Source organism: Paraburkholderia sejongensis (assembly GCF_020880815.1).
GTDB classification, from domain to species: Bacteria; Pseudomonadota; Gammaproteobacteria; order Burkholderiales; family Burkholderiaceae; genus Paraburkholderia; species Paraburkholderia sejongensis.
In genome coordinates this window covers 285,268-342,938 of the sequence record NZ_JAJITD010000002.1, presented here as the reverse complement: position 1 = coordinate 342,938, position 57,671 = coordinate 285,268, and the positions used below count along the sequence as shown (strand labels likewise).

General features: G+C 66.1%; 46 protein-coding genes (2 of these 46 only partly in view). 19 read left to right on the top strand and 27 right to left on the bottom strand.

Annotated features, from left to right (window positions below; all coding sequences use genetic code 11):
- The 3 genes from LJ656_RS05060 to LJ656_RS05050 all read left to right on the top strand — a co-directional run.
- A protein-coding gene (locus tag LJ656_RS05060; RefSeq protein ID WP_230508175.1) for a YceI family protein crosses the window boundary here: on the top strand, positions 1-522 show its 3' portion. Its footprint begins 42 nt before the window's first position; only the last 522 of its 564 coding nucleotides appear in the window; the start codon falls outside the window, past its left edge; it ends in the stop codon at positions 520-522.
- A gap of 111 nt (positions 523-633) precedes the next feature.
- Positions 634-1,203, top strand: coding sequence for a YceI family protein (locus LJ656_RS05055; RefSeq protein WP_230508174.1), 570 nt, complete (start codon positions 634-636; stop codon positions 1,201-1,203).
- A 313-nt stretch (positions 1,204-1,516) separates the two neighbouring features.
- Positions 1,517-2,794: an MFS transporter gene (locus LJ656_RS05050; protein WP_230508173.1), complete on the top strand. Its 1,278-nt coding sequence runs from the start codon at positions 1,517-1,519 to the stop codon at positions 2,792-2,794.
- Between the two features lie 157 nt (positions 2,795-2,951).
- Here the strand turns inward: LJ656_RS05050 and secF are convergent, their stop codons facing one another.
- The 5 genes from secF to queA form a co-directional block, all read right to left on the bottom strand.
- Positions 2,952-3,902, bottom strand: a complete 951-nt coding sequence (secF, locus tag LJ656_RS05045; RefSeq protein ID WP_230508172.1) for a protein translocase subunit SecF — start codon at positions 3,900-3,902, stop codon at positions 2,952-2,954.
- Positions 3,903-3,920: 18 nt separating this feature from the next.
- Positions 3,921-6,017, bottom strand: coding sequence for a protein translocase subunit SecD (gene secD, locus LJ656_RS05040; protein ID WP_230508171.1), 2,097 nt, complete (start codon positions 6,015-6,017; stop codon positions 3,921-3,923).
- Positions 6,018-6,132: 115 nt separating this feature from the next.
- Complete coding sequence (gene yajC, locus LJ656_RS05035; RefSeq protein WP_075295496.1) at positions 6,133-6,462, bottom strand: preprotein translocase subunit YajC; 330 nt, start codon at positions 6,460-6,462, stop codon at positions 6,133-6,135.
- 232 nt (positions 6,463-6,694) lie between these two features.
- On the bottom strand, positions 6,695-7,885 hold the full coding sequence (gene tgt / locus LJ656_RS05030) for a tRNA guanosine(34) transglycosylase Tgt (RefSeq protein WP_230508170.1): 1,191 nt from the start codon (positions 7,883-7,885) through the stop codon (positions 6,695-6,697).
- 144 nt (positions 7,886-8,029) lie between these two features.
- Entirely contained in the window at positions 8,030-9,088 is a 1,059-nt protein-coding gene (queA, locus tag LJ656_RS05025; protein WP_230508169.1) for a tRNA preQ1(34) S-adenosylmethionine ribosyltransferase-isomerase QueA, read from the bottom strand.
- 182 nt (positions 9,089-9,270) lie between these two features.
- Between queA and recG the strand changes: the two genes are divergently transcribed.
- From recG to ubiA, 6 genes are all read left to right on the top strand, one after another.
- Positions 9,271-11,583: an ATP-dependent DNA helicase RecG gene (recG, locus tag LJ656_RS05020; RefSeq protein ID WP_230508168.1), complete on the top strand. Its 2,313-nt coding sequence runs from the start codon at positions 9,271-9,273 to the stop codon at positions 11,581-11,583.
- Between the two features lie 133 nt (positions 11,584-11,716).
- Entirely contained in the window at positions 11,717-12,676 is a 960-nt protein-coding gene (locus LJ656_RS05015) for a LysR substrate-binding domain-containing protein (protein WP_230508167.1), read from the top strand.
- Between the two features lie 246 nt (positions 12,677-12,922).
- Positions 12,923-14,377: a catalase gene (locus LJ656_RS05010; protein WP_230508166.1), complete on the top strand. Its 1,455-nt coding sequence runs from the start codon at positions 12,923-12,925 to the stop codon at positions 14,375-14,377.
- 97 nt (positions 14,378-14,474) lie between these two features.
- On the top strand, positions 14,475-14,657 hold the full coding sequence (locus LJ656_RS05005; protein WP_230508165.1) for a hypothetical protein: 183 nt from the start codon (positions 14,475-14,477) through the stop codon (positions 14,655-14,657).
- A 118-nt stretch (positions 14,658-14,775) separates the two neighbouring features.
- Positions 14,776-15,270 (top strand): Dps family protein, encoded by a 495-nt coding sequence (locus LJ656_RS05000; protein WP_169496984.1) that lies wholly within the window; start codon positions 14,776-14,778, stop codon positions 15,268-15,270.
- A gap of 239 nt (positions 15,271-15,509) precedes the next feature.
- Positions 15,510-16,373 carry a 4-hydroxybenzoate octaprenyltransferase gene (ubiA, locus tag LJ656_RS04995; protein WP_230508164.1) on the top strand — a complete coding sequence of 288 codons (864 nt, stop codon included), beginning with the start codon at positions 15,510-15,512 and terminating at the stop codon, positions 16,371-16,373.
- A gap of 167 nt (positions 16,374-16,540) precedes the next feature.
- On the opposite strand, the gene proC is transcribed toward ubiA, so the two are convergent.
- The 6 genes from proC to LJ656_RS04965 form a co-directional block, all read right to left on the bottom strand.
- Positions 16,541-17,356: a pyrroline-5-carboxylate reductase gene (gene proC, locus LJ656_RS04990; RefSeq protein WP_230508163.1), complete on the bottom strand. Its 816-nt coding sequence runs from the start codon at positions 17,354-17,356 to the stop codon at positions 16,541-16,543.
- Positions 17,357-17,455: 99 nt separating this feature from the next.
- Complete coding sequence (locus LJ656_RS04985; RefSeq protein ID WP_230508162.1) at positions 17,456-18,166, bottom strand: YggS family pyridoxal phosphate-dependent enzyme; 711 nt, start codon at positions 18,164-18,166, stop codon at positions 17,456-17,458.
- 38 nt (positions 18,167-18,204) lie between these two features.
- Positions 18,205-19,431 carry a glycolate oxidase subunit GlcF gene (glcF, locus tag LJ656_RS04980; protein ID WP_230508161.1) on the bottom strand — a complete coding sequence of 409 codons (1,227 nt, stop codon included), beginning with the start codon at positions 19,429-19,431 and terminating at the stop codon, positions 18,205-18,207.
- Between the two features lie 8 nt (positions 19,432-19,439).
- Positions 19,440-20,528, bottom strand: a complete 1,089-nt coding sequence (glcE, locus tag LJ656_RS04975) for a glycolate oxidase subunit GlcE (protein WP_230508160.1) — start codon at positions 20,526-20,528, stop codon at positions 19,440-19,442.
- 179 nt (positions 20,529-20,707) lie between these two features.
- Positions 20,708-22,201 (bottom strand): FAD-linked oxidase C-terminal domain-containing protein, encoded by a 1,494-nt coding sequence (locus tag LJ656_RS04970; protein ID WP_230508159.1) that lies wholly within the window; start codon positions 22,199-22,201, stop codon positions 20,708-20,710.
- Positions 22,202-22,346: 145 nt separating this feature from the next.
- Positions 22,347-23,762 carry an FAD-linked oxidase C-terminal domain-containing protein gene (locus LJ656_RS04965; protein ID WP_230508158.1) on the bottom strand — a complete coding sequence of 472 codons (1,416 nt, stop codon included), beginning with the start codon at positions 23,760-23,762 and terminating at the stop codon, positions 22,347-22,349.
- Between the two features lie 262 nt (positions 23,763-24,024).
- Between LJ656_RS04965 and LJ656_RS04960 the strand changes: the two genes are divergently transcribed.
- Entirely contained in the window at positions 24,025-24,579 is a 555-nt protein-coding gene (locus tag LJ656_RS04960) for a cob(I)yrinic acid a,c-diamide adenosyltransferase (RefSeq protein ID WP_230508157.1), read from the top strand.
- Positions 24,580-24,654: 75 nt separating this feature from the next.
- Here the strand turns inward: LJ656_RS04960 and LJ656_RS04955 are convergent, their stop codons facing one another.
- From LJ656_RS04955 to LJ656_RS04930, 6 genes are all read right to left on the bottom strand, one after another.
- Positions 24,655-24,987: a helix-turn-helix domain-containing protein gene (locus LJ656_RS04955; RefSeq protein ID WP_075295534.1), complete on the bottom strand. Its 333-nt coding sequence runs from the start codon at positions 24,985-24,987 to the stop codon at positions 24,655-24,657.
- Positions 24,984-25,328 carry a type II toxin-antitoxin system RelE/ParE family toxin gene (locus LJ656_RS04950; protein WP_230508156.1) on the bottom strand — a complete coding sequence of 115 codons (345 nt, stop codon included), beginning with the start codon at positions 25,326-25,328 and terminating at the stop codon, positions 24,984-24,986. The genes LJ656_RS04955 and LJ656_RS04950 overlap by 4 nt, the downstream gene beginning before the upstream one ends.
- Before the next feature lie 205 nt (positions 25,329-25,533).
- Entirely contained in the window at positions 25,534-26,607 is a 1,074-nt protein-coding gene (aroG, locus tag LJ656_RS04945) for a 3-deoxy-7-phosphoheptulonate synthase AroG (RefSeq protein WP_230508155.1), read from the bottom strand.
- 409 nt (positions 26,608-27,016) lie between these two features.
- Positions 27,017-28,483, bottom strand: coding sequence for a metalloprotease TldD (gene tldD, locus LJ656_RS04940; protein ID WP_230508154.1), 1,467 nt, complete (start codon positions 28,481-28,483; stop codon positions 27,017-27,019).
- A 93-nt stretch (positions 28,484-28,576) separates the two neighbouring features.
- A complete protein-coding gene (locus tag LJ656_RS04935; protein ID WP_230508153.1) occupies positions 28,577-29,440 on the bottom strand; it encodes a carbon-nitrogen hydrolase family protein in 864 nt (287 codons plus the stop codon).
- A 162-nt stretch (positions 29,441-29,602) separates the two neighbouring features.
- Complete coding sequence (locus LJ656_RS04930; RefSeq protein ID WP_230508152.1) at positions 29,603-33,817, bottom strand: YhdP family protein; 4,215 nt, start codon at positions 33,815-33,817, stop codon at positions 29,603-29,605.
- A 313-nt stretch (positions 33,818-34,130) separates the two neighbouring features.
- On the opposite strand from LJ656_RS04930, the gene glnE reads away from it, so the two are divergent.
- Positions 34,131-36,926 (top strand): bifunctional [glutamate--ammonia ligase]-adenylyl-L-tyrosine phosphorylase/[glutamate--ammonia-ligase] adenylyltransferase, encoded by a 2,796-nt coding sequence (glnE, locus tag LJ656_RS04925; protein ID WP_230508151.1) that lies wholly within the window; start codon positions 34,131-34,133, stop codon positions 36,924-36,926.
- Between the two features lie 61 nt (positions 36,927-36,987).
- Here the strand turns inward: glnE and recN are convergent, their stop codons facing one another.
- Together recN and LJ656_RS04915 are read right to left on the bottom strand one after the other, a co-directional pair.
- On the bottom strand, positions 36,988-38,655 hold the full coding sequence (gene recN, locus LJ656_RS04920; RefSeq protein WP_230508150.1) for a DNA repair protein RecN: 1,668 nt from the start codon (positions 38,653-38,655) through the stop codon (positions 36,988-36,990).
- A 65-nt stretch (positions 38,656-38,720) separates the two neighbouring features.
- Positions 38,721-39,623: an NAD kinase gene (locus tag LJ656_RS04915; RefSeq protein ID WP_230508149.1), complete on the bottom strand. Its 903-nt coding sequence runs from the start codon at positions 39,621-39,623 to the stop codon at positions 38,721-38,723.
- A 279-nt stretch (positions 39,624-39,902) separates the two neighbouring features.
- Here LJ656_RS04915 and hrcA point away from each other — a divergent pair, with 279 nt between their 5' ends.
- From hrcA to pabB, 7 genes are all read left to right on the top strand, one after another.
- Complete coding sequence (gene hrcA / locus LJ656_RS04910; RefSeq protein WP_329958813.1) at positions 39,903-40,922, top strand: heat-inducible transcriptional repressor HrcA; 1,020 nt, start codon at positions 39,903-39,905, stop codon at positions 40,920-40,922.
- 179 nt (positions 40,923-41,101) lie between these two features.
- On the top strand, positions 41,102-42,172 hold the full coding sequence (hemH, locus tag LJ656_RS04905) for a ferrochelatase (protein ID WP_230508147.1): 1,071 nt from the start codon (positions 41,102-41,104) through the stop codon (positions 42,170-42,172).
- Positions 42,173-42,180: 8 nt separating this feature from the next.
- Positions 42,181-42,588, top strand: coding sequence for an RNA-binding S4 domain-containing protein (locus LJ656_RS04900; protein WP_230508146.1), 408 nt, complete (start codon positions 42,181-42,183; stop codon positions 42,586-42,588).
- Positions 42,589-43,097: 509 nt separating this feature from the next.
- A complete protein-coding gene (grpE, locus tag LJ656_RS04895) occupies positions 43,098-43,679 on the top strand; it encodes a nucleotide exchange factor GrpE (RefSeq protein WP_230508145.1) in 582 nt (193 codons plus the stop codon).
- A 339-nt stretch (positions 43,680-44,018) separates the two neighbouring features.
- Positions 44,019-45,968, top strand: a complete 1,950-nt coding sequence (gene dnaK, locus LJ656_RS04890; RefSeq protein WP_230508144.1) for a molecular chaperone DnaK — start codon at positions 44,019-44,021, stop codon at positions 45,966-45,968.
- 271 nt (positions 45,969-46,239) lie between these two features.
- Entirely contained in the window at positions 46,240-47,379 is a 1,140-nt protein-coding gene (gene dnaJ, locus LJ656_RS04885; protein ID WP_230508143.1) for a molecular chaperone DnaJ, read from the top strand.
- Positions 47,380-47,403: 24 nt separating this feature from the next.
- Positions 47,404-49,296 (top strand): aminodeoxychorismate synthase component I, encoded by a 1,893-nt coding sequence (gene pabB, locus LJ656_RS04880; RefSeq protein WP_230508142.1) that lies wholly within the window; start codon positions 47,404-47,406, stop codon positions 49,294-49,296.
- Positions 49,297-49,392: 96 nt separating this feature from the next.
- Here pabB and panB read toward each other — a convergent pair whose 3' ends face one another.
- From panB to hda, 6 genes are read right to left on the bottom strand one after another with little or no spacing between them, the layout of a single operon-like run.
- A complete protein-coding gene (gene panB, locus LJ656_RS04875) occupies positions 49,393-50,208 on the bottom strand; it encodes a 3-methyl-2-oxobutanoate hydroxymethyltransferase (protein WP_230508141.1) in 816 nt (271 codons plus the stop codon).
- Positions 50,209-50,244: 36 nt separating this feature from the next.
- A complete protein-coding gene (locus tag LJ656_RS04870) occupies positions 50,245-50,925 on the bottom strand; it encodes a deoxynucleoside kinase (protein ID WP_230508140.1) in 681 nt (226 codons plus the stop codon).
- A complete protein-coding gene (folK, locus tag LJ656_RS04865) occupies positions 50,922-51,464 on the bottom strand; it encodes a 2-amino-4-hydroxy-6-hydroxymethyldihydropteridine diphosphokinase (protein ID WP_230508139.1) in 543 nt (180 codons plus the stop codon). The genes LJ656_RS04870 and folK overlap by 4 nt, the downstream gene beginning before the upstream one ends.
- Positions 51,465-51,513: 49 nt before the next feature.
- Entirely contained in the window at positions 51,514-53,103 is a 1,590-nt protein-coding gene (gene pcnB / locus LJ656_RS04860; RefSeq protein WP_230508138.1) for a polynucleotide adenylyltransferase PcnB, read from the bottom strand.
- A complete protein-coding gene (locus LJ656_RS04855; protein WP_230508137.1) occupies positions 53,100-53,786 on the bottom strand; it encodes a histidinol-phosphatase in 687 nt (228 codons plus the stop codon). The genes pcnB and LJ656_RS04855 overlap by 4 nt, the downstream gene beginning before the upstream one ends.
- The gene (gene hda / locus LJ656_RS04850; RefSeq protein ID WP_230508136.1) at positions 53,779-54,594 is read right to left on the bottom strand and encodes a DnaA regulatory inactivator Hda; all 816 of its coding nucleotides are present in this window, start codon (positions 54,592-54,594) and stop codon (positions 53,779-53,781) included. Before hda ends, LJ656_RS04855 begins: the two co-directional genes overlap by 8 nt.
- A gap of 299 nt (positions 54,595-54,893) precedes the next feature.
- Between hda and purM the strand changes: the two genes are divergently transcribed.
- Positions 54,894-55,949, top strand: a complete 1,056-nt coding sequence (gene purM / locus LJ656_RS04845; RefSeq protein ID WP_230508135.1) for a phosphoribosylformylglycinamidine cyclo-ligase — start codon at positions 54,894-54,896, stop codon at positions 55,947-55,949.
- 203 nt (positions 55,950-56,152) lie between these two features.
- Here purM and miaA read toward each other — a convergent pair whose 3' ends face one another.
- Together miaA and mutL are read right to left on the bottom strand one after the other, a co-directional pair.
- A complete protein-coding gene (miaA, locus tag LJ656_RS04840; RefSeq protein ID WP_230508134.1) occupies positions 56,153-57,097 on the bottom strand; it encodes a tRNA (adenosine(37)-N6)-dimethylallyltransferase MiaA in 945 nt (314 codons plus the stop codon).
- Between the two features lie 45 nt (positions 57,098-57,142).
- Positions 57,143-57,671, bottom strand: partial view of a DNA mismatch repair endonuclease MutL gene (gene mutL / locus LJ656_RS04835; RefSeq protein ID WP_230508133.1) — the final stretch only. It continues 1,652 nt past the right edge of the window; 529 of the gene's 2,181 nt are visible here — the last part of the coding sequence; the start codon falls outside the window, past its right edge — the gene reads right to left on this strand; the stop codon is at positions 57,143-57,145.

The window sequence follows — 57,671 nt, the reverse complement described above, 5'->3', positions numbered from 1 at the left end:
GCTGTGTCGTTGACGGTGGCCGGCGCGGCGCTCGCCCAGGTCGACATCGCGAAGAGCTCGGTGAGCGCGGTCTCGAAGCAGATGAACGTGCCGGTCGAGGGCAAGTTCGGCAAGTTCACCGCGCAGGTCAGCTTCGATCCGGCCAAGCCGGCCGCCGGCACCGCGCAGCTGACCATCGACGTCGCCAGCTACGATCTCGGCGACGAGAGCTACAACGAGCAGGTGCGCGGCAAGGAGTGGTTCGACGCGAAGACGTATCCGAACGCGACGTTCGTTTCCAGCGCGATCGCGCCGGCCGGCGGCAATCAGTTCAAGGTCACCGGCAAGCTGACCATCAAAGGCAAGTCGCAGACGGTCGTGGTGCCGGTCACCGTGACCCAGCAGGGCGCGACGCAGACCTTCGACGGCTCGCTGCCGATCAAACGCTCGCAATTCGACATCGGCACCGGCGAGTGGAAGGACACGTCGGTCGTCGCCGATGAAGTGGTCATCAAATTTCACCTCGTCGCCGCGCACAAGTAACGCGTGCGGCGGTCGTGAAGCAGGCCGCGCCGCGTGGGGCGCGGCGGTTGTTGCAACCCAGGTTGCACCGCGATTTTCAACGAAATACAGGAGCACGAATTGAAAACGTCCATGTTGATCGCTGTTGGCGCGCTGGCTTCATCGCTGTCGTTCGGCGCATTCGCCGCCGATACCTATCTGCTCGATCCGACCCATACCTATCCGAGCTTCGAGGCCGATCACTTCGGTGGTCTGTCGACGTGGCGCGGCAAGTTCACGAAGACCACCGGCACGGTCACGCTCGACCGCGCGGCGAAGACCGGCACGCTCGACGTGACCGTCGACCCGGCCTCGGTGCAGACCGGCAACGCGAAACTCGACGACCACCTGAAAGCGAGCGAGTTCTTCGACGTCGCGCAGTACCCGACCGTCACGTACAAGGGCTCGCAGATCAAGTTCGACGGCGACAAGCCGGTCGAAGTGATCGGTAATCTGACGATCCGCGGCGTCACCAAGCCGGTCAATCTGAAGATCGACTCGTTCAAGTGCATGCAGCATCCGATGCTCAAGCGCGAAGTGTGCGGCGTCGAGGCGAGCACCGAATTCAACCGCAGCGAGTTCGGCCTCGACTTCGGCTCGAAGTACGGCTTCAGCATGCTGACGCGTCTGAACATCCAGTCGGAAGGCGTGAAGCAGCAGTAACCGCGGTCCGCGCGCCGGCGTCGCGATGACTGTTGCGGCGTCTGCGCGCGTAATGGCGCAGGCGGACCGCCGCCGCGCTGCACCGCACCACCCACCGCTTCGGTTGCGCCCGCAACGAAGCGGTTTTTTTCGCCTGTACCGGACGCCGTGTGCGCCGCCGGCCGCGCGCCGGTTATTTGCCGCTCGCGCCGCTTTTATTTTTTCAGTTAAATAGACGCTGGAGTGTGCCGGTGGAGCGCGTAGCCGGTGCGGCCAGCGCGCGGGTGTCATACGCGCGCGTCGATAAATAGTTCGCGCGGGACAGGAGATCTGGATGAATGCAACGACAGCGGCAGGCGTCGTGGGAAGCCGGCACAACTCGTGGCGCGCGGTGGTGGCCGCCTCGATCGGCAACGCGCTCGAATGGTTCGATCTGGTGGTGTACGGCTTTTTCGCGGTGACCATCTCGAAGCTGTTTTTCCCGGCCGGCAACGACACGGTGTCGCTGCTGCTCACGCTCGGCACCTTCGGCGTGTCGTTCTTCATGCGCCCGCTCGGCGCGATCGTGATCGGCGCGTACTCGGACCGCGCGGGCCGCAAGGCGGCGCTGACGCTGTCGATCCTGCTGATGATGAGCGGCACGCTGATCATCGCGATTTTGCCCACTTATCAAAGCATCGGCCTCGCCGCGCCGGTGATTCTCGTGATCGCGCGGCTGATGCAGGGCTTCTCGGCCGGCGGCGAGTTCGGCAGCGCGACCGCGTTTCTCGCCGAACACGTGCCGGGGCGGCGCGGTTTCTACGCGAGCTGGCAGATGGCCAGCCAGGGGCTGACCACCTTGCTCGCCGCCGGCTTCGGCGCGTTGCTGACCGGCACGCTGACGCCGGAGCAGATGAGCTCGTGGGGTTGGCGTGTGCCGTTTTTCTTCGGTTTGCTGATCGGTCCGGTCGCGTTCTATATCCGCAGCAAGCTCGACGAGACACCCGAATTTCTCGCCGCCGAAACCACCCAGACGCCGCTGCGCGATACCTTCGCGACGCAGAAGCTGCGGCTCGTGATCGCGATGGGCGTGGTCGTGCTCGGCACGGTGTCGTCGTATCTGGTGCTGTTCATGCCGACTTATGGGGTGAAGCAGCTGGGGCTCGCGCCGTCGGTCGCTTTCGCCGCGATCGCGGTGACCGGCGCGATGCAGATGGTGTTCTCGCCGATCGTCGGGCACCTGTCGGATGTGCATGGCCGCACGCGCATCATGCTGGCCGCGGCGGTGGCGCTGCTGGTGCTGGTCTATCCGGCGTTCCTGTATCTGATCGCGCATCCGAGCTTCGGCACGCTGATCGTCTGGCAGATCCTATTCGGCTTTCTCGTCAGCGGCTACTTCGGCGCCACGCCGGGGCTGCTGTCGGAAATCTTCCCGGTGCAGACGCGCACGACCGGAATGTCGCTCGCCTATAACATCGCGGTGACGATCTTCGGCGGCTTCGGGCCGTTCATCATCGCGTGGCTGATCGGCGCGACCGGCTCGAAGGCGGCGCCGAGTTATTACGTGATGTTCGCCGCGCTGGTGAGTATCGGCGCGTTGATCGGAGCGCGGCGCAAGCTCGGTTTTCGGTAAGGCGGGGAGGGCGCAGCGCCGGTGAGGCGGTGGGGCAGCGGCACCGCACACCCGCACCGGCCGCGGCCCCAGCGGCCCGTCGCAGCGCCGTAAACGCAGAAGGCCGGTTCGCGAGAACCGGCCTTCTGATTTAGGCAATGCCAACGCTACACGCGCATCAAACCTGCGCGCCCGCGTTCGGATCGTCCGGATCGACGCGTTCCTTCTTGTCCTTGATCAGGTCTTCGCGCTTGATGCCGAACCACATCGCGAGCGCTGCCGCGACGAACACCGACGAGTAGATACCGAACAGAATACCGACCGTCAGCGCGAGCGCGAAGTAGTGCAGCGTCGGACCGCCGAACAGGAACATCGACAGCACCATCATCTGCGTGCTGCCGTGCGTGATGATGGTTCGCGACATCGTGCTGGTGATCGCGTGGTTGATGACTTCGATCACGCTCATCTTGCGTTCGCGGCGGAAGGTCTCGCGAATCCGGTCGAAGATAACGACCGACTCGTTCACCGAGTAACCGAGCACCGCGAGCACCGCCGCCAGCACCGACAGCGAGAACTCCCACTGGAAAAATGCGAAGAAGCCGAGAATGATCACCACGTCGTGCAAGTTCGCGATCACGCCGGCCACCGCGTACTTCCATTCGAAGCGGAACGACAGGTAGATCACGATACCGATCACCACGCACGCGAGCGCGAGCAGACCGTCGGTCGCGAGTTCCTTGCCCACCTGCGGACCGACGAACTCGACGCGCTGCAATTGCACGTCGGGCGTATCGGCCTTCAGCGCGGCCATCACCTGTTCGCTCTGCTGCGCGGACGTGAGGCCTTCCTTCAGCGGCAGACGGATCAGCACGTCGCGCGCGGTGCCGAAGTTCTGCACCTGGGCGTCGCCATAGCCGAGCTTGCCGAGCGTGTTGCGCACCGGGTCGAGCGGCGCCGCGTTCGGATACTGCACCTCGATCACGGTACCGCCGGTGAATTCCACCGACAGATGCAGCCCGCGATGCAGCAGGAAGAACACGGCGGCGAGGAACGTCAGCAGCGAGATCGCGTTGAAGATCAACGCGCGCTGCATGAACGGAACGTCTTTACGGAAACGGAAAAATTCCATGGTCTTGTTCTCCGGGACTCAGCGGGATGAACCCGGTTTTTGCGGCGTCGAGCCATCCGGCGGCGTGCCCGGCGCGTTGCGGCGGCGCACGGTCGGCTTGCCGCGAGCCTGCGAGGCGGCGCCTGCCTTCGCGGCCGGCTTGGCGCCCGGCGTCATGCCCGACTTCGAGCTGGCTCGCGCGTTGGCGATGGCTTGCGCGGTGTCGGTCGCGGCGTCGTCGTTTTCCAGATACGCGCCGGCGCCGGCGGTAGCCGCCTGCGGACGCCACACCTGACCGATCGACAGCGACTTCAGCTTCTTCTTGCCGCCGTACCAGAAGTTGACGAGGCCGCGCGAGAAGAACACCGCCGAGAACATCGACGTCAGAATGCCGATACAGTGGACGATCGCGAAGCCGCGCACCGGACCGGAGCCGAATGCGAGCAGCGCGAGACCGGCGATCAGCGTGGTCACGTTCGAGTCGAGAATCGTCGCCCATGCATGCGCGTAGCCGTTCTGGATGGCCAGCTGCGGCGGCGCGCCGTGGCGCAGTTCTTCACGCACGCGCTCGTTGATCAGCACGTTCGCGTCGATCGCCATACCGAGCGCGAGCGCGATAGCGGCGATACCCGGCAAGGTGAGCGTGGCCTGCAGCATCGACAGCACCGCGACGAGCAACAGCAGGTTCACGGACAGGCCGATCACCGAGATCACGCCGAACAGCATGTAGTACGCGATCATGAACACGGCGATTGCCGCGAAGCCCCACACGACCGAGTGGAAGCCCTTCTTGATGTTGTCGGCACCCAGGCTCGGGCCGATCGTGCGTTCCTCGATGATTTCCATCGGCGCGGCGAGCGAACCGGCGCGCAACAGCAGCGCGAGGTCGGCGGCCGCTTGCGGGGTCGGCTGGCCGGTGATCTGGAAGCGGTCGCCCAGTTCCGACTGGATCGTCGCGACCGTCAGCACTTCGCCCTTGCCGCGCTCGAACAGCACCATCGCCATCGGCTTGCCGATGTTGTCGCGCGACACCGCGCGCACCGCGCGGCCGCCTGCCGAATCCAGACGGATGTTGACCGACGGACGCTGATGCTCGTCGAAGCCCGCCGATGCGTCGATGATGCGGTCGCCGGTGAAGATCACCTGCTTACGCAACAGCACCGGCACCTGGTTGCCCTGGGTGAACAGTTCGTCACCCGGCGGCACCGGATCGTTCGGGTTCGGGTGGGTGTTGACCGGGTCCGCCAGACGCGCTTCGAGCGTCGCGGTACGGCCGATGATGTCCTTCGCCTTCGCGGTGTCCTGCACGCCCGGCAGCTCGACCACGATGCGGTCCGCGCCCTGTTGCTGGATCACCGGCTCGGCCACGCCGAGTTCGTTCACGCGGTTATGCAGCGTGGTGATGTTCTGCTTGAGCGCGGCGTCCTGCACCGCGCGTTGCACTTCCGGCGTGAACGTGCCGACCAGCTGCACGCCGCCGTCCGCGCCGGCATTCGGCTGCGAGGTCCACCGCAGTTCGCTGACGCCGCGGCCGAGCAGCTTGAGCGCCGCGTCCGCGGTGGCCTGATCGGCCAGATTCACTACCACCGACTGGTTCACGCGATTCACGCCGCCGTCGCGCACGTTGTTGTCGCGCAGCATCGTGCGTACGTCCGCCGCGTCCGAATCGAGCTTCTTGTTCAGTGCGCCGGCCATGTCGACCTGCAGCAGGAAGTGCACGCCGCCGCGCAGATCGAGACCGAGGTACATCGGCAGCGCGCGCAGCGCGGTCAGCCAGCTCGGCGACGCGCTTTGCAGGTTCAGCGCGACGATGTACTGTGGATCGTTCGGGTCGCTGTTCAGCGACTTTTGCAGCAGATCCTTCGCGCGCAGCTGCGTGTCGGTGTCCGCGAGACGCACGCGAATGGTCGCGTTGTTCTGCGCGTTGTCGAACGTGACCGCGGTCGGCTTGATCTGATTGCCCGCGAGCGCGGCTTCGACCGCCGCGAGCGTGGCGGCGTCGAGCCTGACCGTCGCCTTGCCGCTCGACACCTGCACCGCCGGCGCTTCGCCGTACAGATTGGGCAGCGTGTACACGAGGCCGATGACCAGAGCCACCAGCATCACGGCGTATTTCCAGAGGGGGTAGCGATTCATGAGTGGTCCAACGGGAGGTTGGCTTGGATGCGATGCGCCCGGCGATGAGCGCGGTCAGTTCAGCGAGATTGCCTGAAGTGGCCGCGAGGCCGCGCCGGACGCGGGAGAGCAGGCCTTACAGCGACTTGATCGTGCCCTTCGGCAGAACCGTCGTAACCGCTGCCTTTTGCACGGTGATTTCGGTGCCTTCGGAGATCTCGATGCCGACATAGGCTTCGCCCACCTTGGTCACCTTGCCGACGATGCCGCCGTTGGTCACGACTTCATCGCCCTTGGCCATCGCAGCAAGCATGCTGCGATGTTCCTTCTGGCGCTTCATTTGGGGGCGAATCATGATGAAGTACAGCACGCCGAACATCAGGATCAGCGGCAGGAAGCTCATCAGGTTCGATTCGATGCCACCTGCTGCAGCGCCTTGAGCATAGGCATTGGAAATGAACGACACGTTGGTCTCTCCGTTATCAGTCAAAACTAACAAAAAAGTCAGCCGATTATTCTACCACCGGCCGAACCCGCGCCGGCACGGCGAATCGGCTTTCCGATCAACCGTTTAAGGGCCTGCATCGAGCATTATTTGGGCACTCGATACGGTTCCGGCGAAAGATAATTGTAAGGTTTATGCGCAGTGGCTGGGTCGTGGCGCGCGGATTGTTCTGCACAATCGGCGCGCCGCGCGCTCAGGGCGCGGGTACGGCGCCGCGTGCGCGGTCCTCGTGGAAACGCTTGCGGAACGCGTCGAACAACTTTGCGTCGATCGCATCGCGCATTTCCTGCATCAGTTCGAGGTAGTAGTGCAGGTTGTGGATCGTGTTCAGCTGCGCGCCGAGAATTTCGCCGACCCGGTGCAGGTGATGCAGATAGCCGCGCGTGAAGTTGCGGCAGGTGTAGCAGCCGCATTGCTCGTCGAGCGGGCGCAGCGAGTTCTTGTGAGTCGCGTTGCGGATCTTGACGTCGCCGAAGCGCGTAAACAGCCAGCCGTTGCGCGCGTTGCGGGTCGGCATCACGCAGTCGAACATGTCGACGCCGGCCGCGACGCCCGCCACCAGGTCTTCCGGCGTGCCGACGCCCATCAGATAGTGCGGCTTGTCGGCCGGTAGCTTCGGGCCGATGTGGTTCAGGATCCGCATCATGTCTTCCTTCGGCTCGCCGACCGACAGCCCGCCGATCGCCAGACCGTGGAAATTCTTCTCGGCGAGGCCGGCCAGCGATTCGTCGCGCAGATCCTCGAACATGCCGCCCTGGACGATGCCGAAGAGGGCATTCGGATTGCCCAGGCGCTGGAATTCGTCGATCGAGCGCTGCGCCCAGCGCATCGACATGCGCATCGATTCGGCCGCTTCCTGGTGCGAGGTCGGGATGTTGTTGGTCGCGTACGGCGTGCACTCGTCGAACTGCATCACGATGTCCGAGTTCAGCACCTTCTGGATCTGCATCGACACTTCCGGCGACAGGAACAGCCGGTCGCCGTTGATCGGCGACGCGAACGTGACGCCGTCCTCGGTGATCTTGCGCAGGTCGCCGAGCGAGAACACCTGGAAGCCGCCCGAGTCGGTCAGGATCGGTTTCTTCCAGCCCATGAAGCCGTGCAGGCCGCCGTGCGCCTCGATGGTTTCGAGACCGGGGCGCAGCCACAGGTGGAAGGTGTTGCCGAGGATGATCTGCGCGTGCATCTCGTCGAGCTCGCGCGGCTGCACCGCCTTGACGGTGCCGTAGGTGCCGACCGGCATGAAGATCGGCGTTTCGACCACGCCGTGATTGAGCGTGACGCGGCCGCGGCGGGCCTGGCCGTCGGTGCCGAGCAGTTCGAATTTGAGGCCGTTGGCGGGGCGGTCGTGGGCGGGTTGTTGCGTGGGATGACCCAGGGTCATTGGGATAACTCCAGTGCTACCGGAAAACAGTCCGGCGCAATCAATGAAAACCGCCACGAAGGATCGCGGCGGCCAGGAAAACTGCGAAACGCCGAAGCAGTGCTAAGGCGGATTGATGCATCGAGGGGCTACTACGTCGCCGGGTTATGCGTCGCGCCGCGTCAGCAGCATCGCGTCGCCGTAGCTGAAAAAGCGGTAACGCTGCTCGATAGCGTGACGATAGGTCGCGCGAATCGTCTCGACGCCGGCGAACGCGGACACCAGCATCAGCAGCGTCGACTTCGGCAAATGGAAATTCGTCACCAGCCGGTCGACCACCCGGAACCGGTAGCCCGGCGTGATGAAGATGTCGGTTTCCGCGCTGGTCGCCGCGAGCGGCCGGCCGGCGGCTTCCGCGTCGCGCGCGGCCGCTTCGAGCGCGCGCATCGACGTGGTGCCGACCGCGATCACGCGGTTGCCGCGCGCTTTGGTCGCGGCGATCCGGTCCGCCAGCGACTGCGGCAGGTGATACCACTCGCTGTGCATCTTGTGCTCGGCGATGTTCTCGACCCGCACCGGCTGGAACGTGCCCGCGCCGACGTGCAGCGTCAGCGTCGCGCGTTCGACGCCCTGCGCGTCGAGTTTCGCGAGCAGCGCGTCGTCGAAGTGCAGGCCGGCGGTCGGCGCGGCGACCGCGCCCGGGTTCTGCGCGAACACGGTCTGGTAGCGGGTTTCGTCGGTCGCGTCGGGATCGTGTTCGATGTACGGCGGCAGCGGCAGGTGGCCGTACTGTTCGATCAGCGTCAGGCAGTCGTCCGGGAAGTGCAGCGTGTAGAACTGATCGACGCGCTCGCCGACCGTGACCTCGAACGCATCGGCCAGGTGCACCGTGGTGCCCGGCTGCGGGCTCTTGCTCGCGCGAATCTGTGCGAGCGCGCTGCGCTCGCCGGTCAGGCGCTCGACCAGCACTTCGATGCGCCCGCCACTGGCCTTCTGGCCGAAGAAGCGGGCCTTCAGCACCTTGGTGTCGTTGAAGACGAGCAGGTCGCCGGGCGCGAGACAGCCGGGCAGCTCGGTGAAGCGCCGGTCGATCAGGCGCGCGGCGCCATCGGCGCGCTCGGCGTGGTCCACCTCGAGCAGACGGCTCGCGCTGCGCTCGGGCAGCGCGACTTGCGCGATCAGCTCGGGTGGCAGATCGAAATCGAAATCGGAAAGCGTAAACATGCGAACGACTGGGAGCGAATTGGGACGGAATTGAGCCGAAGCCGGAGTCGGGCGGCTATGATGGCGGGACGCCGAAGCGGCCCGTGCGCCTTGTCCTGTGCCGCATCCTGGATGCGACGCGGCGCGCAGCGCGGCACGACGTTTTTTTCGACAGCAGCCGATATTGTACTTGCGAAGCAGCCATGCCTTTGTCCGACCGCCGATTGTCCGTTGCCAACCTCGAAGCGGGAGACGCGCCGCGGCGCCGCGGCGCGCGGGGGGAGACGGACGAGGGTGAGGTGAGAGACGTTGCGGATGGCGCAGGTGGCGGCACGGGCGCGACTGATGCGGACGACCCCGCGCACCGACCCGGAACCGCCGGCGAGAACGGCAAACCCGCGGCCAAAACCAAAGCAACGAGCAAAGCCGCCGCCAAACCCGCGGCGAAAGCCCCCGTCAAAACCGCCGACAAGCTCGCCAAACTCGGCCTCACCCGCGACATCGACCTCGTGCTGCATCTGCCGATGCGCTACGAGGACGAAACCTCGCTGACGCCGATCGGCCACCTGCTGCCGGGCGGCATCGCGCAGACCGAAGGGGTGGTGTTCGACAACGAGATCGCATACCGGCCGCGTCGCCAGTTGCTGGTGAAGCTGCGCGATGCCGACGGCGACGAACTGGTGCTGCGCTTTCTGAATTTCTACGGCTCGCAGGTCAAGCAGATGGCGCCCGGCGCGCGGCTGCGCGTGCGCGGCGACGTGCGCGGCGGTTTCTTCGGGCTGGAGATGGTGCATCCGGCGGTGCGCGTGGTCGACGAAGACACGCCGCTGCCGCAGGCGCTGACGCCGGTCTATCCGAGCACGGCGGGCGTGTCGCAGGCGTATCTGCGCAAGGCGATCGACAACGCGTTGTCGCGCACCTCGCTGCCGGAGCTGCTGCCCGCGCCGGTCGCGCGCGAGCATCTGGAACCGCTCGGCGTGCCGTCGCTGATGGACGCGGTGCGCACGCTGCATCATCCGGGCGCGCAGTCGGACGAGACCGCGCTGATCGACGGCACCCATCCCGCGTGGGTGCGCATCAAGTTCGAAGAATTGCTCGCGCAGCAGATGTCGCTCAAGCGCGCGCACGACGAACGCCGCACCCGCGCCGCGCCGGCGATGCCGCGCCGCAAGCTCGGCGACGAGTCGGCGCTGGTCGCGCGTTTGCTGAAGGCGCTGCCGTTTTCGCTGACCGCCGCGCAGGAGCGGGTCGGCGGCGAAATCGCGCTCGATCTGACCCAGCCGCACCCGATGCAGCGGCTGTTGCAGGGCGACGTCGGCAGCGGCAAGACGATCGTCGCGGCGCTCGCGGCCGCGCAGGCGATCGACGCCGGCTACCAGGCCGCGTTGATGGCGCCGACCGAAATCCTCGCCGAGCAGCACGCGCGCAAATTGCGCGGCTGGCTGGAGCCGCTCGGCGTGAGCGTCGCGTGGCTCGCGGGCAGTCTGAAGACCAAAGAGAAGCGCGCGGCGATCGAAGCGGCCGCGCTCGGCACCGCGCAACTGGTGATCGGCACGCACGCGATCATCCAGGACGCGGTCGAGTTCGCGCGGCTCGGGCTCGTGATCGTCGACGAACAGCATCGCTTCGGCGTCGCGCAGCGGCTCGCGCTGCGCGCGAAGGCTCAGGGCGCGGCCGACGGCGCGCGCGACTTCCAGCCGCATCAACTGATGATGTCCGCGACGCCGATCCCGCGCACGCTCGCGATGACCTACTACGCGGATCTCGATGTATCGACGATCGACGAGCTGCCGCCCGGCCGCACGCCGATCCTGACCAAGCTGGTGTCCGACGCGCGCCGCGACGAGGTGATCGGCCGCGTGCGCGAGGCGGCGCTGACCGGGCGCCAGGTGTACTGGGTGTGTCCGCTGATCGAGGAAAGCGAGACTTTGCAGCTGCAGACCGCGGTCGAAACCTACGAAACCCTGGTGGCCGCGCTGCCCGAGTTGCGGGTCGGCCTCGTGCACGGCCGCCTCGCGCCGGCCGAAAAGGCCGCGGTGATGGACGCGTTCTCACGCAACGAAATCCAGCTGCTGGTCGCGACGACCGTGATCGAAGTGGGCGTCGACGTGCCGAACGCGTCGCTGATGGTGATCGAGCACGCGGAGCGCTTCGGCCTCGCGCAGCTGCATCAGTTGCGCGGCCGGGTCGGGCGCGGCAGCGCCGCGTCGGTGTGCGTGCTGCTCTATACCGGACCGCTGTCGATGACTGCGCGCGCCCGTTTGCAGACGATGCGCGAGACCACCGACGGCTTCGAGATCGCCCGTCGCGACCTCGAAATTCGCGGACCGGGCGAATTTCTCGGCGCGCGCCAGTCGGGCGCGGCGATGCTGCGCTTCGCCGACCTCGAAAACGACCAGTGGCTGATCAACCCCGCGCGCGAGGCCGCCGCCACGCTGCTGGAGCAATACCCGGAGGTGGTGCTCCAGCATCTGGCGCGTTGGCTCGGCGCGCGCGAGCAGTATCTGAAGGCGTGACACGGCGGCCGGTTTGCGTTTTGTCATAGCGCGGCGCTAAACGTTTGGCGTCACGCGGTCAAAAGGTTGGCGAACCGACCCTATAGGTGTATAACTAGAACCTATCGAATCCTCCATACTGATTGATCCCCGAATGACGCTCACCGAATTGAAATACATCGTGGCGGTGGCGCGCGAGCGGCACTTCGGCCGGGCCGCCGAAGCGTGTTTCGTCAGCCAGCCCACGCTGTCCGTCGCCATCAAGAAGCTCGAGGACGAGCTGAACGTGCAGATTTTCGAGCGCGGCACCAGCGAGGTCAGCGTCACGCCGATCGGCGAACAGATCGTCACGCAGGCTCAGCGCGTGCTCGAGCAAACGCTCGCGATCAAGGAAATCGCCAAGCAGGGCAAGGACCCGCTGGTCGGGCCGCTGCGCCTCGGCGTGATCTATACGATCGGACCGTATCTGCTGCCCACGCTGGTCAAGCAGATGATCGCGCGCGTGCCGCAGATGCCGTTGATGCTGCAGGAGAACTACACGCTCAAGCTGATCGAGTTGCTCAAGCAGGGCGAAATCGACGTCGCGATCATGGCGCTGCCGTTCCCCGAAACCGGGCTGATGTTGCGGCCGCTGTATGACGAACCGTTCGTCGTCGCGCTGCCGTCCGGCCACGCGTGGGAAAGCCGCCCGAAAATCGATCCCGACGATCTGAAACAGGAAACCATGCTGCTGCTCGGCAGCGGCCATTGTTTCCGCGACCACGTGCTCGGCGTGTGCCCGGAGCTGATGCGCTTTTCGCAGAACGCGGACGGGATCCAGAAGACCTTCGAAGGCTCGTCGCTGGAAACGATTCGCCACATGGTCGCGAGCGGCGTTGGGATTACCGTGCTGCCGCGCATGTCGGTGCACGAAGTGAAGCCGCACGCGGGCGGCATCGACGCGGGGCTGCTCAGCTACGTCGCGTTCGACGAGCCGGTGCCGGACCGCCGCGTCGTGCTTGCATGGCGCAAGAGCTTCACGCGGATGCCCGCGATCGATGCGATCTGCGAGGCGATCGCCGCCTGCGAACTGCCGGGCGTCAGGAAGCTCGACCTGCCGGCCGCCGTCAACTGACGGAGAGGCAGTGGGCCGGCGGCCGGTCGCCGCGGCCCGCAGCCGCGCGGGGCATCCCGGACGTGCCCGGCCCGCTCGCAGCGCACATTTCCAAATAAGGGCGCAAACCCTATCGCATAGATAGAATATATTAAATATGGATAGTCGATAGGGTTGATATAGTTTCCTCCTGGGATCGCCCGATCCCTATTTCACACAGCTCAGGCGCCGACCTGTGTTCAAGGCTGGACAAGCCGAGGAGGAAACATGTCCGAACGTAAGCTCACCAATGCCGCTGGCGCCCCGCTCGCCGACAACCAGAACTCGATGACCGCCGGCCCGCGCGGCCCGGTCGTCCTGCAAGACGTATGGCTGCTCGAAAAGCTCGCCCACTTCGACCGCGAGGTGATTCCCGAGCGGCGCGTGCATGCGAAGGGCTCGGGCGCCTTCGGCACGCTGAAGGTCACGCATGATATTTCGCGCTACACGAAAGCGAAAGTATTCGCGCAGGTCGGCAAGGAAACGCCGCTGTTCATGCGCTTTTCGACGGTGGCCGGCGAGCGTGGCGCGGCCGACGCCGAACGCGACGTGCGCGGCTTCTCGATCAAGTTCTACACCGAGGAAGGCAACTGGGACGTGGTCGGCAACAACACGCCGGTGTTCTTCATCCGCGATCCGCTGAAGTTTCCCGATTTCATCCATACGCAGAAACGCGATCCGTACACGAACCTGCGCAGCAACGTCGCCGCGTGGGATTTCTGGTCGCGCCATCCCGAGTCGCTGCATCAGGTGACGATTCTGATGAGCGATCGCGGCATTCCGAAGAACTATCGGCAGATGCACGGCTTCGGTTCGCACACGTACTCGTTCATCAACGCGAACAACGAGCGCTTCTGGGTCAAGTTCCACTTCAAGTCGCTGCAAGGGATCGAGAACTTCACCGACGCCGAGGCCGCGCAGGTCGTCGCGCAAGACCGCGAAAGCGCGCAGCGCGATCTGGTCGGCAGCATCGATGCGGGCAATTTCCCGAAGTGGCGTTTCGCGATTCAGGTGATGCCCGAAGCGGACGCGGCGAAGTATCGCTTCAATCCGTTCGATATCACCAAGGTGTGGTCGCACAAAGACTATCCATTGATCGACGTCGGCACGATCGAACTGAACCGCAACGCGGCGAACTATTTCGCCGACGTCGAGCAGGCGGCGTTCACGCCGGCCAACGTGGTGCCCGGCATCGGTTTCTCGCCGGATCGCCTGTTGCAGGGGCGACTGTTCTCGTACGGCGACACGCAGCGCTACCGGCTCGGCATCAATCACCACCAGATTCCGGTGAATGCGCCGCGCGTGCCGAGTCCGCATTCATTTCATCGCGACGGCGCGATGCGCACCGACGGCAATCTCGGCGGCAACGTGAACTACGAGCCGAACCGTTTCGGCGACTTCGCGCAGGACTCGAATGCGGCGGAGCCGCCGCTCGCGGCGGGCGCGGTCGATCGTTACGACCATCGCGAAGACGACGATTACTACACGCAGCCGGGCATGCTGTTCAAACTGTTCGACGCGGCGCAGCGTGAGCGTCTGTTCGGCAATATCGCGCGACATATCGACGGCGTGCCGCAGGACATCATCGCGCGTCAGATCGAGCATTTCCGCCGCGCGGATCCGGCTTGCGCGGAAGGGGTGGTTGCGGCGTTGGCTGCGTTGCAGGAAGGCAAGAAAGCCTGAGCGCCGGAGCAATGCTGGTTAGCACGCGGTAGTCATGCAATCGACGGGCGGGGCGCGGCGCGCTCCACCCGTCAAGATTCGAACCGGGAGTACAGAAATGATCCAGATGATGATGGCAATCGCGGGCAACGGCGCTTCGGCGACCGCGCGTAATGTCGAGCAGATTGTCGAGCGGCACCGGCACGCGTGGCTGCTGCGCAAGACGTTCGGTTGCGCGATCGTCGCGGGCGGATTCGCGGTGCTCGGCGCGCAGGCTTGGCAGCGACTGCTGGGCGGCTGAGCGGGCGCACGTTACGCGAACCTTGCGGCATTTCACGCTACACTGTCGAACGCTTTATGTCTGCTCGTGCAGATCATCATTTGCCGACCGGTTCGTATCACTCTTCGAAGGAGTCATCATGGCCAAAAAAGAAGCCGCAGCCGTACAGCACGTCAACATCGGGATCAGCGACAAGGATCGCAAGAAGATCGCGGAAGGGCTGTCGCGTCTGCTCGCGGACACCTACACGCTGTACCTGAAGACCCACAACTTCCACTGGAACGTCACGGGTCCGATGTTCAACACGCTGCATCTGATGTTCGAAACGCAGTACAACGAACTTGCGCTCGCGGTCGACGCGATCGCTGAACGTATCCGCGCGCTGGGCGTGCATGCGCCGGGCAGCTACAAGGAGTTCGCGAAGCTGTCGTCGATCCCGGAAGCGGACGGCGTGCCGGCCGCTGAAGACATGATCCGCCAGCTCGTGGAAGGTCAGGAAGCAGTGGTGCGTACCGCGCGCGCGATCTTCCCGTCGACGGAAGCGGCGAACGACGAACCGACCGCCGACCTGCTCACGCAGCGCATGCAGACGCACGAAAAGACCGCGTGGATGCTGCGCTCGCTGCTCGCTTGAGTAGAGGACGCTCACTGCATGTGAGCGTCAGCCGTTGCGAAGTGGCCGACGTCCGCTTCGCGCCGCGAATGAAATGAACAAGCCTCCCGTTTCGGGAGGCTTTGTTTTTTGCGGCGCCGCCGCGCGCGTCGAACCGCTGCGCACGCGGTGCGAACCAGCCAGTACCGCGTCGAGCCAGTCGGCTCACCTGCTTCCCGTAGAATAGCGGGACCGTGTTCGCACTTCACCGCATTCGTCCCATGTTCGCCCGACTCCCTCTGTATCTGCGCCTCGTGCGCATGGACAAGCCGATCGGCAGCCTGCTGCTGCTGTGGCCGACGCTCAACGCTTTGTGGATCGCGTCCGGCGGTCATCCGTCGTGGCAACTCCTCGTGATTTTCACCGTCGGCACGGTGCTGATGCGCTCGGCCGGCTGCGCGATCAACGATTACGCCGACCGCGATTTCGACCGCTACGTGAAGCGCACCGAAAACCGGCCGATCACCTCGGGCAAGATCAAAGCATGGGAAGCGGTGGTGCTCGCGGCGGCTTTGTCGCTGGTCGCGTTTTTGCTGATCCTGCCGCTCAATGCGCTGACCAAACAGTTGTCGGTGGTCGCGCTGTTCGTCGCCGGCACGTATCCGTTCATGAAGCGTTTCTTTGCGATTCCGCAGGCGTATCTCGGCATCGCGTTCGGCTTCGGCATTCCGATGGCGTTCGCCGCGGTGCTGGGCCACGTGCCGCTGCTCGCGTGGGTGATGCTGCTCGCGAACATCTTCTGGGCGGTCGCGTACGACACCGAATACGCGATGGTCGATCGCGACGACGACATCAAGATCGGTATTCGCACGTCGGCGCTGACGTTCGGCCGCTTCGACGTGGCCGCGGTGATGCTGTGCTACGCGGTGACGTTGGGGATTTACGTCGGCATCGGTTTGACGCTCGGCTTCGGGTTGCTGTACTGGCTCGGCTGGGCCGCCGCGGTGGGCTGCGCGATCTATCACTACACGCTGATCCGCAATCGCGAGCGGATGCCGTGTTTTGCCGCGTTCCGTCACAACAACTGGCTGGGCGGCGCGCTGTTCGCGGGGATTGCCGCGCATTACGCGGCTGCTTCGTTTTAATTCTTTTTGCGCGCGGTCTCGGCGGGTTGAGATCGCAGCTGTAGTTGAACGCCGTAGACGCTTGCGCTGATTCGAGTTGCGCAGCGTGCTACGGCGTCTTCGTTTGTGCTTCGAATGCTTCGGGGGAGCGGGCGGCCAACCCGACTGTTCGCCGCGCCGCCACGCTGTTACTGCTTGCCGAACTCGTCGCCCATCTCTTTCGCGCGCGCATCGGCGGCGAGCGCGCCGCGCACGATCGCGTCCTTGATCCCGCTGGCGTCGAACGATGCGAGCGCCGCCGCGGTCGTGCCGCCCTTCGACGTCACCCGCTCGCGCAGCACGCTGGGCGGCTCGTCCGAATTCGCCGCGAGCTGCGCGGCGCCGGTGAACGTCGCGACCGCGAGCGCGCGGCCTTGCGCTTCGTCCATCCCGAGCTCGCGCGCGGCTTCCTGCAGCGCTTCGATGAAATAGAACACGTAGGCCGGCCCGCTGCCCGAGATCGCGGTGACCGCGTCGATCTTCGCTTCGTCGTCGAACCAGACGGTTTCTCCGACCGCGCCGAGCACTTGCGATGCGAGCGCGCGGCCCGCTTCATCGACGCTGGCGGTCGCCACCAGCCCCGTCACGCCCATGCCGATCAGCGCCGGCGTATTCGGCATCACCCGCACGATGCGGCCATGGCCGCCGAGCCAGCGCGACATGTCGCCGATGCGAATCCCCGCGACGATGCTGATCGCCAGTTGCGACGCGCTCAGGTGCGGTGCGACCGCCTCGGCGACGCTCTTCAGGATCTGCGGCTTGACCGCGAGCACGACCGCGTCGTAGCCGGCGAGCGCGGCGTCGGCGGCCGCGCCGGTGCGGATGCCGAATTGCTGCTCGTTGCGCTTGCGCGCGTCTTCGTTCGGATCGATCGCGTACAGGTCCGTGGGCGCGACGCCCCGCTTGATGAGGCCGCCGATCAACGCCGCGGCCATGTTGCCGCCGCCGATAAACGCAATTTTCATGATGGTCCGGATGAGGTTCAGGAGAGAGTCGGAAAGAAGCCGGCGATGCGGCGACGGATCCGCGCGGGCTGCGCGCCGCGCCGCCGGTGATTCAGTGGTTCAGCGCGAGTAATCGCGCGCGCCGAAAATCGCGGTGCCGATCCGCACGATCGTCGCGCCTTCGAGCACGGCCGCTTCGAGATCGGCCGACATGCCCATCGACAGCGTATCGAGCGCGAGCCCGTCGGCGCGCAAGCGCTCGAACAGTTCGCGCAGCACGCGATGCGGCGCACGTTGCGCATCGAGTTCGTCGGCCGGTTCGGGAATCGACATCAGGCCGCGCAGTTTCAGTTTCGGCAGCGTGGCGATCTGCTGCGCGATGCCGGCCGCGTCGGCCACAGCGACGCCGCTTTTCGACGCCTCGCCGCTGACGTTGACCTGCAAGCACACGTTCAACGGCGGCAGATGATCGGGACGCTGCTCCGACAGCCGCTGCGCGATTTTCAGGCGATCGACCGAATGCACCCAGTCGAACTGCTCGGCGACCGGCCGCGTCTTGTTCGATTGCAGCGGCCCGATGAAATGCCATTCGAGCGACGCGCGCAAATCGGCGAGCGTGTGGATTTTGTCGAGTGCTTCCTGCACGTAGTTTTCGCCGAACGCGCGCTGGCCGGCCGCATGGGCGGCGCGCACCGCGTCGGCCGGAAACGTTTTGGAGACCGCGAGCAGCATGATGGACTGCGGATCGCGGCCCGCTGCTTGCGCGGCCGCCGCGATACGCTGTTGCACGTCGACGAGAGTGTGAGCGAGGTGTTGATCCAGATCGGACATGGAACGAAGCCGGTGTTCAGCGAAAGACGATGCCCCGATTATACGGACAGCATGTGCTCGACCAGTTCGATCCAGTGCGCGACCGGCGTCGACGTACCGCTCTGCAAATGCGAGATGCAACCGACGTTGGCCGACACGATCACCTGCGGTTCCTGCGCCTGCAAGCGTTCGAGTTTCTGGTCGCGCAACGCGTACGACAGACGCGGCTGCGTCAGCGAATAAGTGCCGGCCGAGCCGCAGCACAGATGGCTGTCGGCGGGCAGACGCACTTCGACGCCGAGCGCGGTCAGCAACTGCTCGACCTTGCCGCGAATCTGCTGACCGTGCTGCAGCGTGCACGGCGGATGAAACGCGACCGTATGCACCGAGCGGCGCCGCGTGATCGCGGCCAGCTGCTCCTCGAACTCCGGCAGGATTTCGGAGAGGTCGCGCGTCAGTTCGACGATGCGGCGCGCCTTCTGCGCATAGTGCGGATCGTCGCGCAGCAGGTGCGCATATTCCTTGACCGTCGCGCCGCAGCCCGACGCGTTCATCACGATCGCCTCGACGCCCTGTTCGACATATGGCCACCACGCGTCGATGTTCGCGCGCAGGTCGTCGAGCGCTTCGTCGTTGTAGCCGAGATGCAGGCGGATCGCGCCGCAGCAACCGGCCTCCGGCGCGACCACCGTTTCGATGCCGAGCGCGTCGAACACCCGCGCGGTCGCGATGTTCACGTTCGGCATCATCGACGGTTGCACGCAGCCCGCGAGCATCAGCATCTTGCGTTCATGCTTCGCGTTCGGCCAGGCGAGCGGGCGCTGGCGCGGCGGGACCTTGTCGCGCAGCTTTTTCGGCAGCAGTGGGCGCACGTGCTGACCGATGCGCATCGCGGGCGTGAAGATCGCGCTGTTCGGCACGACGGTCGCGAGCAGGCGGCGCGTGATCCGCTGGTTCAGCGGCCGCGTGACTTTCTGTTCGGTGAGCTTGCGGCCGATTTCGACCAGCCGCCCATATTGAACGCCGGACGGGCAGGTCGTCTCGCAACTACGGCAGGTCAGGCAGCGGTCCAGATGCACCTGGGTGCTGCGCGTGACCGGCGCGCCTTCGACCATCTGCTTGATCAGATAGATGCGCCCGCGCGGGCCGTCGAGTTCGTCGCCGAGCAGCTGATAGGTCGGGCAGGTCGCGGTGCAGAAGCCGCAATGCACGCACTTGCGCAGGATCGAATCGGCTTCGTCGCCATCGGGGGTGTTGCGAATGAAGTCCGCGAGGTTGGTTTGCATCGCGTCGCTCAGAAGTCGGAGTAGAGACGGCCGCGGTTGAACACGCGGGCCGGATCGAAAGCGTGTTTGAGGCCGCGATGAATTTTCATCAACGGCGCGGGCAGCGGCGTGAATACGCCGGCGCTGCGGTCGTAGCCGTGGCCGCTGCGGAAAATCGTGGCGTGACCGCCGGCCTGCTTCGCGCTGATGCGCACGGTTTGCGCATCGGTGTCGGTGATCCACCACCGCTGGCCGCCGCCCCATTCCATCAGTTGCGCGCCGGGCAGTTGCAGCGGCTCGGTGATCGACGGCAGCGCGAGGCGCCACAGCGCCGCTTTCGGCGGAATCGCCGCGAAGAACGAATCGGTCTGCTCGCGCAGGCCGGCCCAGAAACGTTCGGCTTCGACCGCATCGACCACTTCGCCGCCGAGCCCGGTGCGCGCCGCCTTGACGGCAGCCTCGGCGCCCGCGAGCCGCACCGCGAGCGTGCCGTTGCGCCACGCGCTGGCGGTGATCGGCAGCGGCCGGCCGCCCCATTCGTTGAGCTTGCGCACGGCGTCGGTGCCGTTCACGTCGAACTTCAAGGTCGCTTCGGACTGCGGCAGCGGCAGCACCTTGATCGATAGTTCGAGGATCAGGCCGAGCGTGCCGAGCGAGCCGGCCAGCAGGCGCGAGACGTCGTAGCCGGCGACATTCTTTACGACCTGGCCGCCGAAGTGCAGTGTCTGGCCCTGGCCGTTCATGATGACCGCGCCGAGCACGAAGTCGCGCACGGCGCCGACGGCGGGGCGGCGCGGCCCGGAGATGCCGGCCGCGATGCAGCCGCCGAAGGTGGCCTGCGGGCCGAAGTGCGGCGGCTCGAACGCAAGCATCTGATCGTGCTCGGCGAGCGCGGCCTCGATTTCCAGCAGGGGCGTGCCGGCGCGCGCGGTGATCACGAGCTCGGCCGGATCGTACGAGATGATGCCGCGATAAGCACGCGTGTCGAGGATCTCGCCTTCCAGCGTCTGGCCGTACCAGTCCTTGGTGCCGCCGCCACGGATGCGCAGCGCGCGTCCCTCGGCGCTGGCCGAACGCACGCGTTCGGACCATACGGCGACGATGTCGTCCTCTTCCATGGTGTCCTGCTCGTTGTGTGTCGATTGATTGTACCGGGCGGCGGCGCGCTGGCAAGCCGGAGCGGACCCGCATCGGCGGCCTGCGTGGAGCGCTTCGCGGCCGCGCGGAAAACGGCGCCGGCACGCGGCTCGGCCGGCGCGGCTCGGCGCCGATCGACGCGCGCCGCGCGCGGCGCCCGCTAGAAGCGCGGCAACTCGGGGTGGGGAAGCAGGCCGCCGCGCACGTGCATCTTGCCGTATTCGGCGCAGCGCGCCCGCGTGGGGATGCCCTTGTCCGGATTGAGCAGGCCGGGGCCGTCGAACGCGCGCTTGACCGCGTGGAACGCGTCGCGCTCCTCGGGCGAGAACTGCACGCACATCGAATTGATCTTCTCGATGCCGACGCCGTGTTCGCCCGTCACCGTGCCGCCGAGTTCGACGCACGCTTCGAGGATGTCGCACCCGAATTGCTCGGCGCGGTGCCACTCGTCCTTATCGTTGCCGTTGAACAGGATCAGCGGGTGCATGTTGCCGTCGCCGGCATGGAACACGTTGATGCAACGCAGTCCGTACTTTTTCTCCATCTCCTCGATGCGCGCGAGCAGCGGTCCGATACTGCGGCGCGGCACGGTGCCGTCCATGCAGTAGTAGTCGGGGGAAATGCGGCCGGCCGCCGGGAACGCGTTCTTGCGCCCGGACCAGAAGCGCAGCCGCTCCGCCTCCGAACGTGAGATCTGGATGCGGGTCGCGCCGTGCTCGCGCAGCACCGCGGTCATGCGCACGATCTCGTTGGCGACTTCCTCGGGCGTGCCGTCCGATTCGCACAGCAGGATGGCCGCCGCGTCGAGGTCGTAGCCCGCGTTGACGAACTCCTCGACCGCGCGGGTGGCCGGCTTGTCCATCATTTCGAGGCCGGCCGGAATGATGCCCGCCGCGATGATGCCGGCGACCGCGTCGCCGCCTTTGATCACGTCGTCGAAGCTCGCCATGATCACCTGCGCGGTTTGCGGCTTCGGAATCAGCTTGACGGTGACCTCGGTGACGATCGCGAACATCCCCTCGCTGCCGATCAGCACCGCGAGCAGATCGAGCCCCGGCGCATCCGGCGCGAGCGAGCCGAACTCGACGATCTCGCCTTCCATCGTCACCGCGCGCACCCGCAGCACGTTGTGCACGGTGAGGCCGTACTTCAGGCAATGGACACCGCCGGAATTCTCCGACACGTTGCCGCCGATCGTGCAGGCGATCTGCGACGACGGGTCCGGCGCGTAGTAGAGGCCATAGGGCGCGGCGGCCTCGGAGATCGCCAGATTGCGCACACCGGGCTGCACGGTCGCGGTACGCGCATACGAGTCGACTTCGACGATTTTCCTGAAGCGCGCGAGCGACACCACCACGCCATGCACGATCGGCATCGCGCCGCCGGACAGCCCGGTGCCCGCGCCGCGCGGCACGATCGGCACCTGCAGACGGTGGCAGATCTGCACGATGCGCTGCACCTGCGATTCCGTTTCGGGCAGCGCGACCGCGAGCGGCAGGCGCCGGTAGGCGGCGAGGCCGTCGCATTCATACGCGACCGTGTCTTCCTCGCGATACAGCAGGCAGTGGGTCGGCAACACGGCCATCAGCGCCTGCACGACTTCGCGCTGGCGTTGCGCGAGTACTTCGGCCGACAGTTCAGCGGGTGCGTTCATCAGACTCGTCTCCTCGTGGCTTGCGCCTGGCCGGCTTTGCGTTTGCGCCGGCGGTTGCGGACGGCCTTGGCGGTCCGCCTCACTATGAAGCCGGCGCGGCGGCCGCTGAAATGCCGCGCACCCGGGCTTCTGGCCCGATCTTTCGTCAGGCCGCCCAGGCGAAGATCTTGCCCGGGTTCATCAGATTGCGCGGATCGAGCGCGTGCTTGATCGAGCGCATCGTGTCGACTGCGACGTCGCCGTGCTCTTCGAGCAGGAACGCCATCTTGTGCAGGCCGACGCCATGCTCGCCGGTGCAGGTGCCGTCCATCCGCAGCGCGCGCTGCACGATCCGATGGTTCAGGCGTTCGGCTTCTTCGAGTTCTTCGGGCTTGGCCGGATCGACCAGGATCGCGACGTGGAAGTTGCCGTCGCCGACATGGCCGACGATCGGGCAGGGCAGCGGCGACGCGTTCAGATCCTGCTCGGTTTCGACCACGCATTCGGCGAGCCGCGAGATCGGCACGCAGACATCCGTGGTGACCGCGCGGCAGCCGGGCTTCAGTTGCAGCATCGCGAAGTAAGCGTTGTGACGCGCGTTCCACAGACGGCTGCGGTCTTCGGGCCGGGTCGCCCATTCGAAGCCTTCGCCGGCATTTTGCGCGGCGATTTCCTGCACGAGTTCGGCCTGTTCCTTCACGCCGGCCTCGGTGCCGTGAAATTCGAAGAAGAGTGTCGGCGCTTCGCGCAGCGTCAGGTTCGAGTGACGATTGATCGAGCGGATCGCGAGCGAGTCGACGAATTCGACGCGCGCGATCGGCACGCCGATCTGGATCGTCTCGATCACCGCGCGCACCGCGTCGCCCATCGACGGGAACGTGCACACCGCGGCCGAGACCGCTTCCGGCTGCGGATAGAGACGCAGCGTGATTTCGGTGATCACGCCGAGCGTGCCTTCCGAGCCGACGAACAGACGCGTCAGATCGTAGCCCGCCGACGATTTGCGCGCGCGCGTGCCGGTCTTGATCACGCGGCCGTCGGCGAGCACCACCGTCAGGCCGAGCACGTTTTCGCGCATCGTGCCGTAGCGCACCGCGTTGGTCCCCGACGCGCGCGTGGCCGACATGCCGCCGATGCTCGCGTCCGCGCCCGGATCGATCGGGAAGAACAGGCCGGTGTCGCGCAGCGCTTCGTTCAGCTGCTTGCGCGAGATGCCCGGCTCGACGGTGACCGTGAGGTCTTCGGCGTTGATCGACAGCACCCGGTTCATTTCCGACAGGTCGATCGACACGCCGCCTTGCACCGCGAGCAGATGTCCTTCGAGCGATGAGCCGTTGCCGTACGGAATGATCGGCACGTCGTGGCGGCCGCAGAGTTTGACCGCGGTTTGCACGTCTTCGATCGTGCGCGCGAAGACGACGGCGTCGGGCAGTTGGGGATCGAACGGTGACTCGTCGCGACCGTGATGCGCGCGGACGGCTTCAGCCACCGACACGCGTTCGCCGAAAGCGGCTTTCAGTTCGTTCAGCAATTCGGCGGGAAACGGCCGGCGCAGCGGGGCCGGCGGCACGGGATGGTTCACGCATGTCTCCTGATGTCCTGGGGGTGCGGTTTGGTTCGCAGCATGCGTTTCATTTTACGCCGTTCGTTTGCGAGCCGGCGCGCGGGCGGGCTCGCTTGCAGGCTCGCGTGCGCCCATATAATGGCGGCGATCCGGCGCTGCGCGCAAGATGGGCAAACGTGGTCCGCAACGGGCCTAGGTATGGGCGTTGCGCGAGCGTGTTTGCTTGTTTGCGTGTTTGCGTGGTTGTGTGCGCGGCGCCACTGAACGTATGGGAGACATCATGGGCAATCGCCTGAGCAAGATCGCCACTCGCACCGGCGACGACGGTACCACCGGTCTGGGCGACGGCCGCCGGGTTCGCAAGGACAGCGCGCGGATCGCCGCGATCGGCGACGTCGACGAACTCAATTCGAATCTCGGTGTGCTGTTGTGCGAAAACCTGCCGGACGACGTGCGCGCGGCGCTGGTCGCGATCCAGCACGACCTGTTCGATCTGGGCGGCGAGTTGTGCATTCCCGGTCACACGATGATCACCGACCGGCACCTCGCGCAACTCGACGGTTGGCTCGCCGACTACAACGCGGCGTTGCCGCCGCTGAAGGAATTCATCTTGCCGGGCGGCTCGCGCTCGGCCGCGCTCGCGCATGTGTGCCGCACTGTCTGCCGCCGCGCGGAACGCGCAATCGTGGCGCTCGGCGAACACGAAGACATCAACGCGGCGCCGCGTCAGTACGTGAACCGGCTGTCCGATCTGCTGTTCGTGCTGGCCCGCGTGCTCAATCGCGCGGACGGCGGCACCGACGTGCTGTGGCAGCACGATCGCGGCACGCATTGAACGACGCGCCGCCTGCGCGAACGGCCTGATCCGGGGCCGCGCATAAGCTGCCCATAAGCCGCTCCTAACCCGCTCCTAACCGATTGCCAGCGTCACCGGCTTACCGATGCGGCTGAGCATTTCGACCAGCGTGTCGATTGTGAACTTGGTGGTTTTCTTGTTGACGACATCGGACACGCGCGGCCGCGACACCATCAGAATTTCAGCGGCCTCGGCCTGCTTCAGATGATGCTGTTCGATCCAGCTGGACAGCTCGGTCATCAGCTGTTCCTTGAGCAGCCGCGTGTCGTTGATCTGCTTTTGCGACGCGGCGTGCAGACGTTTTGCCTCCGCGGCCGAAAAACCGAGTTCGAGGAACACGTTCGCGCCGGGCGGTGTTACGTGACGAATTTTGGTGTCGATCGTCATGGCTGGAGGGTCCTGTAGTGAGTGATCGCGCGGTAGCGCGTTGCGGCAATATTTCGGTCGTGGGCGCCGAGTTTCTGCGCTTTCTTCTGGAAGCAATGCAGTACGTAGAGCGCTTCCTCGTATTTGGTCACGTACATCACGCGAAAAATGCCGTCTTCTTCCCTGATGCGAATTTCGCGCGTTCCTGGGCCGATCGACTCGAACGGCTTCCAGTCGTCCGGGTCGAGTCCTGCCTGAATTTTGCCGAGTTGAAATCCGGCGAGACGACGCGCTTCATCCGGAAAGGCGAGCAAGTCGCGATAGCTGGAGCCTAGCCAGCGAATTTCTTTTTCCTGCTCCATCAGCGCCTCATGTATAAAACTTTATACCTATCAACTCTCCCGGTCAAGTCACGCAGGACAGACCTGGCATCGAGCTGTCACGGTATCGAGGTGGCTGTGCGAGCGCCATTCGGCCGAATGGCCAATAAAAAACCCGGTTCGAAACCGAACCGGGTTGTTACTGCGCACTACTGACGAGTCACCGGGCCGGCGACGCGGCGGTTACTCAGTTGCCGCTGCCGCGCGCGACGCGGCGCTGCCGGACCGCTTCCGCGAGACCTTCGAGCACGGCGACGCTTTCGTCCCAGCCGATGCACGCATCGGTAATGCTCTGGCCGTAGGTGAGCTGGCAGCCTTCCTTCAGGTCCTGGCGGCCCGCCACGAGGTGCGACTCGACCATCACGCCGACGATACGCTCGTCGCCCGTGGCGATCTGACGGCCGATGTCCGCGCACACCGGAATCTGGTTCTCGTGCTTTTTCGAGCTGTTCGCGTGGCTCGCGTCGATCATCAGACGCGCGGCGAGTCCCGCCTTGCCGATGTCCGCGCAGGCCGCGTTGACGCTGTCCGCGTCGTAGTTCGGCGTCTTGCCGCCGCGCAGGATCACATGGCAGTCCTCATTGCCGGCGGTCGACACGATCGCCGAGTGGCCGCCCTTCGTGACCGACAGGAAATGGTGCGGCTGCGAGGCCGCCTTGATCGCGTCGACGGCGATCTTGACGTTGCCGTCCGTGCCGTTCTTGAAGCCGACCGGGCACGACAGGCCCGACGCCAGTTCGCGGTGCACCTGCGATTCGGTCGTGCGCGCGCCGATCGCACCCCACGAGATCAGATCGGCGATGTACTGCGGGCTGATCATGTCGAGGTATTCGGTGCCGGCCGGCAGGCCGAGTTCGTTGATCCGCAACAGCAGCTCGCGCGCGGTGCGCAGGCCTTCATTGATCTTGAAGCTGTTGTCCATGTGCGGGTCGTTGATGAGACCCTTCCAGCCCACCGTCGTGCGCGGCTTTTCGAAGTACACGCGCATCACGATCTCGAGTTCGCCGGCGAAGCGCTTGCGCTGCTCGATCAGACGGCCCGCGTATTCGAGCGCGGCCTTGGTGTCGTGAATCGAGCACGGGCCGATCACGACGATCAGGCGATCGTCCATCCCGTGCAGGATGCGATGCATCGCACTGCGCGCGTCGTAGATCACGTTCGACACCGTTTCGTCGCACGCAAATTCGCGGATCAGGTGGGCGGGCGGCGTGAGTTCTTTCAATTCGCGGATGCGGACGTCATCGGTATTGTGCGGGGGCATGGGGTTCTCCTGAATCGGTTTTTAGCGTGTTCGCGCGGGCAACGGCGGTTACGATCGGATAGCGATGCCAGAGCGGACGACAATCAAAAAATGGTCAACGACAAAATGTCAGATACGGTTGCAAAAGCGTGAGGCGAAAAAAAACCGCCAGACTCGCTGGCGGTTTTTCGGGAATTCTCGGTGTCCTACGTGCACTAACACCCCTCTCGATCCGCCAGCGGTCTGAGATACCAGAAAAAGTAAAAATAAAACTTGGCGGACATGGCGAGTGAAATGGGTCGCTGGTCAAAAAAGGGTGACTGAGTTTATAACCCGGCACAGGCTCGGCTGACAAGCCGGAGTGTCGAAAAATGCGGAAAACCCGCACGGTTCGCGCGATGAGTGCGCGAAACGTGCATCTATCGCAAAATCAGGCCGTGCCGCCGACCGTCATCTTTTCGATCCGCAGCGTGGGCTGACCGACGCCCACCGGCACGCTCTGGCCTTCCTTGCCGCACACGCCGACGCCCGAATCGAGCTTCATGTCGTTGCCGATCATCGTCACGTACTTCAGCGACTCCGGGCCGCTGCCGATCAGCGTCGCGCCCTTGACCGGATAGGTGATCTTGCCGTTTTCGATCATGTACGCCTCGGACGCCGAGAACACGAACTTGCCGTTCGTGATGTCGACCTGGCCGCCGCCGAAGTTCACCGCGTAGAGGCCGTTCTTCACGGACTCGACGATTTCCCGCGGATCCTTGTCGCCGTTCAGCATGTAGGTGTTGGTCATGCGCGGCATCGGCAGCGCCGCGTACGATTCGCGCCGCGCGTTGCCGGTGATCGGCATCTTCATCAGACGCGCGTTCAGCGTGTCCTGGATGTAGCCCTTCAGGATGCCGTCCTCGATCAGCGTCGTGCACTGGGTCGGATTGCCTTCGTCGTCGATGTTCAGCGAGCCGCGGCGATTCGGCAGCGTGCCGTCGTCGACCACGGTGACGCCCTTCGCGGCGACCTGCTCGCCGATGCGTCCGGCGAACGCCGACGAGCCCTTGCGGTTGAAGTCGCCTTCGAGGCCGTGGCCGATCGCTTCGTGCAGCAGTACGCCGGGCCAGCCCGGGCCGAGCACGACGGTCATCGCGCCGGCCGGCGCCGGCCGCGCGTCGAGGTTCACGAGCGCCGAGTGGACCGCATCGTCGACGTAGCGCGACAGCACTTCGTCGGTGAAATAACCGTAGTCGAAGCGGCCGCCGCCGCCGCCGCTGCCGATTTCGCGGCGGCCGTTCTGCTCGGCGATCACGGTGACCGACACGCGCACCAGCGGCCGGATGTCGGCCGCGAAGCCGCCGTCGCTGCGCGCGACCAGCACCACGTCGTATTCGCCGGCGAGACCCGCCATCACCTGCTGGATGCGCGGATCGCGGCCGCGCGCCATCTGCTCGATGCGCTCGAGCAGCTTGACCTTGGCGGTCGCGTCGAGCGACTGCAGCGGATCGGACGGCAGATACAGATCGCGCCCGGCGATGCCGGTCAGCGACGACGCCACCTTGATCTTCTGCTTGCCGCCGCCGGCCTTGGCGATTGCACGAGTCGCGATGGCCGCCTGGCGGATCGCTTCGGGCGACAGGTCGTCCGAGTACGCGAACGCGGTGCGGTCACCGGAGACGGCGCGCACGCCGACGCCCTGATCGATGCTGAAGCTGCCCGACTTCACGATGCCTTCCTCGAGGCTCCACGCTTCGCTGCGGGTCGCCTGGAAGTACAGGTCCGCGTAATCGACGCGGTGCGTGAAGATTTCGGCGAGCGTGCGGGTGAGCAGCGATTCGTCGAGACCGTAGGGCGTCAGGAGGATGTCCTTGGCGGCGGCGAGATTACGGATACCGGGTTCGATGATGTTCATGCGAAGTATGTTCTGCTCGATACGAAGGGGTCGGGGAGCGCTGGCGTCGCTATATGCGCGACGGGCGCAGCGGTTTCAATGGCGGATTCGGATTCAGGTCAGCACGCGATGACGCCACGCCGGCAGGCTCTGCCGCACTTCGTCGATCCGTGCGCGTTCGACATTGCCGGCGACCACGCCGGCGCCTTCGTCGCGCACCGCGACGATCTCGCCCCACGGGTCGATCAGCATGCTGTGGCCCCAGGTGCGGCGGCCGTTTTCATGTTTGCCGCCTTGCGCGGCGGCCAGTACGTAGCACTGGTTTTCGACCGCGCGGGCGCGCAGCAGCAGCTCCCAGTGCGCGCGGCCAGTCGTATAGGTGAACGCCGACGGCACCACGATCAGCGCGCAGTCGCCCATGCGCCGGTACAACTCGGGAAAGCGCAGATCGTAGCAGACCGACAGGCCGACCCGGCCGAACGGGGCGTCGAAGGTACGGACCTCGGAGCCTGGGCGGATCGTGCGAGCTTCGTCGAACGATTCCTCGCCTTTTTCGAAGTTGAACAGGTGAATCTTGTCGTAGCGCGCGGCCTCGTTGCCGTCCGGGCCGAACACGAGCGTCGTGTTCAGGACCCGCGACGCTTCCGGCGCGGTGACCGGCAGCGTGCCGCCGATCACCCAGACGCGGTGGCGGCGCGCGGCATCGGCCAGAAAGCGCTGGATCGGGCCGTCCCGGTACGGCTCGCGCACCGTCAGCTTGTCGGTGTCCTTGAAGCCCATGAAGCAGAAGTATTCGGGCAGCAGCACGAGTTGCGCGCCGTCGGCGGCGGCTTCGGCGATCAGGCGCCCGGCGTCGGCCAGATTGCGCTCACGGTCCGGCGTGCTGACCATCTGCAGCGCGGCGACCCGGAAGGTGCTGGCGAGGGAGCCGCTGGAGGCCGCGGCGGGCGACGAAGAAGAGACGTGTGTTTCGCTCATGAGCGTGTCGAAAGGCTGCGGCAGGGTGGCGGCGGGCGGTGTCGCTGCTGGCCGCCGCTGCCGGCGTCGTTCAGGACTGGTTTCGCGACGGTCGACGCGCTGGACCGGACGGGCGGCTGCGGGTCCGCAAACCACGCCCGGCCGGCCTTTCAGCAGGCCAATTCAGTGCGCTTCCACGGTCGAAGCCGGAGCGTCCATCTTACCCCGTTCGGTGGTCACCCGCTGCACGTGCGGTTGCGTCCACGAACCGGTGATCGCGTACTCGCGCGCGAACACGTGCGACACCGAATGCGTGAGCGCGATGTCGGCGACCAGCGCGCCGAGCCCGATCAGCGGATTGACGACCGCCGCGGCGATCACCGCGGCGCCCGCGCTAACGGTCGGCACCACGTGCAGATGCAGGTCCTGGCTCTTCTGCGCGATATCGACCGAGCCGCTCATCTCCACGCGCGCGGGCGCGGTCACCATGCGGAAATTGTCGGTGCGGCCGATGCCGTTATGAATCTGCGCGGTCCCGGTCACGCTCGAGAACGGCAGCCCTTCGCCGATCACGTCGCGGAAATCGAGCGTCGCGATGCGCGCGAGGCTTTGCAGGCTCAGCACGCCGAGCAGCGTCGCGACGCCCGGATCGATCTTGAGGATCTGGCCGTGGCGCAGGTCGAGCGCGAGGTTGCCGTTCAGCGTCGAGTAGTCGATCGTGGTCGGGCCGCCTTGCCACACCACCTTGCCGGCCAGCGAGCCTTGGCCGTTCCTCAGCGTCTTCGGCTGGCCGAGCTGTTCGAGCAGCGCGCCCGCGTCCTTGACGTCGAGTTTGAAATCGAACACGGTGCGGCGCGGCGTCGCTTCGTCGGCGCCGCTGGGCAGTTCGGTCGAGGTGCGCCAGTTCGCGGTCGCGCTCAGCGTGGCCGCCGGGTTCGTGATATCGAGCTTGTCGAGTTGCCAGACCGGCACGCCGTTTTCCTCGAAGTTGTGCGCGTCGACTTCGAGCCGCCCCACGTTGCGATCGCGCACGATCAGCTCGTTCACGACCAGATCGATCGATGGCATGTTCTGCGCGGGCGCCGACATCGCGCGGCCGAGCAGATCCTTGTCCGCCACCGACGGAATCACCACGCGCGCAAAGCGGGCCTGCAGCGAGCCCGGCGAATCGCGGGTCGCGCCGGGCAGCCAGGACACGTGGCCGGATACCTGGTTCGACGCGATGTTCGCCTGCCACGTGCGCTCTTCGCGCGTCGCGCCGACGATCAGGTTGTCCCAGTGGCGTTTGAGCAGCGTCAGCTTGTCGATGTGCAGCGCGAAGCGGGTCGGCAGCAATTGCGTGAGCGCGGGGTTCGGGGCGGGGGCGGGCGCGGGCGCGTTGGCCTGGGGGCTGGCCGCGTTGCCTCCGCCCCGCAACTGCGCGGCGAGCAAACGCCACGCATCGGCATCGAATTCCTTCACGTCGACCGCGGCGACCACGCCTTCGGACGGCAGATCGGCCGGGCGATTGACGCCGATCGCGCCGCGCACGACCGTCGGCGGCTGGCCTGGCTGCAGCCGCGGCTGATAGCGCAGCAGATACGCGGCGGCGACCGGCCCGAACGTCAGATCGGCGCGCTCGAGTCCGCTCTCGCCGGCCTCGTTCGACGGCTTTACCGCGAAATGCAGCGGCATCGGCGTGCCGGCCGGCTTGTTGAACGGCGCCGGAAAGTCGAGCGCGAGGCCTGTGAGGTCGGAGTTCGCGCTGACCTGCGGCAGGCGCCCCTTCGCGCCGCTGACGTTCAGCTCATAAGGCGCGCTGCCGCTCATATGCGTGAGCACCTGCGCGGCCGGGCCAGCCAGGCCGAGGCCGCGCGCGGCGTCGACGGCGATGTGACCGTCGAGCGCGAGCGCATAGGTGCCGTCCTGGCGCAGCCCGCCGTTCGCGTGCACGTCGCCGCCGAGGAACTGCCCGGACAGCCGCTCGGCCTCGGCCGTGCGCTCGGTGAAGCGCACCCGTCCGGTCAACTGCGACAGCGGCGGCACATGGTTCGCGCTCAGCCGGTTGTTCTGGAAGCCGAGCGTGCCTTCCACGCCGATATGCGGCTGCGGCGTGCGCGGAATGGTCAGCCTGAGCGCGAGCGACGCCGGACCCTCGGCGCGAATCTTCTCGGTCTGGCGGCGCGCCATGATGCCGAGCGAGCTGCCGTTCACATAGTCGAGCATGTCGGCGAGCGGGCCGCGGCCGTTGCCGCGAATGATCAGGTCCGATGCCTTGGTGCCGAGATCGTCGATCCGCCCGTTCACACTGGTCACTGCGAAGCGCTTGTAACGGCCGCGCTCGATGTCGAAGCGCAGCACGTTCTGTTTCAGTTCGAACACGCCGTCGATGCCGTCGAACGCCGGCCATACGTTCGGCGTGCCGTTGCGCATGTTGCGCGGCGGGTAGGGCGTCGGGTCGAACCTGCCGCCGGTGAACGGCGCGACGATCCGGAAGATCCCGGCGTCGGGGTCGCGCGAGTACGGGAACTTGGTCAGGTCGCCGTGCACCTCGATCGTGCCGCCGCGCGAGACGCCCGCCTGCAACCCGTGCCCCAGATAGATGCGCAGTTTTTCGCTGACCGCGGTCGGCAGATAGCGGGCGATGCGGGTGACCTGGGCGCGCTGGAAGTCGGCCTTCAGATCCAGCGAGCCGCGCCCGTGGCCGGGGTTGCTGTAGTTCGCGGTGGCGGTCGCGTCGACGTCCGGGTTCGACACCTTGACGTCGGTCAGCTTCAATGCGAACGCCGGCCGGGTCGAGTCCACCTCCCTTTGCAGCATGGTCCACTCGGCGCGGGCGTACAGCCGGTCGATCAGCAGGCGCGGGTCGTCGAACACGCCCGGCAGCGTCAGCGCCACCTTCGACGTGTCGAGCAGCGCGTGGCCGCCTTTTTCGTCGGCATCGACGTTGCCCCACAGGTTTTCGATGCCGGGAATCCCCGCGCGCGGGTGGCCGCGCGGCGTGAGGCCCGGTCCCGGCTCCTGCGCGGCGAAGCTGATGCCTTGCAGGTCGCCTTTGAAGCGATAACGCTCGATCGGCTCCGCGCCGGCCGGCCGGCGGTCGCCGCCGACCTCGCCGGACTCCGGCTTGGCGCGCTCGACCTCGATCACGTAATTGGAGACCAGTCCGCGCGGATTGATCCGCACGAGCTGGTTCAGAAAGCGTCGCGGCAGCGGCAGCGCGCGGCTGAATTCCGCGAGGATGCCCAGATCGACGCGGTCGCCGCTGACGCCGAGCAGTTGCCCGTGCTGCTGCGTCGCGGTCCGGTAGCGGCTGTCCAGTGTCTCGAACTGCAGCGTGCGGGTGAGCGGCGTGCCGTCTTCGAGCGGCGGCTGGCCGAGTTCGGCGCGCAAGTCCGACAGTTGCAGCCGGTAGTCGCCCTCATTCGCCTCGACCCGCCACAGGAAATGGGCGACCGGCACCAGCAGCTTCGGCTGGGTCGGCCGCACCCGCAGCGCGACGTCGTTGCCGTTCAGCCGGCCGTTCGCGCTGGTCATCCGGCCTTCGCTGAAGTCGATCCAGATCGCGTTGTCGATGCTGCCGGCGAAGGTCTCGATCGGGAAGCTGATGTAGCGCGCGAGCGCCGGCAGATCGACCGGGCCGGTCGACACGTACGCCTGGCCCGCCCAGTTGATGGGCTTGCCGATCGCCGACAGCGGCGCGTGGCGGAACTGCGTGCGGAAATCGAGCGGCCCGTGCAGGACCTTGCCGTCGGGCGGCGCCTGCAGCGCCATCCGGTGATCGTGGCCGTCGTTGAGAATCGCGATGCGGATGTCGCGCAGCGCGATCTCGGGCACGTGGCGGGTCGCGTCGCGCCAGCGCAGCACGCCGCCGCGCACGACGATCGCCTGCTGGCGCAACAGCCAGGTGGACAACGTATCGTTGCCGCTGTGACGGGTCGGCACCGGCACGCCGGCCACCGCCAGCACGCCGTCCTCGCCGCGCGACACCAGCACGTCCGGCTGATCGACGATCAGACTCGACAGCGCCGGCTGAAATTGCCACAGCGAGCGCCACGACACGGTTGCGGTCGCGTGCGGGATGGTCAGGGCGGGGCGGCCGTCGTGATCGCGGATCACGAGGTCGGTGATGTCGAGGCCCGGCTGGAAGCCGCTCCAGTGCGGCGCCAGCCGGCCGATCGTGAACTGGGTGCGCAGTTTTTCGGAGACCGCCGCCTCGATGCGGGGGCGGAATGAGTCGACGCGCGGCAGCAGGCCGTAGCGCAAGCCGAGGAACATTGCCGTCGCGAGGAAATACAGGACGAGCGCGAGCGTGAGGACCACGCGCAGGATGCGGCGCAGCACGACGTGGTCGGTTCCGCTCACAGGCCGGACCTGCTCGTGTTCGTGCGGGTCGGCGGATTCGTTTCGCTCGGACATGCGGCGGCGGCAGGGCGTATGGTAGTTTTCCGAAATTAACGACGAAATGTAACACACGGCAAAGCGTCGGCGGACCTCCTGCAAACCCTGTCCGCACGCGGCCTCGCGGCTTCCCGCGGGGGTTCCGGACGGGCTGCCCGGGGCGTTCGCCGGCGTGTTGCCGAACTGTGCCGGTCGAGATACAGCGCGGCGTAAAAAAAGCTGCGCCGATGGCTACGCGCATCTCGCAACAAAACGACACAATCACGACATCCGCCGCCGCCCGGCACCTCGCCGGCCGACACTAACAAGCAACGAGCGAGCCAGATTCTTGATGACTGACGCCATTCTCCTGAGTTCCAGCTATTCCCACTACACCGCGCGCGCCGCCGCGGCCCGCCCGCAACTGGCCGGGAACGTCAGCGCACTGGCCTCCGGTCCGCTTACCCGCGAGCGCATCGATGCGCGTCTGGACGCGCTGTGCGCGGCGGCCGCCGGCGCGTCCGGCGCGCCGTTGAACGAGGACGCGCTCAAGCGCGCGCTGCGCCAGTTGCGCACCGAGGTGTTCTGCGCGGTGATGGAGCGGGACCTGGCCGGCAAAGCCGACATCGCCGAAGTCACCGGCGCGATGACCGATCTCGCGGAAACCACGATCCAGCGCGCGCTCACGGTGCTGAGCGCCGATCTCGAAGCGCTCTACGGCGAGCCGCGCGGGCCGCAGGGCGAACGGCTGACGCTCGGCGTGGTCGGGATGGGCAAGCTCGGCGGCCGCGAACTCAATGTGTCGTCCGATATCGATCTGATCTTCGTCTACGAGGACGACGGCGAGACCGCCGGCGGCCAGCGTTCGCCGCTCGCGACCCAGGAGTACTTCACGCGGCTCGGCAAGCGGCTGATCGGCGCGCTCGCCGAAGTGAGCGCCGACGGCTACGTGTTCCGCGTCGACATGCGTCTGCGGCCGAACGGCGATTCCGGGCCGCTCGTGTGCAGCCTCGGCATGCTCGAAGAGTATTTCTACGTGCAGGGCCGCGAGTGGGAACGCTATGCGTGGATCAAGGGGCGGCTCGTGTCGGAGGGCGAGAGCGCGTCGGCGCAGCGGCTGCAAAAGCAGCTCGACGCGATCGTCACGCCGTTCGTCTACCGGCGCTATCTGGACTTCGGCGTGATCAGCGCGATTCGCGCGCTGCATCTGCAGATTCGCCAGGAGGCACAGCGCCGCGCGTCGATGCGGCCCGACAAGGCCGACGACATCAAGCTCGGCCGTGGCGGCATCCGCGAAATCGAATTCAGCGCGCAGGTGTTTCAACTGATCCGCGGCGGTCAGGACGCCGGCTTCCGGGTCCGCCCGACGCTCGCGGTGCTGCGCCACGCGGCCGCGCATGGGCTGCTGGACCCGCAGGTGTGCGCGCGGCTGTCGGACGCGTACCGGTTCCTGCGCGAGCTCGAACATCGTCTGCAATATCGCAACGACGCGCAGACTCACGCGATGCCGGTCGACCCCGAGGACCGCGCGGCGCTCGCGCGCACGATGGGCTGCGACGACTACGCGGAGCTGATGACCAAGCTCGATGTGCATCGCGAGTTCGTCGAACAGCAGTTCGACCAGATCTTCGCCGACAAGGTGGGCGGCCGCGACGGCTGCGCGGCGCCGGAGGACGGCGCGGCCGCGTGGGTGTGGAGCAGCGCGCTCGCCGACGACAGCGCCGACGACGCGCTGCGCTCACGCCTCGTCGAACTGGGCGTGGCCGAGCCGGGCGAGCTGCTCGCGCGCCTGCGGGCAATCTGGCGTTCGTCGCGCTATACGGGGCTCAACGAGCGCAGCCGGCAGCGTTTCGACATCGTCGCGCAGCGCGCGCTCGAAGCCGCTCGCACGCTCGAGCCGGCCGCGCGGCGCGGCGATACCGTCGCGCGCTTTTTCGATCTGCTCGAAGCGGTGAGCCGGCGCGGCGCGTATCTGGCGCTGCTGACCGAGTATCCGCAGGCGTTGCATCAGGTGCTGTCGGTGCTGGGCGGCTCGCGCTGGGCGGCCGGCTATCTGATCCGCCATCCGCAACTGCTCGACGAGCTGCTCGACGGCGAGGCGATCAACAGCCCGTTCGACTGGCCCGAGTTCAAGCGCACGCTGCGGCTGCGGCTCGCGGCCGCCGACGGCGTCGAACAGCAGATGGACCTGCTGCGCCACGCGCACCAGGCCGAGGTGTTCCGCATCCTGCTGATCGATCTGGCCGGCAAGCTGTCGGTCGAGCACGTGAGCGACCGGCTCTCCGAGCTGGCAGACGCCGTGCTCGACGTCGCGCTCGAAGCGGTCTGGAAGCAACTGGCCAAGCGCCATCGCGATACGCCGCGTTTCGCGGTGATCGCGTACGGCAAGCTCGGCGGCAAGGAGCTCGGCTACGCGTCCGACCTCGATCTGATCTTCCTGTACGACGATCCGGACGATGCCGCCGCCGATGTCTACGCAACCTACACGCGCCGTCTGATCACCTGGCTGACCACCGCGACCGGCGCCGGCACGCTGTTCGACATCGATCTGCGGCTGCGGCCGAATGGCGAGTCGGGGCTGCTCGTCACCGATCTCGATGCGTTCCGCCGCTACCAGCTGCGCGAGGGCGACGCCGCGAACACCGCGTGGGTCTGGGAGCATCAGGCGCTGACCCGCGCGCGCTACTGCGCGGGCGACGCCGAGATCGGCGCGAAGTTCGAGGCGATCCGCGAGCAGGTGCTGACCACGCCGCGCGAAGCGGCGCCGCTCGCGAAGGAGATCGTCGAGATGCGCGCGCGGGTCGAGGCCGGCCATCCGAACCACACGCCCGCGCTGTTCGACCTGAAGCACGACCGCGGCGGCATGGTCGATATCGAATTCACCGTGCAGTACTGGGTGCTGCTGCATGCCGCGCGCGATCCGGAACTGATCCGCAATACCGGCAATATCGCGTTGCTGCGCGAGGTGTCGCGTTTCGGGCTGATGAGCGAGGCCGAGGCGGAGACCGTCGGCGCCGCGTATCGTCGCTATCGCAAGTTGCAGCACACGCTGCGGCTCGACGGGATGGAGAAGGCGCGGGTCGATCCGGCGCTGGTGAGTGCCGAGCGCGACGCGGTGTTGGGGTTGTGGAAGCGCGTGTTTGGCTGAAGAGGAGAGGCGCGGGCGCGGCCGGTTCGGGTGACGAACGGCTTGCCCGCGTTGTTACGCTTTACGCCGCCAGCATTTCCTTCGCGTGTTTGCGGGTGGTCGCGGTGATTTCCAGACCGCCGAGCATCCGCGCGACTTCCTCGATGCGGCTCGCCTTGTCCAGCGAGGTCACGCTGCTGATCGTGCCGCCGTTGCCGTTGCTCGTTTTGGCGACCTGGAAGTGATGATCGCCGCGCGCGGCGACCTGCGGCAGGTGCGTCACGCACAGCACCTGGCGCGCCTGGCCGAGCTGATGCAGCAGCCGGCCGACCACTTCGGCGACGCCGCCGCCGATCCCGGTGTCCACTTCGTCGAAGATCAACGTGGGCGTCGGGCTCGCGGCGCTCGCGATCACCGCGAGCGCGAGACTGATCCGCGCGAGTTCGCCCCCCGACGCGACCTTCGCGAGCGGCCGCAGCGGCACGCCGGCGTGACCGGCGACGCGGAACTCGATCTGCTCGAGCCCGTGCGCGCCGCCTTCGGGCAGCGGCACCAGCGCGACTTCGAAGCTGCCGCCTTTCATCGACAGTTCCTGCATGCCGGTCGTCACCGCGTCGCCGAGCGCTTTGCCCGCTTTCGCGCGCGCCTTCGAAAGCTTTTTCGCCTCGGCGATGAACGCTTCCTTTGCTTGCGCTTCGGCGGCGCGTAGCGCGTCGAGGTCGGCGGCGGCGTCGAGCGCGGCCAGTTGCTGGCGCCGCGCCTGGTGTTCCTCGGGCAGCGTTTCGGGTCGCAGGCGGAATTTGCGCGCGGCCGAATGCAGCGCGTCGACGCGCTTTTCGACCTGCGCGAGCCGTTGCGGGTCGAGTTCGAGCTTTTGCGCGTAATGGCTCAGCGAGTACGCAGCTTCCTGCAACTGGATTTCGGCCGGTTCGAGCGCGGCCAGCACGTCGTTCAGCGCCGGGTCGATCTCCGCGAGGTCGCGCACCTTCGAGACGATCGAGCCGAGGTGGGTGATCATCGCCTCGTCGGATTCGGACAGCGCGGTGAGCGCGCCCTGCACGCCGTCGATCAGATTCGCCGAATGCGACAGCCGATGATGTTCGGCATTGACCTCTTCCCACTCGCCCGGCTGCGGCGCGAGCTTGTCGAGTTCGGTGAGCTGCCACGCGAGGCGCTCGCGTTCGAGTTGCAGTTCGCGGTCGCGGGTCTGCGCGTGCTCCACTGCCTGGACCTTGTCGCGCCACGCGCGCCACGCCCGCGTCACCAGCGCCGACAGATCGGATAGTCCCGCGTGCGTGTCGAACAGCTCGCGCTGCGCGTCGGGGCGCATCAGCAACTGGTGCGCGTGCTGGCCGTGAATATCCACCAGCATTTCGCCGACCTCGCGCAACTGCGCGAGCGTCGCCGCGGTGCCGTTGATGAACGCGCGCGAGCGGCCGTTGCCGTCGACGACCCGGCGCAGCATCACGGTGCCGCCGTGCTGGTCGTCGGCGGCGGCGCCGAGCGCCTGCGCGTCGAGCCATGCGTCGACCTGCTCGTGGGTTTCGAACTCGGCGGTGATGTCGGCGCGGCTCTCGCCGGTGCGCACCACGCTCGCATCGGCGCGGGCGCCGAGCGCGAGTGCCAGCGCGTCGATCAGGATCGACTTGCCGGCGCCGGTTTCGCCCGAGAAAACGGTAAAGCCGCTGTCGAATTCGAGATCGAGCGCGGCGACGATGACGAAGTCGCGTATCGAGAGGTGGCGAAGCATGGAAGTCGTCGGATGAACTGGGAATTCGGGAGGCGGCCGCGGCGCCGCGCCAGCGGTGACGCCGCTTACGGCCGCGGGTCTTCTTCGTGCGACGGGTACTCGTGCCAGTGCAGCTTCTTGCGCAGCGTCGCGTAATAGCTGTAGCCGACCGGATGCAGCATCTGCACCGTGTGACGCGAGCGGCGCACCTCGATCGTGTCGCCGAGCTCCAGCGAGGTGAACGACTGCATGTCGAAATTCACGTTCACTTCGCGCCCGGACACGATCTGGATGCTGACCTTGGACTCGTCCGGCAGCACGATCGGCCGGTTGGACAGCGCGTGTGGCGCGATCGGCACGAGCACGATGCCCTGCAATTGCGGATGCAGGATCGGCCCCTGCGACGACAGCGCGTACGCGGTCGAGCCGGTCGGCGTCGCGACGATCAGGCCGTCGGAACGCTGGTTGTACATGAAGCGCCCGTCCACCGATACGCGCAGCTCCGCCATGCCCGAGAAGCCGCTGCGGTTGACCACCACGTCGTTGAAAGCGAGCGCGTGATAGATCGGCGAGCCGCCGCGCATGATGCGCGCTTCGAGCAGCATGCGCTCTTCGCGTTCGAAATTGCCGGACAGCATTTGCGGCACGATCTCGCGCATGTCGGAGATCGGGATGTCCGTGATGAAGCCGAGCCGTCCGTGGTTGATGCCGATCAGCGGCGTGCGGTACGGCGCCAGTTGGCGGCCGATGCCGAGCATCGTGCCGTCGCCGCCGAGCACGACCGCGACGTCGGCGCGCGCGCCGATCTCGGCCGGGCGCAGCGCAGGATAGTCGGTCGCGCCGATCTCGGCGGCGGTGTCCGCTTCGAACACGACTTCGAGGCCGAGCTTCGCGATGCACGTGGCGAGCGCGGTCAGCGGCTCGCCGATCCCTGGCGTATTGGCGCGTCCGACGAGCGCGACGGTCTTGAACTGGCTGGTCACTTGCATGCCGGCATTACACCATAGGTAGGGCCTGAAAAGAACCGCAGACCAACCCGGTAGTGGGCCGGTACGCGCGGGGCATCTGCGCATGCCGTGATTATCGTTAGAATGGTGAACACCTGATGACATGCGTGCGGCTCGACGCGCGGCCTGGCAAAGGGCCGGGGGTGGACCGGGTCGCCGCCGCGCCGGCCCGCCACGCACCGGCCAGGCGCCGCGCAGCGGTCGGGGATGAGCGCTGCAAGCGCTCGCGGCAGCCGCGACCTTGAGCTAAAATTTTTCGTCATGCTAGATCCTCGCGCACAAACCCTCCTCAAAACGCTGATCGAGCGCTACATCGCCGAAGGTCAGCCGGTCGGCTCGCGCACGCTGTCACGTTTTTCGGGCCTCGAACTGAGCCCGGCCACGATTCGCAACGTGATGTCCGACCTCGAGGATCTGGGCCTCGTGATCAGTCCGCATACCTCTGCCGGGCGCATTCCGACGCCGCGCGGCTACCGGCTGTTCGTAGACACGATGCTGACGGTCGAGTCCGCCGCCGACGAAGAAGCAGTGATGCGCGCGGTCAAGACTACCTTGCAGGCGGGCGAGCCGCAGAAAATCGTCGCGGCCGCGGCGAGCGTGCTGTCCAACCTGTCGCAGTTCGCCGGCGTGGTGCTGACGCCGCGCCGCAGCCACGTGTTCAAGCAGATCGAGTTCATGCGCCTGTCCGACAAGCGCATCCTGCTGATCATCGTGACGCCCGAGGGCGACGTGCAGAACCGCATCCTCGCGACCCAGCGCGACTTCTCGCCGTCGCAACTGGTCGAAGCGTCCAATTACATCAATGCGCATTTCGCGGGCCTGTCGTTCGACGAAGTGCGCCGCCGCCTGCGCGAGGAAATCGACGAACTGCGCGGCGATATGACCTCGCTGATGCACGCGGCGGTCACCGCCAGCACCGACGAGTCCGATACCGGCGAGACCGTGCTGATCTCCGGCGAGCGCAACCTGCTCGAAGTCGCCGATCTGTCGTCGGACATGGCGCGCCTGCGCAAGCTGTTCGACGTGTTCGACCAGAAGACCAGCCTGCTGCAGTTGCTCGACGTGTCGAGCCACGCGGCGGGCGTGCAGATCTTCATCGGCGGCGAATCGAACCTCGTGCCGATCGAGGAAATGAGCGTGGTCACCGCGCCGTACGAGGTGAACGGCCAGATCGTCGGCACGCTCGGCGTGATCGGGCCGACCCGGATGGCCTACAACCGCGTGATTCCGATCGTCGATATCACCGCGCGGCTGCTGTCCATGACGCTCAGCCAGCAATAGTCCAGTCATCTTCCATCCTCGGTCCGCGCTGCCCATGCCAGTCATCATGCGTGAGCGCGCGCGGGCTGCCAATCGGCCGAACGGCCAGGGCCCGGTGGCGGCGTCGGGCACGACTCGCGCCGCTATAATGAATCTCCATTGAATCGACTTGCCGCATCCAGCGGCGAACCTTGCTGCCTATGCGCTTCGATCTCGAGCGGCCTTCCCAGAACGCTGCGTCGCATCGCGTCGCCGTGTTGCTGATCAATCTCGGCACGCCCGACGCGCCGACGCCGCGCGCGGTGCGGCGCTATCTCGCGCAGTTTCTGTCCGATCCGCGCGTGGTCGAAATTCCAGCGCCGCTGTGGCAACTGATTCTGCGTCTGCTGATCCTGCCGTTTCGCGGCCGCAGTTCCGCGAAGAAGTACGCGGCGGTCTGGATGCCCGAGGGTTCGCCGCTGCGTGTGCATACGGAAAAGCAGACAGAGGGCTTGCGCCATCTGCTGCAACTTAACGACTACACGGTGCTGGTCGACTACGCGATGCGCTACGGCACACCCGGCATTCCGGCGATGCTGAGCCAGCTGAAGCTCGCGGGCGCCGAGCGCGTGCTGCTGGTGCCGATGTATCCGCAATATTCGGCATCGACCACCGCGACCGCGTTCGACGAAGCGTTCGCCGCGCTCAGGCGCATGCGCAACCAGCCGGAAATCCGCACGGTGCGCCAGTACGCGGACCACCCGGCGTACATCGCGGCGCTGGCCGCGCAGGTCCGTCACTACTGGCACCAGCATGGCCAACCCGACTTCGCGGCCGGCGACAAACTGGTGCTCAGTTTTCACGGCGTGCCCAAGCGCACGCTCGACCTCGGCGATCCCTACCACGAGCAATGTCAGCTTACCGGCGCGCTGTTGATGCAGGCGCTCGGACTGACGCCGGTCGAGTGCCGCATCACGTTCCAGTCGCGCTTCGGCAAGGCCGAATGGCTGCAGCCGTACACCGCGCCGACGTTGAAAGAACTCGGCGCGGCCGGCGTGCGGCGGGCCGACGTGTTCTGCCCCGGCTTCACCGCCGACTGCCTCGAAACGATCGAGGAAATCGGCATGGAAGTGCGCGACGAGTTTCTGCATGCGGGCGGCAAGGAGTTTCACCGGATTGCTTGCCTGAATGCGTCGCAGGCATGGATCGCCGCGCTGGGCGAGATCGTTGCTCAGCATCTGCAGGGCTGGCCCGCGCAGGCGGTGCCGGTGCCGCATACCGCAGGAGCCTGAATACGCAGATGAACTACCGCATTTCAACCGAACCGGGCGCGAAGCTGCGCATCGATAAATGGCTGTGGGCCGCGCGTTTCTTCAAGACCCGCTCGCTTGCCGCGGATGCTGTCGAGAAGGGGCGGGTGCGGATCGGCGGCGCGACCGTGAAGCCCGCGAAAGACGTGCGGGTCGGCGATCTGGTCGAGGTCGAGATCGAGCGCTACGTGTGGCAGGTGGAAGTGCTCGGCGTGTGCGACGTGCGCGGGCCGGCGAGCGTTGCGCAAACGCTCTATGCCGAGACCGAGCAGAGCAAGGTGAAGCGGCAGGCCGAGCAGGAGCGCCGCAAGACCTATCACGAGCCGGCTGCCGGCTTGCACGGGCGACCGACCAAACGCGACCGGCGCACTATCGACAGATTTTCAGGTGGGGATTGAAAAACTGTTCCATGGTGGCGCGAGCGCTACCGTATTCGGTCGTGCGGTCGTTGACCGCGCCGGACATGCAGATGGTCGTGGTGCCCCCAATGAGTACCAGGGCGACCACCCCGATTGCAAAGGTCAGTTTCACGGTACTCCCCTTGGGACGATTGATGGCTGAAACGGGCTGAATCGGTACAACTGACAGGTATCGGAAAGGTGTACGTCAGATTAGGGTTAACGTGGCTTTTCCGCTGCATGAATGGAGAATAGGCCACTTGCAGCCGGCACTCAATGTCTATCTGATCGCACTACGTCAATCAGTGTTACGGCGCGTTTCGCCTGCACGCCGGTGGTGCGAAAAGAACCCCTGAGCCGCTTGAAACGGTTCTTCCCGGCCCCATCTGCGGCCCTGATATGCGGTTGCGCGGTGACCCGGCGCGTCGCGATTCTGTAACGCACGAATCGCGCGCGTGTCATCGAGTTGCGCGACCGTTGGCTTTCACCCTTTAACGACTTTCAGCGACATGGAAAACACGCAAGAGAACCCGACGAGCCAGAATCCCACGCCCGCCGACGAAGCCGCGCGCCAGGCCGCCGAGGCCGCTGCTGCCCAGCAGGACGCGTCCGCCGGCAACGCGGAACCGGCCGAGGCGAGCGCCGAGCAGGCGCTGGCCGAAGCTCAGGCGAAGATCGCCGAGTTGCAGGAAAGCTTCCTGCGTGCAAAGGCCGAAACTGAAAACGTGCGCCGCCGCGCGCAGGAAGACGTCGCCAAGGCGCACAAGTTTGCGATCGAAAGTTTCGCCGAGCATCTGCTGCCGGTGGTCGACAGTCTCGAAGCGGCGGTTGCCCATTCGTCCGACGACCTGCAGAAGGTCCGCGAAGGCGTCGAACTCACGCTGCGCCAGCTGAACGGCGCGCTCGAAAAGGGCCGTGTCGTCGCGCTCAATCCCGTCGGCGAAAAGTTCGACCCGCATCGCCACCAGGCGATTTCGATGGTGCCGGCCGAGCAGGAGCCGAACACGGTCGTCGCCGTGCTGCAAAAGGGCTTCGTGATCGCGGACCGGGTGCTGCGTCCGGCGCTCGTGACCGTCGCTGCGCCGAAGTAAGCGCCGCGGGACGTTCGTCGGCTTTCGTTTTCATTACGGTATCGCGCGTGGCCGCGCTCACTCGGTGCGCCGCGCGCGCCTTCGTTGTGCGGCAAAACTCTGGCTGATCCGGTCACTTCCGGCGATACGAAGGGCAGCGCCGCGCAGTCCGATGGAACGGACGCTAACGGCCCGTCCCAGGATTGAAAAAATTTAAAGACCGCATCGCAAAAGAGGTCTTGAAAACGATGTGGCCGCACTTATTTTGAGTGCAGGTATGAATTGAGAGCGGAACGCCCCGCTGCCAGATGGGCCAACCGGGCGTTTTCCGCAGCGATCAAAGTCAGGAGATTCGTAAAAATGGGCAAAATCATCGGCATCGACCTCGGCACGACGAACTCGTGCGTGGCCGTCATGGAAGGCAACTCGGTCAAGGTGATCGAGAACTCGGAAGGCGCGCGTACCACGCCGTCGATCATCGCTTACATGGAAGACAACGAGATTCTCGTTGGCGCCCCGGCTAAGCGTCAGTCGGTCACGAACCCGCGCAACACGCTGTTCGCGGTCAAGCGCCTGATCGGCCGCCGCTTCGAAGAGAAGGAAGTGCAGAAGGACATCGGCCTGATGCCCTACAAGATCATCAAGGCTGACAACGGCGACGCATGGGTCGACGTGCGCGATCAGAAACTCGCGCCTCCCCAGATCTCGGCGGAAGTGCTGCGCAAGATGAAGAAGACCGCTGAGGACTACCTCGGCGAGACCGTCACGGAAGCCGTGATTACGGTGCCGGCGTACTTCAACGACAGTCAGCGTCAGGCTACCAAGGACGCGGGCCGCATCGCCGGTCTGGAAGTCAAGCGGATCATCAACGAACCGACCGCGGCAGCGCTCGCGTTCGGTCTGGACAAGGCCGAAAAGGGCGACCGCAAGATCGCCGTGTATGACCTCGGCGGCGGTACGTTCGACGTGTCGATCATCGAAATCGCCGACGTCGACGGCGAAATGCAGTTCGAAGTGCTGTCCACCAACGGCGATACGTTCCTCGGCGGCGAAGACTTCGACCAGCGCATCATCGACTACATCATCGGCGAGTTCAAGAAAGAGCAGGGCGTCGATCTGTCGAAGGACGTGCTCGCGCTGCAGCGCCTGAAGGAATCGGCTGAAAAGGCGAAGATCGAACTGTCGTCGAGCCAGCAGACCGAAATCAACCTGCCGTACATCACGGCCGACGCATCGGGTCCGAAGCACTTGAACCTGAAGATCACGCGCGCCAAGCTGGAAGCGCTGGTCGAAGACCTGATCGAACGCACGATCGAGCCGTGCCGCGTTGCGATCAAGGATGCGGGCGTGAAGGTCGGCGAAGTCGACGACGTGATCCTGGTCGGCGGTATGACCCGGATGCCGAAGGTGCAGGAAAAGGTCAAGGAATTCTTCGGCAAGGATCCGCGCCGTGACGTGAACCCGGACGAAGCCGTGGCCGTCGGTGCCGCGATTCAAGGTCAGGTTCTGTCGGGCGACCGCAAGGACGTGCTGCTGCTCGACGTGACTCCGCTGTCGCTCGGCATCGAGACGCTCGGCGGCGTGATGACGAAGATGATCAACAAGAACACCACGATCCCGACCAAGCACGCACAGGTCTACTCGACGGCTGACGACAATCAGAGCGCCGTGACGATCAAGGTGTTCCAGGGCGAACGCGAAATGGCAGCGGGCAACAAGCTGCTCGGCGAGTTCAACCTCGAAGGCATTCCGCCGGCACCGCGCGGCGTGCCGCAGATCGAAGTGAGCTTCGACATCGACGCGAACGGCATTCTGCACGTCGGCGCGAAGGACAAGGCGACCGGCAAGGAAAACCGCATCACGATCAAGGCGAACTCGGGTCTGTCCGAAGCCGAAATCGAGAAGATGGTGAAGGACGCCGAAGCGAACGCGGAAGAAGATCACAAGCTGCGTGAGCTGGCCGACGCCCGCAACCAGGGTGATGCACTCGTGCACAGCACCAAGAAGGCGCTGACCGAGTACGGCGACAAGCTCGAAGCCGGCGAGAAGGACAAGATCGAAGCCGCGCTGAAGGAACTCGAAGACACGCTGAAGAGCACGTCGAGCGACAAGGCCGCGATCGAAGCGAAGATCGAAGCCGTGGCGACCGCCTCGCAGAAGATGGGCGAGAAGATGTACGCCGACATGCAGGCTGCGCAAGGTGCCGAAGCGGCAGCTGGCGCGGCGGCGGGTGCCGGTGCATCGGCGGGCGCGAGCCAGCAGGCCGACGACGTGGTCGACGCTGAGTTCAAGGAAGTAAAGAAGGACTAAAGCCAGGTCGTCATTCGACCGTAAAGCCGCGCACAGCGATGTGCGCGGCCCGGCTGCACGAAACGGCGCCTGCGGGCGCCGCGTGCAAGAGCGGTTATCGCGCCTGGCGAGCCTTTCGGGGCTCTCCGGGCACATTTGTTTTATGGAGGGCGTTGTTTTGCACCGCGACCAAACGCGAAGCGGGGCGAAAACAGCGGCCGGACGAGTCGCAAGACTCCACAGCATTCAAGAGGAGCTACCGCGTGATATTGCGCGGCGGCGTTGAACCGATATGGCGAAACGGGATTACTACGAGGTTCTGGGCGTCGCAAAGAACGCGAGCGACGACGAAATCAAGAAGGCTTATCGCAAGCTCGCGATGAAGCACCACCCCGACCGCAATCCGGGCAACAAGGATGCGGAAGAGCATTTCAAGGAGGTGAAGGAAGCCTATGAAATGCTGTCGGATTCGCAAAAGCGCGCCGCTTACGATCAGTACGGTCACGCGGGCGTCGATCCGAATATGGGTGGGGCCGGCGCGCAAGGTTTCGGCGGCTTCGCCGATGCGTTCGGCGATATCTTCGGCGACATCTTCGGCCAGGCGGCCGGCGGCGGTGCGCGCGGGGGCGGCCGGGCCGGCCCGCAGGTGTATCGCGGCGCCGATCTGCGCTACAGCATGGAGATCACGCTGGAGCAGGCCGCGCATGGCTACGACACGCAGATTCGCGTGCCGAGCTGGAGCTCGTGCGAAGTCTGTCATGGCTCGGGCGCCAAGCCCGGCACCAAGCCGGAAACCTGCCCGACCTGTAGCGGCTCGGGTTCGGTACGCATGTCGCAGGGCTTCTTCAGCATCCAGCAAACCTGCCCGAAGTGCCACGGCACCGGTAGTTACATTCCCGAGCCGTGCAACAACTGCCACGGCGCGGGCAAGGTGAAGGAAACCAAGACGCTCGAAGTGAAGATTCCGGCCGGTATCGACGACGGCATGCGGATCCGCTCGGCCGGCAACGGCGAGCCGGGCATCAACGGCGGTCCGTCGGGCGATCTGTACGTCGAGATTCACATCAAGCAGCACTCGGTGTTCGAGCGTGACGGCGACGATCTGCATTGCCAGATGCCGATTCCGTTCACCACCGCGGCGCTCGGCGGCGAGATCGAAGTTCCGACGCTCGCGGGCCGCGCGAGCTTCACGGTGCCGGAAGGCACCCAGTCGGGCAAGACGTTCCGTCTGCGCGGCAAGGGGATCAAGGGGCTGCGTTCGAGCATCGCCGGCGATCTGTACGTTCACGTGCAGGTCGAGACGCCGGTCAAGCTCACCGACACGCAGCGCGATCTGCTCAAGCAGTTCGAAAAAGCGCTGGTGGAAGGCGGGGCACGGCATAGCCCGCAAAGCAAGAGCTGGTTCGATCGCGTGAAGAGCTTCTTCGACTGATCTGAATCCGAGCAGGCGGTTAGCATGACGGTGGACAGGCGCGGCGCGGTGTTCGCGCTGCTCGACGATTGCGGTGCGACGGCGGCGCGGCGCTCGAGCCGCCTGTACACCGGTTTCGTGCGCGAGCGGGTCTGTACCGACGCCGCGCAGCTCGAAGCCGTATGCGACAGCGTCGCCGCGGATACCCGCAACGGTTTGCACGCGGTCGTGCTCGCCGACTATGAATTTGGCCATCAGCTCGTCGGTCTCGACGTCCATGTGCATCGGTTTTCCGGAACGCAGCGTGGCGATGCCACGCTGCGTTTTTTATTGTTCGAGCGTTGCGAGAAGCTCTCTCGGGACGAGGTCGATGCATGGCTGAGCGCGCGCGATAACGGCGCGGCCGAGCCGTCGGTAGCGGGCACGGCCAACGTGCGCGCGAGCGTCGATCGGGCGCAGTTCGACGCCGCGATCGACGCGATCCACGCGGCGCTGCGCGTGGGCGACTCCTATCAGGTCAACTACACGTACCGGCTCGGCTTCGACGTATTCGGCGAGCCGCTCGCGTTCTACCGGCGTTTGCGCGCGCGGCAGCCGGTGCCGTTCGGCGCGCTGATCGCGTTGCCGGACGACGGCTGGGTGTTGTCGTGCTCGCCGGAGCTGTTCGTCGAGAAGCATGGCGCGACGTTGCGCGCGCGGCCGATGAAGGGCACCGCGCCGCGCTCGCCGGATCCGGTCGCGGACCAGCGCAACGCGGACTTCCTCGCCAACGATCCGAAGAACCGCGCCGAAAACGTGATGATCGTCGATCTGCTGCGCAACGACCTGTCGCGCGTCGCGCAGATCGGCTCGGTCAAGGTGCCGGCGCTGTTTTCCGTCGAGCCGTATGCGTCGGTCTGGCAGATGACGTCGACGGTCGAGGCGACCTTGCTCGAGCGCACGTCGTTCGCGAGGATCCTGCGCGCGCTGTTTCCATGCGGCTCGATTACCGGTGCGCCTAAGCATCGGACGATGCAGTTGATCGACGAGCTCGAAAGCACGCCGCGCGGACTTTATACCGGCGCGATCGGCTGGCTCGATGCGCGCGCGGCCGATGATTGCGGCGACTTCTGTCTGTCGGTCGCGATTCGCACCTTGACGCTGTCTGCGTCCTCTCAACCCGGTGGCGCGGTCGGCCTGCGCGGCAGCATGGGCGTCGGCGCGGGCATCGTGCTCGACAGCGTGGCCGCCGACGAATTCGCGGAGTGTCGATTGAAAGCGAGCTTTTTGACCGGCGCGGAGCCGGGCTTCGACCTGTTCGAGACGATGTACGCAACATGGGAAGACGGCGTGCGGTATCAGGAGCGGCATCTGCGGCGGTTGGCGTCGAGTGCCGCGGCGCTTGGTTTCGCGTTCGACGAACCGCAGGTCCGCGAGCAGATTGCAGCGCAGTGCGACAGGCTGCCGGCACAAACGCCGCATCGCGTGCGGCTCGCGCTGAGCAAGAACGGCGCGACGCAGATCACCGCGGCGGTACTCGCGCCGTTGGCAGATTCGACGAGCGTTGGCATTCTGCTTGGCTCGGAGCTTCAGTTCGCGCCCACCCAGGCCGCCGATCCGCTGCTGCACCATAAAACCACCCGCCGCGCGGAATATGACCGCGGCTGGCGCGAAGCCGAAGCGAAGGGCGGGTTCGATACGCTGTTCTTCAACGAGCGCGGTGAGCTGACCGAAGGCGGCCGCTCGAACGTGTTCGTGAAGCTGGCGGGGCGCTGGTGGACGCCGCCGCTTGCGTCGGGCGTGTTGCCCGGCGTGATGCGCGGCGTGTTGCTGGAAGAGGGCGTGGCCGGGGTGAACGCGGCCGAGAAAGTGTTGACGCGGGCGGACGTGCTGAACGCCGAAGCGCTGCTGGTCTGCAATGCGTTGCGCGGCGCGGTGCCGGCGCGAATCGTTCGCTAAAGCGGCGCGCGGCAGCAAATAAAAAAGCGGCGTTCCAGGCCCGCACCGCAGGCTCCGGAACGCCGCCTTCAGAACGCCGCGTTTAGCAACGCAGAATCAGAACGTGTGCTCAGCCCCCGGGAACGAGCCGTCCTTCACGGCGCGCACATACGCCTCGACGGCCGCCTGAATATTCGGCTGTCCCTGCATGAAATCCTTTACGAAGCGCGGCCGCTTGCCGGGGAAAATCCCCAGCATGTCGTGCAGCACCAGCACCTGACCCGAGCAGTCGAGGCCCGCGCCGATGCCGATCGTCGGAATCCGCAACTGCTTCGTGACTTCGCTCGCGAGCTGGCTCGGAATCGCTTCCATCACGATCAGTTGCGCGCCGGCCGCTTCCATCGCGAGCGAATCGCGCAGCAACTGGCTCGCGCCCGCTTCGGTCTTGCCCTGCACCTTGAAGCCGCCGAACGCATGCACCGACTGCGGCGTGAGCCCGACGTGCGCGCACACCGGAATCGCGCGCTCGACCAGAAAGCGCACCGTGTCCGCGAGCCACTCGCCGCCTTCGAGCTTGATCATCTGCGCGCCCGCGCGCATCAGTTCGACCGAGCTGCGATACGCGTCTTCCGGCGTGCCGTAGGTGCCGAACGGCAGATCCGCGACGATCAGCGCCGACGGCCGCGCGCGCGCAACACTTGCGGTGTGATACGCGATATCCGCGAGCGACACCGGCAGCGTCGTGCTCTGGCCTTGCAGCACGTTGCCGAGCGAATCGCCGATCAGCAGCGCATCGACGCCCGCGCGATCGAGCAGCGCGGCGAAGCTCGCGTCGTAGCAGGTGAGCATCGCGATCTTTTCGCCGGCGTCGCGCATCGCCTGCAGTTTCGGCACGGTGATCGCGCTCCGGCTCGCTTCCTGCAAATAGGTCATGGTCAATCCAATGGAAAAAAGAAAGGGCCGCGCCGCTTACAGCGACGTGCCTTTGACAAAGAATTCCTTGCGTCCGCGCATCGTCTCGATGCGTTCGGCGAGCAGCGCAAGGTCCGCGTCGGAGTCGAGCGGATTCAGGTGTTCGGCGTTGACCGTCAGCACGGGCGTGCGGTCGTAGTGATAGAAGAAGTCGTTGTACGCGTCGCATAGCGCGCGCAGGTACGCGTCGGAAATCTGCAGCTCCATCGGCACCGCGCGTTTCTGGATGCGCGCGAACAGCACCTCGGGACTGGCCTGCAGATAGACCACGAAGTCCGGCGCCGGCGCGCTGACGGTAAAGCTCGCGGCGAGCGCTCGATACAGCTGGAACTCGTCTTCCGGCAAGGTCAGCCGCGCGAAGATGTCGTTTCGCTGCGTCAGGAAGTCGGCGATCAGCGGCGTGCCGCCGGTCTGCGCGGCGAGCACTTCCTGCGCCTGCTGCGCGCGTTGCAACGCGAAGTGCAGTTGCACCGGCAACGCGTAGCGCGCGGTGTCGCGATAGAAGCGTTCGAGAAACGGATTGTCCTGCGGCCGTTCGAACAGTTCCTGCATCGACCAGCGCTGCGCGAGGCGGCGCGCAAGCGAAGTCTTGCCGACGCCGATCGGCCCTTCGATTGCGATATAGCCGAACGGCGGACGCAGTTGCGGCGCGGTGACCGTGAGCGGCGGCGAACTCATTCGCAGCGGCCCTTGTCGGCGCCGCCGCCGGTCAGCGCATTGAGCACCGGGCATTGGCATGGCGACTTCACTTTCTCGATCCGTTGATCGCCGACGCTGTCGAGCAACGCGGCCGCGCGGCCATGTTGCGGAATCACGATCGCCGCGTCGATCTCGACGAGCGGCACCAGCGCGAACGCGCGCTCGATCAGACGCGGATGCGGAACGATCAGATCGGCTTCGTCGATCGACTGATCGCCGTACAGCAGAATGTCGAGGTCGAGCGTGCGCGGCGCATTGCGGAACGGCCGCTCGCGGCCGAACTGATGCTCGATCTTGTGGCACAGCGCCAGCAGATGCCGCACGGGGAGCGTCGTTTCGAGCTTCACGACGCAGTTGAAATAGTCGTCACCGCCCGCGTCGATCGGGGCGGTGCGATACAGGCTCGATTTGGCGAGCACGGTGATGGTGTGCTGTTGGGCGAGGCACACCACCGCGTCTTTCAGGGTCTGGCGCGCGTCCCCGAGATTCGCGCCGAGGCCAAGATAAGCAACCGTCATGGCATAACTTCCTGCAACTATCGTTCGACGGCTCGCCGCGAACGCCGCGTCAGTCTTCGTGCGAGCCTTCGCTCGCGTCGTTGTCCGTGCGTTCCGCGGGCGTGCCGCCCTCCACTCCGTCGCCTGATTTGCGGTTTCTGGCGCCACCGCGCCGCCGTCGTTTTCTGGGGCTCCGGTCCTTCCCGCCTTGCGTGAGCAAAGTCTCGCGCGCGGCGGCGTCTCCTTCGATGAACTCCGTCCACCACGTGCCGACCGACTCGTCGAGTTCGCCCGATTCGCAGCGCAACAGGAGGAAATCATACCCCGCTCTAAATCTTTGGTGTTCCAGCAGCTTCAGCGCGCTGCGGCCCGAGCGCTTTTCGAGGCGCAACTGCAGGCCCCAGATCTCGCGCATGTCGGCCGAGAAGCGCTTGTGGATCGCGAGCTTCTCGGTTTGCATGTCGAGCACTTCGTCCATCGCGCGATGCAGCGCGGGTACCGGGAACTCGCCTTCGGCTTCGAATTTCTGCCAGCGCTGCTGCACGTCATGCCACAGCAGGGTGGCGAACAGGAAGCCCGGCGACACCGGCTTGCCGCCGAGCACGCGCGCGTCGGTGCGCGACAGCGCGAGCGAGATGAAGCGCTCGCCGGTAGGCTGCTCGAGCACCACGTCGAGCAGCGGCAGCAGCCCGTGATGCAGGCCTTCCTGACGCAGCCGCTTCAGGCACGCGAGCGCATGGCCCGACAGCATCAGCTTCAGCATCTCGTCGAACAGACGGGCGGCGGGCACGTTGTTGATCAGGTCGGCCATCTTCTCGATCGGCGCGCGCGTGCTGGCCTCGATCTCGAAGCCGAGCTTGGCGGCGAAACGCACCACGCGCAGCATCCGCACCGGATCCTCGCGATAGCGCGTGGCCGGGTCGCCGATCATACGCAGCAGCTGCGCGCGCATGTCGGCCATGCCGTTGTGATAGTCCAGCACGGTTTGCGTGGCCGGATCGTAGTACATCGCGTTGATCGTGAAGTCGCGTCGCGTCGCGTCTTCGTGCTGCTCGCCCCAGACGTTGTCGCGCAGCACGCGGCCGCTTGCGTCGACGGCGTGGGTGCGCCGGTCGAGCTCATCGCGCTTCAGACGCTTCGGCGGCGCGGAATCCGCGGCGGGCGGATCGACCAGCGCGCGGAATGTCGAGGTCTCGATGATTTCCTGGCCGAACTGCACGTGCACGATCTGGAAACGCCGGCCGATGATGCGCGCGCGGCGGAACAGCTTCTGCACCTGCTCGGGGGTGGCGTCGGTCGCGACGTCGAAGTCTTTCGGCTTCACGCCGAGCAGCAGATCGCGCACCGCGCCGCCGACGATGAACGCGCGGAAGCCCGCCTGCTGCAGCCCCTCTGTCACGCGGATCGCGTTGCGCGAGATCAGCGACGGGTCGATGCCGTGCACGTCGTGTGGAATGATCACCGGCACATCCGGCTCGCGCGGCGCTTTCGCGCCCGCGGCGGCGCCGGCCGGCTTGCGGCGCGAACGGGTGGCGGTGGCGGACTTGCCGCGCGCGGTCGAGTTGCCGGCCGCGTCGGAGTCGTCGGTGGCGGCGGAGAGGTCGCCGTCGGCGCTCGCCGCGTCCTGGCCGAATAGCTTGCGAATGAGTTTCTTGATCACGAGGGTTGAAAGAGTTCGAGGATGCGCCAGCCTTTGGCCTGCGCATGGGCACGCAACGTGTCGTCCGGATTGGTCGCGATGGGATCGGTGACTTTTTCGAGCAGCGGGATGTCGTTGTGCGAGTCGCTGTAGAAATAGCTGTGCTCGAAGTCGCTCCAGCTCTTGCCGAGCGACGCGAGCCACATTTCGGTGCGCACGATCTTGCCTTCCTTGTAGCTCGGCGTGCCGGCCGGCCGGCCGGTGTACGCGCCGAGCGGATCGCCGCCGACCGTCTCCACCTCGCACGCGATCAGCGTATCGACGCCGAACGCCTGCGCGATCGGCCGCGTGATGAATTCGTTGGTCGCGGTGACGACGCAGCACAGGTCGCCGGCTTCGCGATGCTGCTTCACGAGTTCGAGCGCGACCGGGAAGATCGCCGGCGTGATCACTTCGTGCATGTACTCGGCGTGGATGTCCGCCAGTTGCGCGCGGGTGTACTTCGCGAGCGGCGTGAGCATGGCGACCAGGTAGGCGTGAATGTCGAGCTTGCCGGCTTTGTAGTCGGCGAAGAAGCGGTCGTTTTCACGAGCGAAATTTTCGGCGTCGACCATGCCTTTTTTCACCATGAAGCGGCCCCATTCGTGGTCGCTGTCGGTAGGGATGAGCGTGTGATCGAGATCGAAGAGTGCGAGGTTAGCCATGGGGGCGTATTTTACTTGAAGCGGGATCGCCGGCGTGTGAAGCCGACGCGCTGGCGGATTCGGCGGGCGTACCGGTGCCTGGGGCCGCGCTTGCCGTAGCGGGTGCAACGGGTGCGGCGGGTGCGGGCGACGCGAGCATCGTGCGCAGCAGCGGCAGCGTGACCGCGCGCTTCTGTTCGAGCGAGAAGCGGTCGAGCGCGTCGAGCAGCGCCATCAGGCTCGGCATGTCGCGACGGAAATGCGTGAGCAGGTAGGCCGGCACGTCGTCGGCGAGCATGATGCCGCGCTCGCGCGCCGCGCGTTTCAGTACTGCGGCCTTCGCGTCGTCGGGCAGCGGCGCGAGGTGGAACACGAGGCCCCAGCCGAGCCGCGTGCGCAGGTCCTCGCGCACCGTCATGCCGATCGGCGCCGCGTTGCCGGCGGCCACCAGGGCGCTGGTGGGATGCGCGCGCACTTCGTTGAACAGGTTGAACATCGCGATCTGCTGCGCGGCGGACAGGCCGTCGCAATCGTCGATCGCATAGAGCGCGACGCGCGGATCGAAGCTGAACGCGGCGAGGCTGCTCTGCGGACTCGCGAAGCGCGCGTGGCCCGGCGGCGCTTCGTGCACCAGCGCCTGCAGCAGGTGGGTGCGGCCGCTGCCGGCTTCGCCCCAGACGTAGAAGGTGCGATCGGCGACCGGCCCGGCGGAGAGCGCGTTGTCGAGCTCACGCAGGCGCGTGACCAGCTCGGCGTTCGCGCCGGCGTAGAAATTGTCGAATGTCGATGGCGGCGGGGTGCCGAGATCGAGCGTCAGTTGACGAAGCACAGTAGGTTAATGCCGTAAATGAGGCCATCGGTGAAGCCGGCAAGCCGCACGGATCGTGGCGGGCCGCTTCCCCAAGGCCTGAAACGTCGATAGGCGATCAGTTGTTATAAAGCGTGCTCGCCGGGTTGCGAGGCCGTGCGCCGCGGCTCGCGGCGCGGCGTTTTGCGTGGGCCGGCGACGCCGGAATCGTGGTGTGGTGTTGCAATGTCGTTTCTCGGAGGTCGTCGGAACGCGCGAATTCCAGCCAGGCGGTCGGCATCGGGTAAAATCGCATTTTACCGACCTTCTCGCTCTTCCCCATGAATCAACCGAAATCCGCCCCTGACTCCCAAGGTTTGTCGTATCGCGACGCCGGCGTGGACATCGATGCGGGCGACGCCCTCGTCGACGCGATCAAGCCCTTTGCCAAGAAAACCCTGCGCGACGGCGTGCTGGGCGGCATCGGCGGATTCGGCGCGCTGTTCGAAGTGCCGAAGAAATACAAGGAGCCGGTGCTGGTGTCCGGCACCGACGGCGTCGGCACCAAGCTGCGCCTCGCGTTCCAGCTGAACAAGCACGACACCGTCGGCCAGGATCTGGTCGCGATGAGCGTCAACGACATCCTCGTGCAAGGCGCCGAGCCGCTGTTCTTCCTCGACTACTTCGCGTGCGGCAAGCTCGACGTCGGCACTGCGGCGACCGTCGTCAAGGGCATCGCGCAAGGTTGCGAACTGTCGGGCTGCGCGCTGATCGGCGGCGAAACCGCGGAAATGCCTGGCATGTACCCGGACGGCGAATACGACCTCGCGGGCTTCGCGGTCGGCGCGGTGGAAAAGAGCAAGATTATCGACGGCAGCAAGATCGCCCCGGGCGACGTGGTGCTCGGTCTCGCGTCGAGCGGCATCCATTCGAACGGTTTCTCGCTGGTGCGCAAGATCATCGAGCGCGCGCAGCCGGATCTGAACGCGGACTTCGACGGCCGTTCGCTGGCCGACGCGCTGATGGCGCCGACCCGCATCTACGTGAAGCCCCTGCTCGCGCTGATGCAGCAGATCGAAGTGAAGGGCATGGCCCACATCACCGGCGGCGGTCTGGTCGAGAACATTCCGCGCGTGCTGCGCGAAGGTCTGACCGCTGAACTCGATCAGCGCGCGTGGCCGCTGCCGCCGCTGTTCTCGTGGCTGCAGAAGCACGGCGGCGTCGCCGATGCGGAAATGCACCGCGTGTTCAACTGCGGTATCGGCATGGCGGTGGTCGTGTCGGCGGCCGACGCCGAAGCGGCGATCGGTCTGCTGTCGGCAGCTGGCGAGCAGGTCTGGAAGATCGGCGCGATTCGCGCGAGCGCGGCGGGTGAAGCGCAGACGGTCGTAGCCTAAAGATTGACGAAGGTCCGTGTGGCGTGCCGCAACGGTGCGCCGCGCGGGCTGGGTCGTAGCTTGTAGTACAGGTTTTTTTGGTTTGCTTCGAAGGGCCGGTTCCGGGTTCTTCAGATTGCCGCTGCGGCGGTTTCAGTCAGTTCAGCAGTTTCGCTTTTCATTCTCCGCTCTCCGCTTCAACTCCCGTTCCGATCGGCAGCGCGTCATACCAGCGTTTCGATCAGTTCCACCACCCGCTCCGTCGCGTGCGGATCGCAGCAATCCACCACCAGGCGCTCCGGCATGCTGCGCAGCCATGTCAGTTGCCGCTTGCAGAGCTGGCGCGTTGCGAACACGCCCTTGTCGCGCATGGTTCGATAGTCGACCGCACCGTCCAGGTATTCCCACACCTGCCGGTAACCGACACAGCGCATCGATGCCATTTCCGGCTGCAGGTCGCTGCGCTCGCGCAGTTTGACGACTTCATCGATGAAACCGTGCGCGAGCATCGCATCGAAGCGCTGTTCGATGCGCGCGTGCAGCACGCCGCGCTCGGACGGCTCCAGCGCGACCGGCACGAAACGCCATGCCGCCGCGGCTTCGTCGACGCGCGCGGGGGCGGCGAGCAGCGTCGACATCGGCTGGCCGGTCAGCATGAAGATTTCGAGCGCGCGCTGGATGCGCTGCGAGTCGTTCGGCGCGAGCCGCGCCGCGGTGACGCGGTCGACTGCGGCGAGCCGCGCGTGCAGTGCCGGCCAGCCGTCGCGGGCGGCGTCGGCATCGAGCGCGGCGCGCACCGCGGGGTCGGCGCCGGGCAGATCGTTCAGGCCTTGGGTGAGCGCCTTGTAGTACAGCATCGTGCCGCCGACCAGCAGCGGCAGCCGGCCGCGCGCGACGATTTCGCCTGTCAGCCGCAGCGTGTCCTCTCGAAACTGCGCGGCCGAATACGAATCGGCCGGATCGATGATATCGATCAGATGATGCGGCGCGACCGCGCGTTCTTCGGCGCTCGGCTTCGCGGTGCCGATGTCCATCTCGCGATAGACCAGCGCCGAATCGACGCTGATGATTTCGACCGGCCGGCGCGCGGCCAGCGCGAGCGCGGCGGCGGTCTTGCCGGACGCGGTCGGGCCGAGCAGGCAGGGGATCGGGGTGGGGCGTGACGTCATGGATAAATCGGCGTGCGTTGCGACAGGGTGAGCCAACGCACTGCGTTACTGGCCGCGCATGAACAGCCGGTCGAGATCGGCGAGCGTCAGCTGATACCACGTCGGCCGCCCGTGGTTGCATTGGTCCGCGCGTTCGGTTGCTTCCATCTGGCGCAGCAGCGCGTTCATTTCGTCGAGCGTCAGGCGCCGGTTCGCGCGTACCGCGTGATGGCACGCGAGCGTGCCGAGCAGTTCGTGCTGACGCTCGGTCAGCACGCGCGAGCCGCCGAACGCGTGCAGGTCGGACAGTACCGCGCGCGCCAGCGCCGGCAGATCGGCATCTTTGAGCAGCGCGGGGACCGCGCGGATCGCGAGCGTGGTCGGCGACAGCACCGCGAGGTCGAAACCGAGCGCATCGAGCGTCGCGCGCTCTTCCTCGACCGTGCCGATCTCGACCGGGTCGGCCTGCATCGTCTGCGGGATCAACAGCGGCTGCACGGCGATCGCGCGATCGGCCAGCGCGTTCTTGAACTGTTCGTACAGGATGCGCTCGTGCGCGGCGTGCATGTCGACGATCACGAGCCCTTGCCGATTC

What these genes read in the sequence shown, in the direction of transcription:
- LJ656_RS05055 (WP_230508174.1), top strand. Translation starts at nt 634, where the DNA reads ATGTTGATCGCTGTTGGCGCGCTGGCTTCATCGCTGTCGTTCGGCGCA.
- LJ656_RS05050 (WP_230508173.1), top strand. Translation starts at nt 1,517, where the DNA reads ATGAATGCAACGACAGCGGCAGGCGTCGTGGGAAGCCGGCACAACTCG.
- secF (WP_230508172.1), bottom strand. Translation starts at nt 3,902, where the DNA reads ATGGAATTTTTCCGTTTCCGTAAAGACGTTCCGTTCATGCAGCGCGCG.
- secD (WP_230508171.1), bottom strand. Translation starts at nt 6,017, where the DNA reads ATGAATCGCTACCCCCTCTGGAAATACGCCGTGATGCTGGTGGCTCTG.
- tgt (WP_230508170.1), bottom strand. Translation starts at nt 7,885, where the DNA reads ATGACCCTGGGTCATCCCACGCAACAACCCGCCCACGACCGCCCCGCC.
- queA (WP_230508169.1), bottom strand. Translation starts at nt 9,088, where the DNA reads ATGTTTACGCTTTCCGATTTCGATTTCGATCTGCCACCCGAGCTGATC.
- recG (WP_230508168.1), top strand. Translation starts at nt 9,271, where the DNA reads ATGCCTTTGTCCGACCGCCGATTGTCCGTTGCCAACCTCGAAGCGGGA.
- LJ656_RS05015 (WP_230508167.1), top strand. Translation starts at nt 11,717, where the DNA reads ATGACGCTCACCGAATTGAAATACATCGTGGCGGTGGCGCGCGAGCGG.
- LJ656_RS05010 (WP_230508166.1), top strand. Translation starts at nt 12,923, where the DNA reads ATGTCCGAACGTAAGCTCACCAATGCCGCTGGCGCCCCGCTCGCCGAC.
- LJ656_RS05005 (WP_230508165.1), top strand. Translation starts at nt 14,475, where the DNA reads ATGATCCAGATGATGATGGCAATCGCGGGCAACGGCGCTTCGGCGACC.
- LJ656_RS05000 (WP_169496984.1), top strand. Translation starts at nt 14,776, where the DNA reads ATGGCCAAAAAAGAAGCCGCAGCCGTACAGCACGTCAACATCGGGATC.
- ubiA (WP_230508164.1), top strand. Translation starts at nt 15,510, where the DNA reads ATGTTCGCCCGACTCCCTCTGTATCTGCGCCTCGTGCGCATGGACAAG.
- proC (WP_230508163.1), bottom strand. Translation starts at nt 17,356, where the DNA reads ATGAAAATTGCGTTTATCGGCGGCGGCAACATGGCCGCGGCGTTGATC.
- LJ656_RS04985 (WP_230508162.1), bottom strand. Translation starts at nt 18,166, where the DNA reads ATGTCCGATCTGGATCAACACCTCGCTCACACTCTCGTCGACGTGCAA.
- glcF (WP_230508161.1), bottom strand. Translation starts at nt 19,431, where the DNA reads ATGCAAACCAACCTCGCGGACTTCATTCGCAACACCCCCGATGGCGAC.
- glcE (WP_230508160.1), bottom strand. Translation starts at nt 20,528, where the DNA reads ATGGAAGAGGACGACATCGTCGCCGTATGGTCCGAACGCGTGCGTTCG.
- LJ656_RS04970 (WP_230508159.1), bottom strand. Translation starts at nt 22,201, where the DNA reads ATGAACGCACCCGCTGAACTGTCGGCCGAAGTACTCGCGCAACGCCAG.
- LJ656_RS04960 (WP_230508157.1), top strand. Translation starts at nt 24,025, where the DNA reads ATGGGCAATCGCCTGAGCAAGATCGCCACTCGCACCGGCGACGACGGT.
- LJ656_RS04955 (WP_075295534.1), bottom strand. Translation starts at nt 24,987, where the DNA reads ATGACGATCGACACCAAAATTCGTCACGTAACACCGCCCGGCGCGAAC.
- LJ656_RS04950 (WP_230508156.1), bottom strand. Translation starts at nt 25,328, where the DNA reads ATGGAGCAGGAAAAAGAAATTCGCTGGCTAGGCTCCAGCTATCGCGAC.
- aroG (WP_230508155.1), bottom strand. Translation starts at nt 26,607, where the DNA reads ATGCCCCCGCACAATACCGATGACGTCCGCATCCGCGAATTGAAAGAA.
- tldD (WP_230508154.1), bottom strand. Translation starts at nt 28,483, where the DNA reads ATGAACATCATCGAACCCGGTATCCGTAATCTCGCCGCCGCCAAGGAC.
- LJ656_RS04935 (WP_230508153.1), bottom strand. Translation starts at nt 29,440, where the DNA reads ATGAGCGAAACACACGTCTCTTCTTCGTCGCCCGCCGCGGCCTCCAGC.
- LJ656_RS04930 (WP_230508152.1), bottom strand. Translation starts at nt 33,817, where the DNA reads ATGTCCGAGCGAAACGAATCCGCCGACCCGCACGAACACGAGCAGGTC.
- glnE (WP_230508151.1), top strand. Translation starts at nt 34,131, where the DNA reads ATGACTGACGCCATTCTCCTGAGTTCCAGCTATTCCCACTACACCGCG.
- recN (WP_230508150.1), bottom strand. Translation starts at nt 38,655, where the DNA reads ATGCTTCGCCACCTCTCGATACGCGACTTCGTCATCGTCGCCGCGCTC.
- LJ656_RS04915 (WP_230508149.1), bottom strand. Translation starts at nt 39,623, where the DNA reads ATGCAAGTGACCAGCCAGTTCAAGACCGTCGCGCTCGTCGGACGCGCC.
- hrcA (WP_329958813.1), top strand. Translation starts at nt 39,903, where the DNA reads ATGCTAGATCCTCGCGCACAAACCCTCCTCAAAACGCTGATCGAGCGC.
- hemH (WP_230508147.1), top strand. Translation starts at nt 41,102, where the DNA reads ATGCGCTTCGATCTCGAGCGGCCTTCCCAGAACGCTGCGTCGCATCGC.
- LJ656_RS04900 (WP_230508146.1), top strand. Translation starts at nt 42,181, where the DNA reads ATGAACTACCGCATTTCAACCGAACCGGGCGCGAAGCTGCGCATCGAT.
- grpE (WP_230508145.1), top strand. Translation starts at nt 43,098, where the DNA reads ATGGAAAACACGCAAGAGAACCCGACGAGCCAGAATCCCACGCCCGCC.
- dnaK (WP_230508144.1), top strand. Translation starts at nt 44,019, where the DNA reads ATGGGCAAAATCATCGGCATCGACCTCGGCACGACGAACTCGTGCGTG.
- dnaJ (WP_230508143.1), top strand. Translation starts at nt 46,240, where the DNA reads ATGGCGAAACGGGATTACTACGAGGTTCTGGGCGTCGCAAAGAACGCG.
- pabB (WP_230508142.1), top strand. Translation starts at nt 47,404, where the DNA reads ATGACGGTGGACAGGCGCGGCGCGGTGTTCGCGCTGCTCGACGATTGC.
- panB (WP_230508141.1), bottom strand. Translation starts at nt 50,208, where the DNA reads ATGACCTATTTGCAGGAAGCGAGCCGGAGCGCGATCACCGTGCCGAAA.
- LJ656_RS04870 (WP_230508140.1), bottom strand. Translation starts at nt 50,925, where the DNA reads ATGAGTTCGCCGCCGCTCACGGTCACCGCGCCGCAACTGCGTCCGCCG.
- folK (WP_230508139.1), bottom strand. Translation starts at nt 51,464, where the DNA reads ATGACGGTTGCTTATCTTGGCCTCGGCGCGAATCTCGGGGACGCGCGC.
- LJ656_RS04855 (WP_230508137.1), bottom strand. Translation starts at nt 53,786, where the DNA reads ATGGCTAACCTCGCACTCTTCGATCTCGATCACACGCTCATCCCTACC.
- purM (WP_230508135.1), top strand. Translation starts at nt 54,894, where the DNA reads ATGAATCAACCGAAATCCGCCCCTGACTCCCAAGGTTTGTCGTATCGC.
- miaA (WP_230508134.1), bottom strand. Translation starts at nt 57,097, where the DNA reads ATGACGTCACGCCCCACCCCGATCCCCTGCCTGCTCGGCCCGACCGCG.